The organism is Marinomonas sp. TI.3.20, from assembly GCF_038155025.1.
Lineage (GTDB): Bacteria > Pseudomonadota > Gammaproteobacteria > Pseudomonadales > Marinomonadaceae > Marinomonas > Marinomonas flavescens.
This window is the reverse complement of record NZ_JBAKAS010000020.1, coordinates 1-54,117: the sequence shown is the minus strand read 5'-3', so window position 1 is coordinate 54,117 and position 54,117 is coordinate 1. Positions and strand designations below refer to the sequence as shown.

58 protein-coding genes are annotated in these 54,117 nt (G+C 42.6%); 44 read left to right on the top strand and 14 right to left on the bottom strand.

The features are described from left to right. The first annotated feature begins 20 nt into the window (after window positions 1–20). From V6259_RS16930 to V6259_RS16900, 7 genes are all read left to right on the top strand, one after another. Window positions 21–302: a FlxA-like family protein gene (locus V6259_RS16930; protein ID WP_341585525.1), complete on the top strand. Its 282-nt coding sequence runs from the start codon at window positions 21–23 to the stop codon at window positions 300–302. A 555-nt stretch (window positions 303–857) separates the two neighbouring features. Beyond that, window positions 858–1,139 (top strand): hypothetical protein, encoded by a 282-nt coding sequence (locus tag V6259_RS16925; protein ID WP_133012160.1) that lies wholly within the window; start codon window positions 858–860, stop codon window positions 1,137–1,139. A gap of 66 nt (window positions 1,140–1,205) precedes the next feature. Further along, window positions 1,206–1,487 (top strand): FlxA-like family protein, encoded by a 282-nt coding sequence (locus V6259_RS16920; protein ID WP_341585524.1) that lies wholly within the window; start codon window positions 1,206–1,208, stop codon window positions 1,485–1,487. A gap of 571 nt (window positions 1,488–2,058) precedes the next feature. Then, window positions 2,059–2,340 (top strand): hypothetical protein, encoded by a 282-nt coding sequence (locus tag V6259_RS16915; protein ID WP_133012160.1) that lies wholly within the window; start codon window positions 2,059–2,061, stop codon window positions 2,338–2,340. 66 nt (window positions 2,341–2,406) lie between these two features. Beyond that, window positions 2,407–2,688, top strand: a complete 282-nt coding sequence (locus V6259_RS16910; protein ID WP_341585523.1) for a FlxA-like family protein — start codon at window positions 2,407–2,409, stop codon at window positions 2,686–2,688. Between the two features lie 548 nt (window positions 2,689–3,236). Then, window positions 3,237–3,518, top strand: a complete 282-nt coding sequence (locus V6259_RS16905) for a hypothetical protein (RefSeq protein WP_341585522.1) — start codon at window positions 3,237–3,239, stop codon at window positions 3,516–3,518. Between the two features lie 84 nt (window positions 3,519–3,602). Further along, window positions 3,603–3,881, top strand: coding sequence for a hypothetical protein (locus V6259_RS16900; protein WP_341585521.1), 279 nt, complete (start codon window positions 3,603–3,605; stop codon window positions 3,879–3,881). Between the two features lie 7 nt (window positions 3,882–3,888). On the opposite strand, the gene V6259_RS16895 is transcribed toward V6259_RS16900, so the two are convergent. Further along, window positions 3,889–5,301: a M48 family metallopeptidase gene (locus V6259_RS16895; protein WP_341585520.1), complete on the bottom strand. Its 1,413-nt coding sequence runs from the start codon at window positions 5,299–5,301 to the stop codon at window positions 3,889–3,891. A 3-nt stretch (window positions 5,302–5,304) separates the two neighbouring features. On the opposite strand from V6259_RS16895, the gene V6259_RS16890 reads away from it, so the two are divergent. Together V6259_RS16890 and V6259_RS16885 are read left to right on the top strand one after the other, a co-directional pair. Further along, window positions 5,305–5,580, top strand: coding sequence for a sulfurtransferase TusA family protein (locus tag V6259_RS16890; RefSeq protein ID WP_240537061.1), 276 nt, complete (start codon window positions 5,305–5,307; stop codon window positions 5,578–5,580). A gap of 11 nt (window positions 5,581–5,591) precedes the next feature. Further along, entirely contained in the window at window positions 5,592–6,656 is a 1,065-nt protein-coding gene (locus V6259_RS16885) for an AI-2E family transporter (RefSeq protein ID WP_341585519.1), read from the top strand. A 92-nt stretch (window positions 6,657–6,748) separates the two neighbouring features. Here V6259_RS16885 and V6259_RS16880 read toward each other — a convergent pair whose 3' ends face one another. Next, window positions 6,749–8,374 carry an alpha-glucosidase gene (locus tag V6259_RS16880; RefSeq protein WP_341585518.1) on the bottom strand — a complete coding sequence of 542 codons (1,626 nt, stop codon included), beginning with the start codon at window positions 8,372–8,374 and terminating at the stop codon, window positions 6,749–6,751. 186 nt (window positions 8,375–8,560) lie between these two features. Between V6259_RS16880 and V6259_RS16875 the strand changes: the two genes are divergently transcribed. Beyond that, on the top strand, window positions 8,561–9,715 hold the full coding sequence (locus V6259_RS16875) for an MFS transporter (RefSeq protein ID WP_341585517.1): 1,155 nt from the start codon (window positions 8,561–8,563) through the stop codon (window positions 9,713–9,715). Here V6259_RS16875 and V6259_RS16870 read toward each other — a convergent pair. Next, window positions 9,684–10,586, bottom strand: a complete 903-nt coding sequence (locus tag V6259_RS16870) for a LysR family transcriptional regulator (RefSeq protein WP_341585516.1) — start codon at window positions 10,584–10,586, stop codon at window positions 9,684–9,686. The two genes, V6259_RS16875 and V6259_RS16870, sit on opposite strands and share 32 nt — an antisense overlap. 93 nt (window positions 10,587–10,679) lie before the next feature. On the opposite strand from V6259_RS16870, the gene leuC reads away from it, so the two are divergent. From leuC to hpf, 5 genes are all read left to right on the top strand, one after another. Continuing rightward, window positions 10,680–12,107, top strand: a complete 1,428-nt coding sequence (gene leuC / locus V6259_RS16865) for a 3-isopropylmalate dehydratase large subunit (RefSeq protein WP_133012171.1) — start codon at window positions 10,680–10,682, stop codon at window positions 12,105–12,107. 31 nt (window positions 12,108–12,138) lie between these two features. After that, complete coding sequence (leuD, locus tag V6259_RS16860) at window positions 12,139–12,789, top strand: 3-isopropylmalate dehydratase small subunit (protein ID WP_341585515.1); 651 nt, start codon at window positions 12,139–12,141, stop codon at window positions 12,787–12,789. Window positions 12,790–12,933: 144 nt separating this feature from the next. Then, a complete protein-coding gene (gene leuB / locus V6259_RS16855; protein ID WP_133012173.1) occupies window positions 12,934–14,025 on the top strand; it encodes a 3-isopropylmalate dehydrogenase in 1,092 nt (363 codons plus the stop codon). A 74-nt stretch (window positions 14,026–14,099) separates the two neighbouring features. Further along, window positions 14,100–15,218, top strand: a complete 1,119-nt coding sequence (asd, locus tag V6259_RS16850; RefSeq protein ID WP_341585514.1) for an aspartate-semialdehyde dehydrogenase — start codon at window positions 14,100–14,102, stop codon at window positions 15,216–15,218. A 340-nt stretch (window positions 15,219–15,558) separates the two neighbouring features. Beyond that, complete coding sequence (gene hpf / locus V6259_RS16845) at window positions 15,559–15,951, top strand: ribosome hibernation-promoting factor, HPF/YfiA family (RefSeq protein WP_341585513.1); 393 nt, start codon at window positions 15,559–15,561, stop codon at window positions 15,949–15,951. Window positions 15,952–16,181: 230 nt separating this feature from the next. Here the strand turns inward: hpf and V6259_RS16840 are convergent, their stop codons facing one another. Together V6259_RS16840 and V6259_RS16835 are read right to left on the bottom strand one after the other, a co-directional pair. Continuing rightward, window positions 16,182–18,980 (bottom strand): bifunctional aconitate hydratase 2/2-methylisocitrate dehydratase, encoded by a 2,799-nt coding sequence (locus V6259_RS16840; protein WP_341585512.1) that lies wholly within the window; start codon window positions 18,978–18,980, stop codon window positions 16,182–16,184. A gap of 315 nt (window positions 18,981–19,295) precedes the next feature. Beyond that, a complete protein-coding gene (locus V6259_RS16835) occupies window positions 19,296–21,038 on the bottom strand; it encodes a formylglycine-generating enzyme family protein (protein WP_341585511.1) in 1,743 nt (580 codons plus the stop codon). Between the two features lie 88 nt (window positions 21,039–21,126). Between V6259_RS16835 and V6259_RS16830 the strand changes: the two genes are divergently transcribed. Both V6259_RS16830 and V6259_RS16825 read left to right on the top strand, forming a co-directional pair. Next, complete coding sequence (locus V6259_RS16830; protein ID WP_133012178.1) at window positions 21,127–21,741, top strand: tRNA-(ms[2]io[6]A)-hydroxylase; 615 nt, start codon at window positions 21,127–21,129, stop codon at window positions 21,739–21,741. A 104-nt stretch (window positions 21,742–21,845) separates the two neighbouring features. Then, window positions 21,846–22,157, top strand: a complete 312-nt coding sequence (locus tag V6259_RS16825; protein WP_133012179.1) for a hypothetical protein — start codon at window positions 21,846–21,848, stop codon at window positions 22,155–22,157. A gap of 79 nt (window positions 22,158–22,236) precedes the next feature. Here the strand turns inward: V6259_RS16825 and V6259_RS16820 are convergent, their stop codons facing one another. The 4 genes from V6259_RS16820 to queC all read right to left on the bottom strand — a co-directional run bounded on the left by V6259_RS16820 (window position 22,237) and on the right by queC (window position 25,051). Continuing rightward, window positions 22,237–23,019, bottom strand: coding sequence for a UDP-2,3-diacylglucosamine diphosphatase (locus V6259_RS16820; RefSeq protein ID WP_341585510.1), 783 nt, complete (start codon window positions 23,017–23,019; stop codon window positions 22,237–22,239). Then, complete coding sequence (locus V6259_RS16815) at window positions 23,019–23,522, bottom strand: peptidylprolyl isomerase (protein ID WP_133012181.1); 504 nt, start codon at window positions 23,520–23,522, stop codon at window positions 23,019–23,021. Before V6259_RS16815 ends, V6259_RS16820 begins: the two co-directional genes overlap by 1 nt. A 48-nt stretch (window positions 23,523–23,570) precedes the next feature. Further along, a complete protein-coding gene (gene queE, locus V6259_RS16810) occupies window positions 23,571–24,221 on the bottom strand; it encodes a 7-carboxy-7-deazaguanine synthase (protein WP_341585509.1) in 651 nt (216 codons plus the stop codon). Between the two features lie 140 nt (window positions 24,222–24,361). After that, window positions 24,362–25,051, bottom strand: a complete 690-nt coding sequence (gene queC, locus V6259_RS16805) for a 7-cyano-7-deazaguanine synthase QueC (RefSeq protein WP_341585527.1) — start codon at window positions 25,049–25,051, stop codon at window positions 24,362–24,364. Window positions 25,052–25,252: 201 nt separating this feature from the next. Between queC and V6259_RS16800 the strand changes: the two genes are divergently transcribed. From V6259_RS16800 to cysS, 4 genes are all read left to right on the top strand, one after another. Beyond that, window positions 25,253–25,990 (top strand): AzlC family ABC transporter permease, encoded by a 738-nt coding sequence (locus tag V6259_RS16800; protein ID WP_341585508.1) that lies wholly within the window; start codon window positions 25,253–25,255, stop codon window positions 25,988–25,990. Then, a complete protein-coding gene (locus tag V6259_RS16795; protein WP_341585507.1) occupies window positions 25,987–26,313 on the top strand; it encodes an AzlD domain-containing protein in 327 nt (108 codons plus the stop codon). The genes V6259_RS16800 and V6259_RS16795 overlap by 4 nt, the downstream gene beginning before the upstream one ends. A gap of 106 nt (window positions 26,314–26,419) precedes the next feature. Then, complete coding sequence (locus V6259_RS16790) at window positions 26,420–28,093, top strand: glutamine--tRNA ligase/YqeY domain fusion protein (protein WP_341585506.1); 1,674 nt, start codon at window positions 26,420–26,422, stop codon at window positions 28,091–28,093. Between the two features lie 5 nt (window positions 28,094–28,098). Beyond that, the gene (cysS, locus tag V6259_RS16785; RefSeq protein WP_341585505.1) at window positions 28,099–29,481 is read left to right on the top strand and encodes a cysteine--tRNA ligase; all 1,383 of its coding nucleotides are present in this window, start codon (window positions 28,099–28,101) and stop codon (window positions 29,479–29,481) included. A 52-nt stretch (window positions 29,482–29,533) separates the two neighbouring features. On the opposite strand, the gene V6259_RS16780 is transcribed toward cysS, so the two are convergent. Further along, the gene (locus V6259_RS16780; RefSeq protein ID WP_133012188.1) at window positions 29,534–29,971 is read right to left on the bottom strand and encodes a universal stress protein; all 438 of its coding nucleotides are present in this window, start codon (window positions 29,969–29,971) and stop codon (window positions 29,534–29,536) included. Window positions 29,972–30,030: 59 nt separating this feature from the next. On the opposite strand from V6259_RS16780, the gene V6259_RS16775 reads away from it, so the two are divergent. Further along, window positions 30,031–30,513: a hypothetical protein gene (locus V6259_RS16775; RefSeq protein ID WP_341585504.1), complete on the top strand. Its 483-nt coding sequence runs from the start codon at window positions 30,031–30,033 to the stop codon at window positions 30,511–30,513. On the opposite strand, the gene V6259_RS16770 is transcribed toward V6259_RS16775, so the two are convergent. After that, window positions 30,510–31,292, bottom strand: coding sequence for a DNA topoisomerase I (locus tag V6259_RS16770; RefSeq protein ID WP_133012190.1), 783 nt, complete (start codon window positions 31,290–31,292; stop codon window positions 30,510–30,512). The genes V6259_RS16775 and V6259_RS16770 overlap by 4 nt on opposite strands. A 187-nt stretch (window positions 31,293–31,479) precedes the next feature. Between V6259_RS16770 and topA the strand changes: the two genes are divergently transcribed. The 3 genes from topA to V6259_RS16755 are packed head-to-tail and all read left to right on the top strand — an operon-like array spanning window position 31,480 to window position 34,846. Next, complete coding sequence (gene topA, locus V6259_RS16765; protein WP_341585503.1) at window positions 31,480–34,110, top strand: type I DNA topoisomerase; 2,631 nt, start codon at window positions 31,480–31,482, stop codon at window positions 34,108–34,110. Then, window positions 34,107–34,577, top strand: coding sequence for a DUF6586 family protein (locus V6259_RS16760; RefSeq protein WP_341585502.1), 471 nt, complete (start codon window positions 34,107–34,109; stop codon window positions 34,575–34,577). The genes topA and V6259_RS16760 overlap by 4 nt, the downstream gene beginning before the upstream one ends. A 2-nt stretch (window positions 34,578–34,579) precedes the next feature. Beyond that, entirely contained in the window at window positions 34,580–34,846 is a 267-nt protein-coding gene (locus V6259_RS16755; RefSeq protein WP_133012193.1) for a hypothetical protein, read from the top strand. 52 nt (window positions 34,847–34,898) lie between these two features. Here V6259_RS16755 and lexA read toward each other — a convergent pair whose 3' ends face one another. After that, complete coding sequence (gene lexA, locus V6259_RS16750; RefSeq protein ID WP_341585501.1) at window positions 34,899–35,519, bottom strand: transcriptional repressor LexA; 621 nt, start codon at window positions 35,517–35,519, stop codon at window positions 34,899–34,901. 70 nt (window positions 35,520–35,589) lie between these two features. Between lexA and dinG the strand changes: the two genes are divergently transcribed. From dinG to V6259_RS16705, 9 genes are all read left to right on the top strand, one after another. Continuing rightward, window positions 35,590–37,710 (top strand): ATP-dependent DNA helicase DinG, encoded by a 2,121-nt coding sequence (gene dinG / locus V6259_RS16745; protein WP_341585500.1) that lies wholly within the window; start codon window positions 35,590–35,592, stop codon window positions 37,708–37,710. A gap of 102 nt (window positions 37,711–37,812) precedes the next feature. Continuing rightward, window positions 37,813–39,183 (top strand): DEAD/DEAH box helicase, encoded by a 1,371-nt coding sequence (locus V6259_RS16740; RefSeq protein ID WP_133012196.1) that lies wholly within the window; start codon window positions 37,813–37,815, stop codon window positions 39,181–39,183. Window positions 39,184–39,207: 24 nt separating this feature from the next. Continuing rightward, on the top strand, window positions 39,208–40,629 hold the full coding sequence (locus V6259_RS16735) for a protein adenylyltransferase SelO (RefSeq protein ID WP_341585499.1): 1,422 nt from the start codon (window positions 39,208–39,210) through the stop codon (window positions 40,627–40,629). A gap of 37 nt (window positions 40,630–40,666) precedes the next feature. Beyond that, window positions 40,667–41,698, top strand: a complete 1,032-nt coding sequence (locus V6259_RS16730) for an NAD(P)H-dependent glycerol-3-phosphate dehydrogenase (protein ID WP_341585526.1) — start codon at window positions 40,667–40,669, stop codon at window positions 41,696–41,698. Beyond that, window positions 41,691–41,969 carry a DUF4389 domain-containing protein gene (locus tag V6259_RS16725; protein ID WP_133012198.1) on the top strand — a complete coding sequence of 93 codons (279 nt, stop codon included), beginning with the start codon at window positions 41,691–41,693 and terminating at the stop codon, window positions 41,967–41,969. Before V6259_RS16730 ends, V6259_RS16725 begins: the two co-directional genes overlap by 8 nt. Then, on the top strand, window positions 41,962–42,438 hold the full coding sequence (gene sixA, locus V6259_RS16720) for a phosphohistidine phosphatase SixA (protein WP_341585498.1): 477 nt from the start codon (window positions 41,962–41,964) through the stop codon (window positions 42,436–42,438). The genes V6259_RS16725 and sixA overlap by 8 nt, the downstream gene beginning before the upstream one ends. 36 nt (window positions 42,439–42,474) lie before the next feature. Beyond that, window positions 42,475–43,335 (top strand): alpha/beta fold hydrolase, encoded by an 861-nt coding sequence (locus tag V6259_RS16715; protein ID WP_133012200.1) that lies wholly within the window; start codon window positions 42,475–42,477, stop codon window positions 43,333–43,335. 33 nt (window positions 43,336–43,368) lie between these two features. Then, window positions 43,369–44,166 carry a DUF4892 domain-containing protein gene (locus tag V6259_RS16710; RefSeq protein WP_341585497.1) on the top strand — a complete coding sequence of 266 codons (798 nt, stop codon included), beginning with the start codon at window positions 43,369–43,371 and terminating at the stop codon, window positions 44,164–44,166. Between the two features lie 11 nt (window positions 44,167–44,177). Beyond that, window positions 44,178–45,104 (top strand): patatin-like phospholipase family protein, encoded by a 927-nt coding sequence (locus V6259_RS16705; RefSeq protein ID WP_341585496.1) that lies wholly within the window; start codon window positions 44,178–44,180, stop codon window positions 45,102–45,104. 22 nt (window positions 45,105–45,126) lie between these two features. Here V6259_RS16705 and V6259_RS16700 read toward each other — a convergent pair whose 3' ends face one another. Continuing rightward, window positions 45,127–45,720 carry a Maf family protein gene (locus tag V6259_RS16700; protein ID WP_341585495.1) on the bottom strand — a complete coding sequence of 198 codons (594 nt, stop codon included), beginning with the start codon at window positions 45,718–45,720 and terminating at the stop codon, window positions 45,127–45,129. Between the two features lie 119 nt (window positions 45,721–45,839). Here V6259_RS16700 and V6259_RS16695 point away from each other — a divergent pair, with 119 nt between their 5' ends. From V6259_RS16695 to fabF, 7 genes are all read left to right on the top strand, one after another. Continuing rightward, window positions 45,840–46,385, top strand: a complete 546-nt coding sequence (locus tag V6259_RS16695; RefSeq protein WP_240537062.1) for a YceD family protein — start codon at window positions 45,840–45,842, stop codon at window positions 46,383–46,385. Between the two features lie 19 nt (window positions 46,386–46,404). Beyond that, complete coding sequence (gene rpmF, locus V6259_RS16690; protein ID WP_133012204.1) at window positions 46,405–46,584, top strand: 50S ribosomal protein L32; 180 nt, start codon at window positions 46,405–46,407, stop codon at window positions 46,582–46,584. A gap of 11 nt (window positions 46,585–46,595) precedes the next feature. Beyond that, window positions 46,596–47,549 carry a fatty acid synthesis protein gene (locus tag V6259_RS16685; protein ID WP_133012205.1) on the top strand — a complete coding sequence of 318 codons (954 nt, stop codon included), beginning with the start codon at window positions 46,596–46,598 and terminating at the stop codon, window positions 47,547–47,549. Next, entirely contained in the window at window positions 47,546–48,469 is a 924-nt protein-coding gene (gene fabD, locus V6259_RS16680) for an ACP S-malonyltransferase (protein WP_341585494.1), read from the top strand. The genes V6259_RS16685 and fabD overlap by 4 nt, the downstream gene beginning before the upstream one ends. Window positions 48,470–48,511: 42 nt before the next feature. Next, a complete protein-coding gene (gene fabG, locus V6259_RS16675; RefSeq protein ID WP_133012264.1) occupies window positions 48,512–49,246 on the top strand; it encodes a 3-oxoacyl-ACP reductase FabG in 735 nt (244 codons plus the stop codon). A gap of 136 nt (window positions 49,247–49,382) precedes the next feature. Continuing rightward, window positions 49,383–49,616, top strand: a complete 234-nt coding sequence (gene acpP, locus V6259_RS16670; protein ID WP_133012207.1) for an acyl carrier protein — start codon at window positions 49,383–49,385, stop codon at window positions 49,614–49,616. A gap of 103 nt (window positions 49,617–49,719) precedes the next feature. Beyond that, a complete protein-coding gene (fabF, locus tag V6259_RS16665; RefSeq protein WP_341585492.1) occupies window positions 49,720–50,961 on the top strand; it encodes a beta-ketoacyl-ACP synthase II in 1,242 nt (413 codons plus the stop codon). A 42-nt stretch (window positions 50,962–51,003) separates the two neighbouring features. Here fabF and V6259_RS16660 read toward each other — a convergent pair whose 3' ends face one another. After that, a complete protein-coding gene (locus V6259_RS16660) occupies window positions 51,004–51,411 on the bottom strand; it encodes a PA2817 family protein (RefSeq protein ID WP_133012209.1) in 408 nt (135 codons plus the stop codon). Window positions 51,412–51,470: 59 nt separating this feature from the next. On the opposite strand from V6259_RS16660, the gene V6259_RS16655 reads away from it, so the two are divergent. Genes V6259_RS16655 through queF form a run of 3 tightly spaced genes read left to right on the top strand, consistent with a single transcriptional unit; the run spans window position 51,471 to window position 53,990 of the window. After that, window positions 51,471–52,385: an ABC transporter ATP-binding protein gene (locus tag V6259_RS16655; protein ID WP_133012210.1), complete on the top strand. Its 915-nt coding sequence runs from the start codon at window positions 51,471–51,473 to the stop codon at window positions 52,383–52,385. Window positions 52,386–52,390: 5 nt separating this feature from the next. Continuing rightward, window positions 52,391–53,164: an ABC transporter permease gene (locus tag V6259_RS16650; RefSeq protein ID WP_133012211.1), complete on the top strand. Its 774-nt coding sequence runs from the start codon at window positions 52,391–52,393 to the stop codon at window positions 53,162–53,164. A 10-nt stretch (window positions 53,165–53,174) separates the two neighbouring features. After that, window positions 53,175–53,990, top strand: coding sequence for an NADPH-dependent 7-cyano-7-deazaguanine reductase QueF (gene queF / locus V6259_RS16645; protein WP_341585491.1), 816 nt, complete (start codon window positions 53,175–53,177; stop codon window positions 53,988–53,990). Window positions 53,991–54,117 lie beyond the last annotated feature (127 nt).

The following is a 54,117-nucleotide window of genomic DNA, read 5'->3' as shown; positions in this document are numbered from 1 at the left end:
GATGTTAATGGAGACATATTATGAACATTTTTACTAAAAGTGCACTGATTTTACTAGCGGCTTCTTCAATGGCAACAACTGCTTTTGCGGCACAAGGTGATGGGACTTACGGCAGTATTTCTCGTTCAGAGTCTCAAATCAACACTCTGACATCACAAATTGAACATCTAGGACAAAGCGTTGATACTAGCGCTGACGTCAATGCCGCTCTTAGTCTAACAGCTAAAGCTGCAGTATTAAATGCCAAAGTGAGCGATTTAAGATTGCAACTGAGCGCTTTACAAGCTCAACGTTCTGAGTAATCTCTGAATACGAGTTATCGATAAAAGGCCAAATTTAATTTGGTCTTTTTTTTGCTCCAAATTCTTATATAGCTCCCAGTTCTTTAGATAACCCTCAGCTCTGAAATTACCCCATCTTAGCGCAACCTTGTTTAACTTCTCTTAATCCAGGCAATTGGCAACGATCAATTCAACCCCTTATCTCTTGATTCGACTGGTTGCCCATAATTAAAGAAGGCTCTATGTATTTCGGCTCTGAGAAGCGTCTCCGCCTGTTTGTCGTCGTTATTAAATTTGAGTTAAGCCTTCTGCAAATCGTCCCGATATGCCCACATGAAATCTTACTCTTTGTAGTTATAGTTTCAGGAGAGCATTGTTGTTAATTTATCGGCTAGGTTTAGTTATGTATAAAAGCATCTTAATTCTCCCTTTTTTGCATTTATATTTGAAAAGTTGGATGTAAAGAGATACCGCTCTTTCGTATCTATTTATTTTTATTTTAAGTGTTATTATTTAAAACATAGAAACAAGGCAGACAAAACGTCAGCCATGAACATTATTTTAAGGTGATTAATTATGAATACTTTTACTAAAAGCGCACTGACTTTACTAGCGGCTACATCAATCTCTTCTGTTGCACTTGCTGCACCAGGTGATGCAACTTACGGTGATATTTACCGAGCTCAAACTAATATTAATGTATTAACGTCTCAAATTGAAAGCTTAGGTCATAATGTAAATACAAGTGTTGATGTTAATGCGGCCATTGCTCCTTCTGCTAAAGCAGCGGCATTAAATGCTAAAGTGAGCGATTTAAGATTGCAACTGAGTGCTCTACAAACTCAACGCGCTGAATAAGTCATTAAGACTAATTAATCACACAATTTAATTGACATATAAACAAGATGTTAATGGAGATACATTATGAACATTTTTACTAAAAGTGCACTGATTTTACTAGCGGCTTCTTCAATGGCAACAACTGCTTTTGCGGCACAAGGTGATGGGACTTACGGCAGTATTTCTCGTTCAGAGTCTCAAATCAACACTCTGACATCACAAATTGAACATCTAGGACAAAGCGTTGATACTAGCGCTGACGTCAATGCCGCTCTTAGTCCAACAGCTAAAGCTGCAGCATTAAATGCAAAAGTGAGCGATTTAAGATTGCAACTGAGCGCTTTACAAACTCAACGTTCTGAGTAATCTCTGAATATGAGTTATCGATAAAAGGCCAAATTTAATTTGGTCTTTTTTTTGCTTCAAATTCTTATATAGCTCCCAGTTCTTTAGATAGCCCTCAGCTCTGAAATTACCCCATCTTAGAATAGCTTTGTTTAACTTCTCTTAATCCAGGTAATTGGCAACGATCAATTCAAACCCCTTATCTCTTGATTCGACTGGTTGCCCATAAGTAAAGAAGGCTCTATGTATTTCGGCTCTGAGAAGCGTCACCGCTTGTTTGTCGTCGTTATTTAATTTTAGCTAAGTCTTGCTGTGTCTCTTCTATAGATGGTGCTGATATTGCCCCACATGAAACCTTACTCTTTATAGTTATAGTTTCAGGAGAGTATTGTTGCTAATTTATCGGTTAGGTTTAGTTATGTATACAGGTGGTCTTAATTCTCCCTTTTTTGCATTTATATTTGAAAAGTTGGATGTAAAGAGATACCGCTCTTTCGTATCTATTTATTTTTATTTTAAGTGTTATTATTTAAAACATAGAAACAAGGCAGACAAAACGTCAGCCATAAACATTATTTTAAGGTGATTAATTATGAATACTTTTACTAAGAGCGCACTGACTTTACTAGCCGCTACATCAATCTCTTCTGTTGCACTTGCTGCACCAGGTGATGCAACTTACGGTGATATTTATCGAGCTCAAACTAATATTAATGTATTAACGTCTCAAATTGAAAGTTTAGGTCATAATGTAAATACAAGTGTTGATGTTAATGCGGCCATTGCTCCTTCTGCTAAAGCGGCGGCATTAAATGCTAAAGTGAGCGATTTAAGATTACAACTGAGTGCTCTACAAACTCAACGCGCTGAATAAGTCATTAAGACTAATTAATCACACAATTTAATTGACATATAAACAAGATGTTAATGGAGACATATTATGAAAATTTTTACTAAAAGTGCACTGATTTTACTAGCGGCTTCTTCAATGGCAACAACTGCTTTTGCGGCACAAGGTGATGGGACTTACGGCAGTATTTCTCGTTCAGAGTCTCAAATCAACGCTCTGACATCACAAATTGAACATCTAGGACAAAGCGTTGATACTAGCGCTGACGTCAATGCCGCTCTTAGTCCAACAGCTAAAGCTGCAGCATTAAATGCAAAAGTGAGCGATTTAAGATTGCAACTGAGCGCTTTACAAGCTCAACGCTCTGAGTAATCTCTGAATATGAGTTATCGATAAAAGGCCAAATTTAATTTGGCCTTTTTTTTGCTTCAAATTCTTACACCTCAGCTCTGAAATTACCCCATCTTAGAATAACTTTGTTTAACTTCTCTTAATCCAGGAAATTGGCAACGATCAATTCAAACCCCTTATCTCTTGATTCGACTGGTTGCCCATAAGTAAAGAAGGCTCTATGTATTTCGGCTCTGAGAAGCGTCACCGCTTGTTTGTCGTCGTTATTTGATTTTAGCTAAGTCTTGCTGTGTCTCTTCTATAGATAGTGCTGATATTGCCCCACATGAAACCTTACTCTTTATAGTTATAGTTTCAGGAGAGTATTGTTGCTAATTTATCGGTTAGGTTTAGTTATGTATACAGGTGGTCTTAATTCTCCCTTTTTTGCATTTATATTTGAAAAGTTGGATGTAAAGAGATACCGCTCTTTGGTATCTATTTATTTTTATTTTAAGTGTTATTATTTAAAACATAGAAACAAGGCAGACAAAACGTCAGCCATGAATATTATTTTAAGGTGATTAATTATGAATACTTTTACTAAAAGCGCACTGACTTTACTAGCGGCTACATCAATCTCTTCTGTTGCACTTGCTGCACAAGGTGATGCAACTTACGGTGATATTTACCGAGCTCAAAATAACATCCACAATTTGACATCTCAAATTGAAAGTTTAGGTCATAATGTAAATGCAAATTTTGATGTTAATGCGGCCATTGCTCCTTCTGCTAAAGCGGCGGCATTAAATGCTAAAGTGAGCGATTTAAGATTACAACTGAGCGCTCTACAAACTCAACGCGCTGAGTAAAATATTTATATTTTTTATTAAAGACAGGTCAAAAATAGTTTTGGCCTTTTTTAATGAAAATTAGATAAAACCTTGAGGCATTTTATGCATATTAAAACTGTTGTATTACTGATGTTTGCCTTAGTTCTGAGCGCTAAGTCGTATGCTTCGGATTGTGTGAAATGCAATGAGGGGCTAATTAAAGATCGTGCTCAGCTAGAGCAGTTGGTTACAAAGTTAAAAAGTTTTGGTGTTCATGCTGATACTAGCGTAATGCATGGTTCAGATTCCTCTCGATTGGAAGAGCATGCTGTATTAGAAGCAAAGATTGTTCACTTTCAAAAGCAATTACATGAGTTAGTGAAAGGTCCTCACCACCAATAAGGTTGCTCTAGTTATCTTTTATATCTGCTTCTTTTTCTGCTTCATGAACTCTATCAAAGTATTGCTGAGTTTGGTTTACAAACTCTGAGTCTTGTTTAGAAACATCTCGCTCTGCTCGTTTTAATAATCTTTCAGCTGATTTATCTTTTCCTTGGCTAAATTCCAATTTTGCTTTGTAGTTAAGTGCCAATGGAATGTTTTGAATACCTTGGTAAAAATCCATTTTGGCATGCCAAATGAGTTTGTTTTCATATAAATAGGGTTGCTGATTCTCCTGTGGCTTAGTCTTTGTTAATTCGGAATAAAGTGTCGAAAATATAATGTCCCTAGGTGCTAGATCTAGTATAGAGGTTGTGACAGCTAATGATTTGCTTGTTTGATTGTCTGCTTTCAGTGTTAAAGCAAGTAAGTAATTGGTAAAACGATTTTTTTGCGTTAACTTATTTAAATAGGTTAATGCTTTGTCAGGTGATTGATCTAGGTAGTATAAAAGGGCAAAAGCAAAGTTGCTTACGTCAGATTTTGGGATGGTTTGAGCTAAATACTGATAGGGATCATCAGCAAGCGTTGCTCGATAAGTGATAAGAGTTGCTCTAAAATAATCAAAATCACTGTTTTGTATATCTTCTAGAATACTTTTTTGTGGCTTTAATGAGAGTGAATCTGCCATGCGAGATTGAGGTAGTGGGTGGCTTGAAAGAAATTCCAATTGTGGGCGTCCATTTGAGGCTTTGGCCAAGGCGCTGAACAACTCTGTCATTCCTTGAGGGTTTAATCCTGCATCAACTAAGTATTGACGACCATTTCGATCTGCTTCTCGTTCTTGGCCTCGACTATAAGTGAGGGCGCCATTAACTTGATTTGCGATACCGCCTAGCCAGAGTGCGGCACTTGCATCCGCGCCTGCGCCAGCTAACGCTGCTGCCAATCCAGCGCCAATAAGTAGTAAATTCTTGCTTAGCTCTTCATTAGAGTTCTGTGTTTGTCTTTCATAATGATTCAAGTCTAGATGCGATACTTCATGAGCGAGGAGCCCATATAGCATGTCTTGATTTGTTATCATCTCCATGATGTCTGAATAGATAAATAAATGATTTCCGGGTATGACAAAGGCATTTGCTTGAGCACTATTAAGTAATGTCATCTCGATCATTTTATTCTCAAGCGACGTTTGTGGAAGAATTTTAGATAATGCATCCTTTAAATAATCGTAGGCAGGAGGGAAGTCGATAACGGCGCCACTTCCGTTGAGCATTCTAAACCAGTGCTGCCCTACGACATAACTTGGGTTGGACAAAGATCTTTCGTCTTTGGTCGCTGATAGGTTTGGCAGTTCAGAATGGGCTGGGTTTGAAAATCCTATTGAAAAAACAACCAGTAAGAGAGTGAACTTAGTTGTAACACCTGAAAATAGTCTCATAATATGGAAAATGTACTCATCTTGGAGATGCGGGTGGCGGTTATGAATGTTAGTGAGTATGACGTAATATTAGATGCAAGAGAAGATCGTTGTCCTATGCCTTTACTTAAAGCAAAAATGGCGTTGAGTAAAATGACGTCGGGTAATTGCCTTTGCGTTACTACAGAAGATGTTGGGTCGTTAAAAGATATCCCGCATTATATTAATATTGTTGGGCATACCCTGCTTAAGCAGGAAGAGAATGAGGGTGTTTTTACCTTTGTTGTTCAAAAAAAATAAACGGACACTATATGTTTAAGATCGTTGACTTGCTTATAAAGCGTTATTTTTCAAACGAAGAAGTGGTGGTGTTTTTGCTCTTGCTGGTTGCGACTCTTGTTGCTCTAGCATTTTGGGGGGGGATTTTAGCCCCTGTTATAATTGCCGTTGTGTTAGCGTTTTTGCTACAGGGTCTAGTGGATCGTTTGCAGCGATTAGGTGTTGGCCATAAAACTTCCGTGTTTACTGTGTTTCTAACCTTTTTGGCCTGCTGCTCGGTTTTTATTGGATTCATGGTGCCTATTATTTGGCAGCAATCGGTAAGATTTGTAAATGATCTTCCTCGTATGATTACCGGCATTCAGGGCGGTATTGAGCACTTCGCTCAAGGGCATTCTGAGCTTGTGAGTCAAAGTGCGGTGGATGAAGTTGTCAGTACGTTAGCGGCGGAGTTCACTAATATTGGCCAATGGTTGGTGTCTTACTCCATTGCTAGTATTCCTTCATTGTTTTCATTACTTATTTATCTGGTGTTGGTTCCTTTGGTGATGTTCTTTTTGTTAAAAGATCAGAAACAAATTTTAAGTTACCTAACATCGTGGTTGCCCAAAGAACGTAAAATGATGCGTAATATCGCGAGTGAGATGAACGATCAGATAGCCAATTATATTCGTGGCAAATTTATCGAAATGCTTGTCGTCGGTGTTGTTTCTTATATTGTCTTTGCGGTAATGGGTTTGCGCTATGCGGAATTGCTAGCCTTGTTAGTAGGTTTGTCTGTACTGATTCCGTACATTGGTGCAGCAGCTGTTACGGTTCCTGTTGTGCTCGTCGCTTATTATCAATATGGCACCGGAAACGACTTTATTTATCTGGTTGTGGCGTATTTAGTGGTGCAGGGATTAGACGGTAATGTATTAGTGCCTCTACTTTTCTCAGAGGCAGTCAATTTACACCCAGTTGCTATTATTGTTGCCGTATTGTTTTTTGGAGGGATTTGGGGGTTCTGGGGGATATTTTTTGCGATTCCATTGGCAACATTGGTAAAAGCCATTATTAATGCCTGGCCTCGCCAAGATCAATTACCTATATTGTAGCCATGCACAGCGATGTTTTAGTAAAAAGGCCTTAGTCGATGACTAGGGCCTTTTTGTTTTTATTGTCAGAGTGTGTTGTCTTGAGTCTTTATTTATCTCGTGACTATGGCTAATAATACGCTACAAGCAGGTAAAATAATTTGTTGATCTTTAATGTAACCAGTTGGAAGTGCTTCTGGAAGCGTTAAAGGTGACAGAGCTAAATCTGTCGACAAAATTTTAGTCTGCTCTGCGGTGTTGATCGCAATATAAAGAGATTGTCCTTCGTAAGTTCGTATAAATGAAAGTGTTGTTTCATCATTGTACACAAATTCTATATTGCCGTGAATCAGCTCTGGATGAGTACGACGCAGATGCAAGAAGTCACGATATGCATGCAGTACAGAAGATCGGTCGCCTTCTTGTTCAGATACGGCCAATGGTAAATGGTGCTCATTGACGGGTAACCAAGTTTTTGAGGATTGAGAAAAACCACCAGATTCTGTATTGCTCCAAGGCATCGGTGTCCGACAGCCGTCGCGCCCCTTAAAATCTGGCCAAAAGTTAATACCATAGGGATCTACAAGCTGATCATATTCTAGTTCCGCCTCTGGTAAGCCAAGCTCTTCGCCTTGATACAAGCAAATACTTCCCCGCAAAGAGAGCAGCATGATCATGAAAACCTTACTTTTATTGGCCGAACTGTGCTCGCCACCCCAACGAGTTGCGACGCGTTCAACATCATGATTGCCTATCGACCAACAGGGCCAGCCGTCACCAAGTCCCGCTTCGATCGTTTCCATCGTATGGCGTATGTGTTGCATGGAAGAATCATGGGTTAATAGGTCGAAGGAGTAACACATGTGTAACTTATCGTTGCCTTGGGTGTATTCTGCCATTGTTTTTAATGAAAAATCACAACCAATTTCACCCACAGTGGTTGTATTTGGATACTGGTTTAATAAGGTGCGCAGCCGTTGCAAGAAAGCAATGTTTTCAGGTTGTGATTTATCATAAAGATGTTGTTGGTAGGCATAAGGATTATCTAACCTAACGCCAATGCTACCTTCTACAATGACTTCTTTTGCTGGGTTGTCTTTTAACTCTATATCGTGGAAAAAGTAATTGGCGGTATCCAGCCGGAAACCATCTACGCCGCGTTTCAGCCAGAAATCAACTGTGCCTAATATAGCATCGACAACCGCAGGGTTGTGGAAATTTAAGTCAGGCTGACTGGCTAAGAAGTTATGAAGATAATATTGCCTACGAGTGCTATCCCATTGCCAAGCAGGACCGCCAAAAACAGATAGCCAATTGTTAGGTGCGGTACCATCAGGTTTAGCGTCTGCCCAAATATACCAATCGGCTTTGTCGTTCTCGTGACTTTTTCGAGACTCTTCAAACCAAGGGTGTTTGTCTGAGGTATGGTTTAGAACTTGGTCGATAACAACCTTAAGTCCATGATTGTGTGCCTTATCAATTAGAGCATCAAAATCGCTAATGGTGCCAAAAATAGGATCGACGTCGCAATAATTTGAGACATCATAACCAAAATCTTTCATGGGAGAGGTGAAAAATGGCGACAGCCAAATCGCATCAACGCCCAGAGAGGAAATATAATCAATTTTGTCTATTACTCCGGGTAAATCACCAACCCCATCGTTATTCGCATCATAAAAACTGCGGGGATAGACTTGGTAAATTACCGCACCACGCCACCAATTTTGATTGTTTTCCATATTGACCTCGTTAAAAGTAAAGCTAGCTGGCTAGCTAAATAATATGATGGTACATTCTCACTTTGATACAATATATTATGAACTTGTTGTATCTAAATAAGATAACTTTATTTATCACATCCTTTATTAATTATTAAACTTTGCTCTACTGTTAGCCATAGAGAAAAGTATCGCGTTGGAATTTTTATGTTTGAAGCTAAAGCCCGTCCTATTGCATGGCCTTTGTTTAGTTTTTACTTCTTTTTTTGCTGCCTAGTTGGCGTCATGATGCCCTATATTTCAATCTACTATAAGTCGATTGGATTGAGCGCGTCAGAAATAGGCCGTCTAATGTCTACCTTCACTCTGTCTGGCATATTAGTGCCACACTTTTGGGGTTGGTTAACAGCAAAAGTAGGTTTGCCTAAAAAAGTATTGCAGCTCGCTGTACTAGGCTGTTTTATTAGTGTCATTCCGTTTAACTGGAGTGATCAGTTTGAATCGCTGTGGTTAATAACTTGTACTATGGCACTTTTTTATTCGGCATTGATTCCGATGACAGATGCGTTAGCGGTTCGTAGTATTCGTAACTTAAATGTGCCTTATACGCGACTTCGAGTTGGCGGCTCAATCGGTTACGTAGTCGCGGTTGCGAGTACCGGCTTTTTGATTGGGCACTTTGGTCCCAGTGTCGTTATCCCGGTTATGTGTAGTTATTTGTTATTAGCACTGATAACAACGTTTTTTATTAAAGAACAGATTTATGTTGTTAGTCAGGCGAAAGAAAGTACTTCATTTATTTCTTTGTTGCGCACAAAAGAATCCATGCTGTTTTTTACGCTGGCCTTCTTGTCTTATATGTCCCACGCGCCTTTTAATGTTTTCTTTGCCGTTCATCTTGAAAATGCCGGATACAGTGGTCAGCAGATTGGTTTATTAATTGCGTTTGGCGTTATTATGGAAATTATTTTATTTCTATTTTGCGGTAACTTAGTTAAAAAGTTCCATCTACTTCATATTATGATCTTGTGTTTTGTTTGCGGGGCTATTCGTTGGTTCTTAGTAGGGTGGTTTGCCAGTATTCTTTGGGTATTAGTACTGACTCAACTGTTTCACTGCGTCACTTTCGCGTTGTTTCATATGGTCTCAATTGAATGGGTTCGTGGGTTGTTTCCTGAGCGATATGCAAGCCAAGGCCAAGCAATGTACAGTGCGTTTGCCATCGGTTTAGGCGGTGGGCTTGGGATGGTTGGCTCTGGCTATTTATGGGAATGGCTTGGTGATGCGTGGGTTTTTACCATCGCATCTTGTATTAGTCTTTTGGCCTTGCTTATTTTGTGGGTGAGTCAGTATCGCCGTTGAAGCTTTCTTGTTTCAGCAATTCAATGAAAACAAGCGCCGCTCGGCTTAACGTTCTTTGTTTGTGATGAATAACCCCTAAGCGTCTTTCGACGTTTAGGTCAGGGTGATTAAGTACAACGAGCTTGTCGTCAACAAGCGTTGATGGCAGTAATGACCAGCCCCAGCCTATGCTAACCAGCATGGCTAATGTTTCTAGATTATTCGTATTCATTCTAACGAGCGGTTTTAAGCCTTGCTTGCCAAAGACTTGCTCGGCTATTTGTCGTGTAAAGGTGTTTTCATTCGGCAATACGCAAGGGTGTTTTGCGAGTTCAACAAGGTCTAGATTGCTGACTTTGGCTAATGGGTGATCCCGACTCACGACACAAGTTAGTGGATCTGACCAAATAGGGATAGATTCTATTAGATGGTCATCTTGGTTAGACAGAGTGATGATGCCGATTTCTACATCGCCTTTTAGTACTTGCTGGTAAGCATCTTCTGATTGAGTGAAGTCAATATCCAGCTGTGCTAGTGGATAATTAATTTGGAACTTTTTTAATATATTAGGTAAACGTCTCAGTCCAATATGGTGGCTGGTGGCGATGCCTAGTTCACCGCTTATCCCTTCTGTTTGCAATGTCATGCTGTGTTGGATGTCTTTTATATCATTGGCTATTTGCTTTGCTTTCGGTAATAGGCGGATTCCAGCCTCAGTTAAAATAATTTGACGGCCAATTCGGTCGAATAGACGCACACCGAGTGAGCTTTCCAACGCGGCGATACGCTTGCTGATCGCGGGTTGAGTAACAAATAGACGCAGAGCGGCTTCTGAAAAAGAGTTGGTTTCAGCGACTTTTATAAAGGTGAGTAGTTCTGCTATGTCCATCATTCCAAAAAATTATCCAAAATATGAAAAATATGAATTTGAGTTATTTAAGCCAAAGTTTTAGGATAGCGCAATAGGTTATTTAGGAGAGAAGCTATGTCAGGTAAAACCCTTTACGACAAGTTGTGGAACAGCCACCTTGTTCAGCAACGCGATGATGGTAGTGCATTGATTTATATCGATCTGCAATTACTCCATGAAGTGACGTCTCCACAAGCATTTGAAGGCTTAAGGCTAGCAGGGCGTAAGCCTTGGCGAGTGTCGTCAAGTCTAGCGACGCCAGACCATAATGTACCCACTACGCGAAAAGAACGTATTGATGGCGTGGATGGTATTGAAGACCCAGTATCAAAAATCCAAGTAACCACCTTGGACGATAACTGTAATGAGTTCGGCATTACCGAATTCAACATGAAAGACATTCGCCAAGGAATCGTGCACGTTGTTGGGCCAGAACAAGGTGCAACGCTTCCTGGGATGACGGTTGTTTGTGGGGATTCCCATACCTCAACACACGGTGCTTTTGGTGCATTGGCGCATGGTATTGGCACCTCTGAAGTAGAACATGTATTAGCCACTCAGTGTTTGGTGCAAAAGAAAAGCCGCAATATGTTGGTGCGCGTCGATGGTGAGTTGTCACCATGGGTTTCTGCCAAAGACGTTGTATTGGCGATTATCGGCGCGATTGGTACCGCTGGTGGTACGGGTTACGCGATTGAATTTGGCGGCACGGGTATTCAGTCTTTGTCTATGGAAGGTCGCATGACTGTCTGTAACATGGCTATTGAAGCGGGTGCACGTGTCGGTTTGATTGCCGTAGATGACACCACGATTGACTACGTTAAAGGTCGCCCTTATGCGCCAAAAGGTGAGCATTGGGACATGGCAGTGAAAGCGTGGAGTGACTTGGTGTCGGATAAAGACGCTCAGTTTGATGAAGTCGTTGTATTAAAATCGGAAGACATCAAGCCACAAGTCACTTGGGGAACCTCGCCTGAGATGGTTATTGCCATTGATGAGCCGATTCCACGCGCTGAAGATCAAACCGATCCAGTAAAAAAAGAAGGTTACGCTCGAGCTTGGAAATACATGGGGCTTGAAGGTAAAACGACGTTAGCAGAAGTGACGCTTGATCGTGTCTTTATTGGTTCTTGTACTAACTCGCGAATTGAAGATTTACGTATCGCTGCCGACGTCGTGAAGGGTCGTAAAGTCGCTTCTAGCTTGAAGCAGGCGATCGTTGTTCCTGGTTCTGGTTTGGTAAAAGCGCAAGCAGAAAAAGAAGGGCTGCACACTATTTTTGAAGCCGCAGGCTTAGAATGGCGTGAGCCAGGTTGTTCTATGTGTTTGGCAATGAACGCGGATAAATTGGGCGCCGGCGAGCATTGCGCGTCTACTTCTAACCGTAACTTCGAAGGGCGCCAAGGTTTTGGCGGACGTACACACTTAGTGAGCCCTGCGATGGCTGCGGCCGCCGCGATTGCCGGTCACTTTGTTGATGTAAACGAGTTTGTCAAACACTAGGAGTTCTCTCTAGAAGAGAAGGAGAATATATATGCGTCCTTTTACGAAACACACAGGGTTAGCCGCGCCGTTGGATTTGGCTAACGTTGATACTGACATGATCATTCCAAAGCAGTTCTTGAAATCCATCAAGCGTACTGGCTTTGGTAAAAATTTATTTGATGAACTTCGCTATGAAGACGAAGGTCAGCCTGACCAAGAATGTACTGGTCGTCCTATTCGTGAAGACTTTGTGTTAAACCAAGCTCGTTACCAAGGGGCGAGTGTGCTGCTAGCACGCCAGAACTTTGGCTGTGGTTCGAGCCGTGAGCACGCGCCTTGGGCGTTGGATGATTATGGATTTCGCTCTGTCATTGCACCAAGTTTTGCGGATATTTTTTATAACAACTGTTTTAAAAATGGCTTGTTACCGATTGTTTTAGCACCAGAAGAAATTGACCAGTTGTTTGCAGAAGTAACGGCTAAAGAAGGCGCTGAGGTCATTGTTGACCTTAATGCCCAAACGGTGACATCGCCATCTGGCGAGGTGTTTGAGTTTCTTGTTGATACTTTCCGCAAACATTGTTTGTTGAACGGTTTGGACGACATTGGCTTAACGCTACAACAAGAAGACAGTATTCATCGTTTTGAAGAAAAGCGCATGGCGGCAGCACCTTGGTTGTTCTTATCTCGCGGGCAATAGATTTCGCGGTTAATAGATCTTGCGGGCAATAAGTTTAAGCGCCATTGCTGACTGTAAAACGTTAATGATCACTTATTTATGCTAGTGGTTTGGTAATATAGCCAAATCATTAGTGTTACAAATAAAAGTATATAGGATTAAGTCATGTCTAAAAAAGTGTTGGTATTGCCGGGTGACGGCATTGGTCCTGAAATTGTCGCTCAAGCGGTTCGTGTTCTTGATTTGGTCAATACCCAGTTTAACTTGGGAATTACCCACGAGAGTGCTTTAGTGGGTGGCTCTGCATACGATGAGACTGGCTCGCCATTGCCTGAAGCCACGCTGACGAAAGCGAAAGCAGCAGACGCTATTCTGCTTGGCGCAGTCGGTGGTCCAAAATGGGATGGCCTAGATATGGCGGTTCGTCCAGAAAAAGGCCTGTTGGGTTTGCGTTCTAACTTGGAACTTTTCTCTAACCTTCGTCCTGCGATTCTTTACCCTCAGTTAGCAGACGCTTCCAGCTTGAAACCTGAAATTGTCGCGGGCTTGGATATCTTAATTGTTCGTGAATTAACTGGCGGTATTTATTTCGGTCAGCCACGAGGCATTCGTACCTTAGAAAATGGTGAGCGCCAAGGTTTTAATACTTACGTTTACAGTGAATCCGAGATTCGTCGTATTGGTCGTTCTGCTTTTGAAGCCGCTCGTCAGCGTGGCAAGCGCGTTTGTTCTATTGATAAATCCAATGTGCTTGAAGTAACGGTTCTTTGGAAAGAAGTCATGGAAGAAGTGGCCAAAGAGTATCCTGATGTCGAATTGACTCACATGCTAGTAGATAATGCTGCGATGCAGCTTGTTCGTGCCCCAAAACAGTTTGATGTAATGGTTACTGGCAACATGTTTGGTGATATTCTATCTGACGCAGCGGCAATGCTAACGGGCTCTATTGGCATGCTACCTTCTGCCTCTTTGAATGCAGAAGGTCGTGGTATGTATGAGCCTTGTCATGGTTCTGCACCAGATATCGCAGGCCAAGGCATTGCTAACCCTCTAGCAACGATTTTATCTGTTGCCATGATGTTACGTTATTCTTTAGACGCTAAAGAAGCCGCTAATGCGATTGAAGCCGCGGTTAGTCGAGTTCTTGATCAAGGATTAAGAACCGCTGATATCGCTTCTCAAGATTCACAAACAGTCACTACGCAAGCCATGGGTGACGCGGTATTGGCTGCATTAGAAGCAGTACTTAAAGCCTAGTCATAATGACTAGGTGTTAACTCGGGATATTGCTCTTGGTATGAGTGACCCCACAAAAAAAGGTAGAGATAACCATGTCAAAACACACTGTAGGTTTAGTCGGCTGGCGCGGAATGGTTGGTTCCGTGTTGATGCAACGTATGCGAGAAGAAAAAGATTTTGATCACATTGATCCAATTTTTTTCACCACCTCTCAAACGGGGCAAAAAGGGCCAGAAATTGGTAAAGATAGTCCATTACTTCAAGATGCGAATGATATTGAAGCATTGAAGAAAATGGACATTATTATTACCTGCCAAGGCGGGGATTATACCAAGGCTATTTACCCTCAGTTGCGTAATGCAGGTTGGAAGGGTTACTGGATCGATGCGGCGTCTTCGCTGCGCATGGACAAAGACGCAATCATTGTCTTGGATCCAGTCAACCAAAACGTCATCAAGCAAGGCTTAAAAGATGGCGTAAAAACTTTTGTGGGCGGTAACTGTACGGTTAGTTTGATGCTGTTGGCATTGGGTGGGTTGTTCGAAAAAGGCCACATTGAGTGGATGACGTCAATGACTTACCAAGCGGCTTCTGGCGGCGGTGCACGTCATATGCGTGAATTGATCAATCAAATGGGTATGTTGCACAGCTCTGTTGCGACAGAGCTTGCTGATCCAGCGAGTGCTATTTTGGAGATCGACCGCAAAGTGGCAGAGCAAATGCGCTCTAATACCATGCCGGTGGATCAGTTTGGTGTGCCTCTAGCGGGTTCTTTGATTCCATACATTGATTCGCAACTTGATAACGGTCAAAGCCGTGAAGAGTGGAAAGCGCAAGCTGAAACAAACAAGATCCTTGGCAATAAAGGTTCTATTATTCCAGTGGATGGTTTGTGTGTCCGTATCGGCTCTATGCGTTGTCATAGCCAAGCGTTTACGATTAAGTTGAATCAGGATATCCCAGTAGCGGATATCGAAGGCATGCTTGCTCAGCACAATGATTGGGTGAGTGTGGTGCCGAATGATAAGCAAGCGACGGTTGAGCGTTTAACACCAACTGCCGCTACTGGTACTCTGAATATTCCTGTAGGACGCATTCGTAAGCTCAATATGGGGCCTGAGTACATCAGTGCCTTCTCTGTTGGTGATCAGCTTTTGTGGGGTGCCGCTGAGCCGCTACGCCGCATGTTGCGCATTCTTCTAGATGCTTAATAGGCTCTAAATAGAAAATTGTTAGAAAACGCTGCTGAAAGGTGGCGTTTTTTTTTACTTTTTAGCTACACTATAAGAATGCTTTAAACGGCGATTGAGTCGTAAGTGGTTGCTAAAAAAGTGATAAAAGTTTTTTTGTGTCCATTTAATTGTTTGTTTTTTAAGCTAAAAAGCGTGTTTTTTTAAGTTTTACACGTTTTTAATCAAACTTATTAAAGTATTTACAATTTTAGGATTGAAATTAGGTTCATTAGTCCATAGGTTATTAGTATGTACAAAACAGGAGAGGGTAGAAAATAAGTTCATAAAATAATTTTCAAAAAACGAAAGGAAATTCTCTATGTATACATTGAATATTAGCGGTCATCACGTTCAATCTGGTGAAGAAGTACAAGAGCTAGTGAAAGAAAGAATGGATCATTTAGCGAGGGTTAATGATCAAATTACCAGTATAAAGGTGATTTTAAATACAGAGAAACATGGGATTCATGAATTAATAGTAGAAGCCAGTGTTCATATTCCTGGTCATGACCTATTTGCTACCGTTAAAACGGACAAACAATTAAAACCAGCAGTAGACTTACTGGTGGCTAAATTAGAGAAACAGCTTGTTAAATATAAAGCGAAACACGAAGGTCGTCAGCAAAAAATAAATGCTAAAGACGTAGAGAGTCATGTAGAGCGAGAAGAACAAGCAGAATTTGACGAGCTTGTAGAGCGTGAAGTTATCTAATTACTTGGGCAAGGAAAAGAGTTAAAGAGAGTAGCCTCGCAGTCGCGGGGCTTTTTTATGTCTGTATTTTATTGACTAAGAAGTTATGGGATGCGGGAAAGGTAAGGCAATAAAAAAGCTTACAAATAATATAATTTGTAAGCTTTTATAGCAGCCTTAAGGCTGTTTTATAGCTTGACTGGCGTCAGGCATCAAACAACACTAAAAGTCTCGCTGTTTGATGCTGAGTGCTAGACGTTGCTCACTGGTATAAATTCAACCGGTGCTGTTGTCATCGGATCAAGTGGTGGCGCGAAGTCTGTCAGCTTGATGCCATCGACTGCTTCTTTGTACTCTTCGATAGTAGGGAAGCGACCTAGCATAGTAGAAAGAACAACGACTGGTGTTGAGCCTAGTAGTGATTCACCTTTCTTCTCTGCCGTATCCGCTACCACACGACCTTGGAACAAGCGTGTAGATGTTGCGATAACCGTGTCACCAGGTTCTGCTTTTTCTTGGTTACCCATACATAAGTTACAGCCAGGGCGTTCCAAGTACATGATGTTTTCGTATTTGGTGCGTGCTGATTGTTTAGGTTTTGTATCGTCAAATTCAAAACCGGAATATTTTTGTAGGATATCCCAATCACCTTCAGCTTTAAGCTCATCTACAATATTGTATGTTGGTGGCGCAACAACTAATGGCGCTTTAAACTCGATATTTTTACCTTGTTTTTCTAGGTTACGTAACATTTGAGCGATAATTTGCATGTCGCCTTTATGTACCATACAAGAGCCAACAAAGCCTAAATCAACTGGTTTAGATTTGTAGAAAGAAACAGGGCGGATCACATCATGAGTATAACGTTTAGAGACATCATCGTTATTAACATCTGGATCGGCAATCATTGGTTCGTCAAGTTGGTCTAGATCGACAACCACTTCAGCGAAGTATTTGGCATTGCTGTCTGGTGCTAGAGCAGGAATTTCACCGGATTTTATTTCTGCAATGCGTTTGTCAGCCAATTTAATTAAACCATGAAGTGTTTGAACATGGTTTTCCATGCCTTTATCGATCATGATTTGGATGCGGCTCTTAGCAATTTCTAAAGACTCAATCAGAGTTTCATCTTGAGAAATACAAATAGACGCTTTGGCCTTCATTTCGGCTGTCCAGTCTGTGAACGTGAACGCTTGGTCAGCTAGCAAAGTACCTATGTGTACTTCGATTACGCGGCCTTGGAATACGTTGTCGCCAAACTGTTTAAGCATTTGTGCTTGTGTAGAGTGAACAACATCACGGAAGTCCATGTGGTGCTTAAGTGTGCCTTTAAAGGTTACTTTAACAGACTCAGGGATAGGCATTGTTGCTTCGCCTGTCGCAAGTGCAAGACCTACTGTTCCAGAGTCAGCGCCGAAGGCAACACCTTTAGACATACGAGTGTGTGAGTCACCACCGATAATGATGGCCCAGTCAGAAACAGTGATGTCATTCAATACTTTATGAATAACGTCTGTCATTGGTGGGTAAACACCTTTAGGGTCACGAGCGGTGATCAAGCCAAAGTTATTCATAAACTGCATAAGTTTAGGGATGTTAGCTTGTGCTTTAGAATCCCAAACAGACGCTGTGTGACAGCCTGATTGGTATGCGCCATCAACGATAGGAGAGATAACCGTTGCCGCCATAGATTCAAGTTCTTGAGATGTCATCAAGCCAGTCGTATCTTGAGAACCTACGATGTTAACTTGTACGCGAACGTCAGAACCGGCATGCAATGCTGCTTTAGATTTAACGCCAACTGCGTTTTTGTTAAAGATTTTTTCTACGGCAGTCAGGCCTTGGCCCTCATGCGAAATTTCTTTAGACAATGCGTAAACAGCTTTTGGTTCAACGCCGAGTGTTTCAGCGGCAAAGTTTTGTAGTTTTTTACCAAATACGATGGCATAAGAACTACCGGCTTTCATGAACTCAACTTTCTGAGCGTTAAATGCATCAGAAACATCAACTAGCTCTTTGTCGCCGTTGTACAGTTTTTTCTCTTTGGTATTGATCGTTAAGATCGTACCTGTTTTCACTGAGTAGGCTTGCTCTAATACGAAGTCGCCGTTTTCATCTTTAACAGGTTTTCCATTAGCATCGATTTTCTTAACCCAGTTTTTAAGGTCAAGACCGATACCGCCAGTAACACCAACGGTTGTTAGGAAGATAGGCGAGATGCCATTTGTTCCAGCAACAACAGGGGCAAAGTTTACAAAGGGTACATAAGGGCTAGCTTGTTGGCCGGCCCAAAGAGCAACGTTGTTAACCCCAGACATACGTGATGAACCAACACCCATAGTGCCTTTTTCAGCAATCAGCATAACTTTTTTGCCAGGGTGCTGTTTTTGTAGGGCTTGAATTTCTTTTTGCGCTTCAGGGCTGATCATACATTTGCCATGAAGTTCGCGGTCAGCACGAGAGTGTGCTTGGTTGCCAGGAGAAAGAAGGTCAGTAGAGATGTCGCCTTCGCCTGCAATGTAAGTGACAACGTCAATTTTTTCGTCAATATCAGGAAGCTTAGTGAAAAACTCAGCTTGTGAGTAGCTCTCTAGTATTTCTTTGGAGATCTTATTACCCGCTTCATAAGCAGTTTTAAGACGTTCCATATCCGCTTCGTATAAGAATACTTGCGTTTTTAGGACGGCTGCGGCTTGTTCAGCAATGGATAGATCATCAGATAAAGCGATGTCTAACAGTACTTCAACAGAAGGACCGCCTTTCATGTGAGACAAAAGCTCAAAAGCAAATGTTGGCGTAATTTCAGCAACAACAGATTCGCCTAGAATAATTTCTTTTAGAAATTTAGCTTTTACAACCGCTGCGCTTGTTGTGCCAGGTAGCGTGTTATAAATAAAGAAATTAAGAGAGTCTTTGCGGTGTTCGTGATCAGCGTCTTTAATTTGAGCAATTATCTCTGCCAATAATTCACCGCCATCAATTGGCTTTGGGTGTAAGTCTTGACCTTTTCGATCTTCAATTTCTTGTAAGTAATCTAAATACAGGCTCATTTAATACCTCTGAACATTAAGTCACAAAATAATGTGATGTGCTAAAAATTAGAGCTGTTATAGATCTAATTTCATAAAAAAAACATACATGTTTGATGCGGCCATAATATAGGAAAAACAGAACTAAGGGTTGTTATGCGCCATAACAATTTTGAATAGGTGCCATTTAGCGGAATTATTCTGATTTGAGCAAAAGTGAGGCGATTTATGTAATCTGCCTTTTTGTTGGTTATCTAGTATTGTGCGAATTCAACGCTCAAATCCAATATTTATGCGAAGAAAGGGGGGAGGTTTAGTCCCCCCAAGAGAAGATTTCTAATGGCTTGTATTGGAAGGAATTATTCGAACAACTCGAAACCCCCAGTTACTGGCTTTTAGATTGGGCTCTGCACGGTAGCGTGTAGAACTTCGGCCAACTCTAGGAATGTCAAACCATGATCCGCCTCGAATAACTCGGCTTTTGCACTGATCAGAAAGCCATATTTGGTTTTTTGTTGGGGCGCCTTTGTATGAATCATGATAACAATCTTCCACCCATTCAGCGACATTGCCATGCATATCGTATAAGCCTAGTGGGTTACTTGCTTGGCTGCCAACAGGGGCCGTCGACACGCCATCCCATTGGCTGCCGCAGCTATCGCATACGCTGTACCCTGGTTTTACAGAGTTCCCATACCAAAATGCTGTATTTGAGTTGGCGCGTGCCGAATATTCCCACTCAATTTCTGTCGGCAACCGATATACTTGATTGGTTTGGTCAGATAGCCAAGAGGTATAGGCTTTGGCGTCATACCAACTAACGTTTATTACCGGTCTGTTGCCTCGTCCCCAGCCATTATCTGCTGGAATTTTGCGTCCAGTTGCCTTGGCAAATCGATCATATTGGTCGAAGGTGACCTCGTACTTGCTTATGTAAAAACCATGAGGAATATCGACTTCATGAACAGGTATTTCATTGTCGTCGCCCAAATGATGCTGATCGCCCATTTTAAATTTAGAAGGTGCAATTTTTTCTATTTTAGGTGCCTTACCGCCTGACTTTAGAGGTTCTTCAAGAACTTGTGGAAGAGCTTCAAAGATTTTCTTCTCGATTTGTTTTTGCTGCTCTTGAGTTGGAATCTGTGTCAGTTGTTGTGGCGGTGGGGTGTCTTCTGGCCAGAGTGAAATGGCGGCTAAAGTGATGCCGGCAATTAAAATACTTAATCCAGCATATAGCTTGCGGTGAGAACGAAAGTCCAATAATCCTTTGGTTTTCTTTGTTTCCAGCTGTTCTGGCCTATAGAGGTTGGCACGCAGTGCTCTTATAACCTCAACTAACGATTTTGGTCTATGGCGCTCTTGGCTTCTACTCCATTTTTTTAATTTCTTCCAAGTACTGTTGCTCAGATAGGGGTGAGAGCTAGGCAATCCACTTTTCATGTCTTTATCGAGAATGGATTCGCCAAGTAAGGCGGCCATTAAAATACGCATAAAAGCGAAACGATCCGAAGCCGGTGTGCGCTTTTGAACTCTACGTTGGTATTCTGGTGGAAAAAGACGGGGGTCTAATTCTTGCTCGGTGATTCTTTGCATCCAGTGATGGGCGCCTAAGCCTGTCATGACACCAATCCCATTTACCACCTGGATGGCATTAAGATCTAGATGGCCGTGAAAAAGTTCTTTTGCGTGTATTTGATCTAAAGCTTTAGCGATCGTATCTAATAAGCCAATGACGACATTAAGTGGGGCGCCGTCTGGATATTTACCTAAGAAGCTATAAAGGTTTTCTCCTCCGCACACAGCAGAGCATGAAAATACCCATAATTTAGAATAAAAAGGTGGGTAATTGGGGGTGATCGCTTGGTGTTTAATGCCGACGTATTTTCGTGAGTTTTGTAAAAAGTCTTCTACCTTTCCTTTGCTTGGCTCGTAAAAGCGGATAACAAAAGATCTTCCTCCATGATCTGCCACCCAAGCCGTGTTATTCATACTGGCTCGGTAATTTAGTATATAAGGGTCTAGCTCGACGCCAACATGTTGGCCAATTTTCAATTTATTTATGTCGTAGAATTCATTCATTACGAATTTGATATCCAAATCAAGACGTTGCTGCCTAAGTGACTAATAGAGAGTATAATCACGTTTTTTTAGATGAAAAGGTAGAGTAATGTTATCAGCGTATCCAGAGCTTGTTGATTTTCTTCCCTGTCGCTCCCCTGAAGCATGGGTGAATTGGGCGATTGAGAACCAAACCTTGCTTTTAAATGACCATGCTCATTGCGAGAAAAAAGCGGCATCAACAGCGATGAGTTTGATGTATCGTTATGTGGATCGTGATAATTTGCTTCATAAAATGTCTCGTTTGGCGCGTGAAGAGCTGCTTCACTTTGAGCAAGTTCATAAAATTATGCGCAAGCGTGGCATCGAGTATGATCATTTATCAGCGTCTCGTTATGCCGATGGCTTGCGTAAATACATTCGTACTCATGAGCCTGCTCGCCTTGTCGACACCATGATTGTGGGTGCTTTTGTTGAAGCGCGTTCTTGTGAGCGTTTTGCTGCTCTTGCTCCGCATTTGGATGAGGAGTTGTCTAAGTTTTATATTTCTCTATTAAAATCTGAAGCGCGTCATTTTGAAGATTATTTAGCGCTGGCTGAAGAATACGCCGGCGAGCCGATTGATGAGCGTATCGAGTTTTTTAGAGAGCATGAGCATAAACTGATTACTGAGCCTGATAAAGAGCTTCGTATGCACAGTGGACCGCCATCTTTGTCTATTTAAGTTTTTTTGCATGAAATAATGTAAATACCTTGTATTCCAATGAGGTAACTTTCTTATTAGCTGCTAGTATGATTATTATCAACTCAATAATGGAGGGGGTCATAATGGGTACGAAAACAAGTGATCAGTTACCAGATGTTACTTATTGGCTAGTGTTACAGCTTGCCAATAACGAACAGGTCATCGATCTTAATAGTGCTTATAAAGGATCGACTGAATTGGATGTGCTCTACCAAATATTAACCAGTAAGGCGACACTGTATTGGTGGAAAAATTACAATATTGAGTTGAGTCTTGTAACGGTAAATAATGCATTTTTTCGTGCGATTGCCATTCTGCATGATCGCAATATAGAATTTGATCGGACTCGAAAAGGTGCTGCAACAGAGTGGGTAAAAGAATTATTGCATCTTTAATGTTTGTATCAGGAAACAGAGTTTAAAAAGCCGTTACGCAGATTCGTCGTAATGGCTTTTTTTTGCGAACAATGGGTGCTTAGTCGAGTGCTAGTGTGTGGACTTCTTTTAGTCCATTGAGGCCTTTTTCAATAAAACGAGAGACTTCGCTTTTTGCTTGGTAAAGTCGTTTATCATCTAAGGTCGCTAACCAAATGTATTTATCCCAATCGCCCAGCACGCAGCGCGTGTAATTCTCATTGAAATGAAATGCCGGTCTGTGTGTGTGACCATGAATGACGACATCAGCATGGTTGTGTTCCAGAGAGTTTTGGACGCTACTTTCCGTAACATCCATTATTTCTTCAGACTTTTCCGCTGACATGCTTTTGCTGTCGTTACGCAGTTGCGCTGCCAAGGCCATTCTTTTTTCAAGCGGCATTGATAATATTTGCTGTTGCCATTCTGGTGTTCTAACCATGGTACGAAACTTTTGATACTCAAGATCTTCCTGACAATATTCGTCGCCATGAGTGAGTAAAATTGGGTGTGTTTTGGTGTTTATAAGAGTTTGCTCTTGCAGAAGCGTTGCCCCAACTCGAGCGCACCAAGTATCACCTATTAAAAAGTCTCGATTGCCGTGAATGAAAAATAAACCAATACCAGAATCAGACAAGTGTCGAAGGCTTGCTTCGATTTGAATGTTCCATTCCGGTTGATAGTCGTCACCAATCCAGGCTTCATAGAAATCGCCAATGATATAAAGCTTAGCATCGCCAGTAGGGTGTTTTTCGCTAAGTTCGCCCATCATTTGAACAAACGCCCGGATCAAGTCCGGGCGTTTGTCACTAAGATGCAAGTCTGAGATTAAATAACGAATCATTAGTCTTCGTTTTTAACTAATTCAGCGCTTTCAATAATAACATCGTCAGCAGGAACGTCTTGATGACCTGCTTTTGTTGTTGTTTTCACTTCTTTGATTTTGTTAACAATGTCCATACCGGCTGTTACTTTACCGAATACCGCGTAGCCCCAGCCATCAGACGTTTTGCTGCGATGGTTTAGGAAAGCGTTGTCTGCAATGTTGATAAAGAACTGTGCGGAGGCAGAGTGAGGGTCCATAGTACGAGCCATCGCCAATGTGCCGATTTCGTTTTTCAGGCCGTTGTCTGCTTCGTTTTCGATTTGCGCGCGTGTTTCTTTTTGGGTCATACCAGGCTCAAAACCGCCGCCTTGTACCATGAAACCGTTAATGACGCGGTGAAAGATAACGCCATCATAAAAACCAGAAGTGACATAGTCTTCAAAGTTTTTTGCTGTTTTAGGGGCTTTTTCGTAGTCAAGTTCAACGTGAATGTCGCCGTGGTTTGTGTGTAAAATGATCATTTTATATACCCTTAATGTTAGTAATATCAAAAAATGGCGTTATGGCGCCTAGTCAATGTTGAGCATTTTATGTGTTTGTAAGCTAAGACGCCACTGTGGATGTGATAAACAAAAATTTAGAGTGGCTTCTTGAGTATTAATAAGGGGTATTTGCCCTGAAGATAGATAGCTTTGATCCATAGGTTGTAAGTAAAAATGATCAAAATTTAATGTTTCAAATAATTCAGGTGGAAGGTGGTCTTGTGGGAAAACCAATTTCAATTCGTTACCTTGAGTGACTGTGAGTGGTTTGGTTGTTTTTGGACTGACGCAAATCCAATCGATACCGTGGGGCAAAGCTAAGGTTCCATTGGTTTCTATGGCGATGGTGTAACCATGAGATTTCATTTCTGCTATTAATTCATCATCGAGTTGTAGAGCGGGTTCGCCGCCAGTGAAAACCACATATTTGTGTCCGTGTCCCGCAGGCCAGAGCGCATCGATATGACCTCTTAACGTCTGTGCTGTCTTGAATTTACCGCCATGTTGTCCATCTGTGCCTATAAAGTCCGTGTCACAAAATTGGCAATCGGATTTTGCACGGGTTTCTTCTTGGCCCGACCATAAATTACAGCCAGTAAAGCGGCAGAATAATGCAGGGCGGCCAGCGTGAGCGCCTTCTCCTTGTAAAGAGTAGAAAGCTTCTTTGATTGAATACATGTGTTGTGCCTTTTACATCTCGAAAAACAGTTCGAGGTAAGGTGGTCGCTTTAGTTGTTCATTGGGAATCTGTGGAACAGAAGCCAATCAAGACTAAATTGAATGAGTGCTTATCTTGGGTATGTCTATGCTGTACATGTCTATGCTTCGTATGACAATGGATCGATTTTTCCTTGCTCAGCAAAGGCTTCTAGTCTTTCGTTACAAGCGCCGCATTTTCCGCATGATTTTTCGCGACCGTTGTAGCAAGTCCAGGTATTGGCGTAATCCAAATTCATGGCTAAGCCAGCTTGTAATATTTCACCTTTAGACGCGTGTAAGAAAGGTGTGACTATCTCGACTGATTGATAATTGGCAATTTTAGCGACGGCGTTCATCGCTTCGACAAATTCAGGGCGGCAATCTGGATAAATATGGTGGTCGCCAGAATGTGCACCGTAATATACCTTGCCTGACTCTAAAGACACTGCGTAAGCAATCGCCATGGAAAGCAGTACCATGTTGCGATTGGGTACCACGGTGGATTTCATACTCTCATTTTCGTAATGGCCTTCTGGTATATCGATATCACTGGTAAGTGACGAGCCTGCCATTAGGCTGTTTATCGCGGTAATATCGACAACTTTATGTGGAATGTTCAAGTTGTTGCAGACTTCTGCGGCAACAAGGAGCTCTTTGCTGTGTTTCTGCCCATAATTAAAAGACAGTGCGTACACGTCTAGTCCTTGTTGAATGGCGGTGTTCAGTACGGTGAATGAATCCATTCCCCCTGAATACACCACAACGGCTTTTTCTGACATATTGGTTTCCTCAAGATAGCGCGTGAGCAGAATAAAGCGGCGGATTATAGCAGATGCGAAAGAAACTTAACTAGGATGATAGAGATTGATTTTGAGGATAAAAGTCGATAGTTTGAGCGCCTAATAAAAGGTTAGTCCTGTTGTGTTGATTGGCTGTACTGATGGTGAGCGATGCTCAAATTCAGCTGTGTTAGCTGGTGAGATGGATAATAAAGATAAAAAGGGAAATTCATGAATACGTTAAAGGAAATGCGACGCGGTGCTGTTGTATCTGTCCCGATGATAATAGGCGGTATTCCGTTTGGTATATTGTTTGGTTCGTTAGCTTCAAGTTATGGCTTGAGCCCTTGGTTTGCCATTGCTATGTCTTCTATCGTGTTTGCTGGGTCGGCGCAGTTTGTGGCAATCGGGCTGATTTCTATTCATGCCCCTTTGTGGGTCATAGTGTCGACTACCTTTATTGTTAATTTAAGACACCTGCTCTATGCCGCAGATATGGTGAAATACGTCAAACACTTGCCAATGAAGTTACGCATTATTATGGGGTTTGGTTTAGTAGATGAGACCTACGCAGCCATTCGTCCGCTTTACGGCATGGGTATTGTTGATGAGAAAACAGGGCATAAGGCATATTTAGGGTCGTTTTTGGCTTTTTATGTGATGTGGAATGTCACCACTGTGCTAGGTGTGGTTTCAGGTGAGTTGATTCCTGGGATGAGTGAGTGGGGGCTTGAATTTGCCATGGTCGCGACGTTTATCAGTATCATTACGCCGTATTTAAAAACGATGCCATTTTGGTTTGCTATGATAAGCGCGGGTGTGGCGTCTGTTGTTTTAGTGGATTTGCCTAATAATCTCGGCTTGTTAGTGTCGGCCGTGATTGCAGTGTCTGTCGGTTATTTCAGCGATGCAGCGCTCAATAAAAACAAGCCTCCCATGGCGGAATCATCAGTAGGAGGTGAGTCATGACAGTGATGGAGTCGGTGTTGGTAATTGCTGGTATGTTCATCGTTACTTTCGGTGTGCGTTTTGTGTTGTTTGCTCGAGCGCATAAAGTTGTTATGCCAGCGTTTTTAGATCGTGCATTAAAATTCGTGCCAGTGGCGGTGCTGACATCGATTATTGCGCCTATGATTTTTGTTTCTAATCATCAGCTAAATACCTCATTTAACAATCCATGGTTACTGGGTGCCTTGGCCGCATTTTTAGTCGGTTTATGGAAGCAACAGCAATTGCTCACGATTGTGGTCGGTGTTGTGGTGTTTTTTGTGGCGAAATATGTTTTTTCGTAAAGGATTTTTGCGCTCTCTAATATCACTATGAAAGCGAAATCGGATATACTTGTTTATCAAAGTAACAATACTGTTATAAGAAATTTTATCGGGACTTACATCAACCATGTCAGAAACGTCGAAACCAGGTAATTTCATTACCCAAATCATTGATAAAGATAACGAATCAGGTAAACACAATGGCGTTGTTATGACGCGCTTCCCACCTGAACCGAATGGCTACCTACACATCGGTCATGCAAAATCTATTTGCCTAAATTTCGGTATAGCTCAGCGTTACAATGGTCAGTGTAATCTTCGTTTTGACGACACCAATCCTGAAAAGGAAAGTGTTGAGTACATTGAATCCATTAAACGTGACGTCGAATGGCTAGGGTTTGAATGGAAAGATGAGCCGAAATTTGCTTCTGATTATTTTCAGGCGCTTTATGATTTTGCGGTTCAGCTGATTGGAATGGGCAAGGCGTATGTGTGTGAGCTAAATGGCGAGCAAATGCGCGAATACCGTGGCACATTGAAAGAGCCAGGTAAAAACAGCCCTTATCGAGATCGTTCTGTTGAAGAAAACCTTGCCTTGTTTGCAGACATGAAAGATGGCAAGTACAAAGATGGTGAAGTGGTTCTGCGCGCTAAAATTGATATGGCGAGCCCGAACATGAATCTACGTGACCCTATTATTTATCGAGTGCGTCACGTGCATCACCACCAAACGGGTGATCAGTGGTGTGTTTACCCAATGTACGACTTCACTCACTGTTTGTCTGATGCATTAGAAAACATCACGCACTCTATTTGTACGCTAGAGTTCCAAGATCATCGTCCATTGTACGATTGGGTACTGGATACGTTAGGTACGGCACACCCACAGCAAATTGAATTTGCACGCTTGAACCTTAACTACACGGTGACCAGTAAGCGTAAATTGAAACAACTTGTTGACGAAAAACATGTACATGGTTGGGATGATCCGCGTATGCCAACGATTTCCGGCTTGCGTCGTCGTGGTTATACCGCCTTGTCGATCCGTAATTTCTGTGAGCGCATTGGTGTGACTCGATCTGACGGTATTGTCGATATGGGCATGCTAGAGCACGCAATTCGCGAAGACTTAGATGCGAATGCAGGTCGTGCTATGGCGGTGCTAAACCCGATTAAAGTAACGCTGACTAATTACCCAGAAGACAAAGAAGAAATCTTCACGGTGAACAATCACCCGAAAAATGAAGACGCAGGTCAGCGTAAAGTGCCGTTCAGTAAAATGCTTTACATTGACGCGGCCGACTTTGCTGAAGAGCCGCCTCGTAAGTGGAAGCGTCTGACATTAGACGGTGCGGTTCGTTTGCGCGGTGGTTATGTGATCACTTGTGACGAAGCGATTAAGAACGATGCGGGTGAAGTCGTTGAGTTGTTGTGTCGTTATGACGAAAACACCTTGGGTGTGAATCCTGAGGGTTACAAGCCAAAAGGCGTTATCCATTGGGTAAGTGCGCAACATGCCGTTGATGCTACCGTGAATTTGTACGATCGCTTGTTCAATCATGAAGCACCAGACGCAAATCACGAAGACAAAACCTTCTTAGATTTTATCAATACTGAGTCTTTGACTGTGTTAACGAATGCGAAAGTTGAACCTTCTTTGTTGGATTCTGAAAAAGGCCAAGGCTTTCAGTTCGAGCGTGAAGGGTATTTCTGTCGTGATCTAAAAGAAGATGGCGTGGTCTTTAACCGCACTGTAACGTTGCGGGATTCTTGGGCAAAAATTGAAGCGAAAGGGAAATAATAGAGATGTTGAAGATTTACAACACCCTGAGTGGGAAGAAAGAAATTTTCAAGCCAATAGAAGAAGGCAAAGTTGGTATGTACGTTTGTGGTAACACAGTGTACGACTACTGCCATATTGGTCATGCTCGAGCCATGATTTCCTTTGATATTATTTCACGTTTCATTCGCCACCTAGGGTACGAATTGAACTATGTGCGCAACATTACGGATGTGGATGACAAGATCATCAAGCGTGCTGAAGAAAATAACGAGTCAACTCAGGCGTTGACTGAGCGAATGATTGCGGCGCAACGTGAAGACGAATTGCGCCTTGGCAATAAAATGCCAGATCGTGAGCCTAGAGCCACAGAATTCATGCAAGAAATCATCGACATGATTCAAGTGCTTATTGAAAAAGGTTTTGCGTATCATGGTGCTTCTGGTGATGTGTATTACCGTACATCTGCCTTTAAAGATTATGGCAAGCTAAATAATCGCAAGCTTGAAGACATGCTAGCGGGCGCGCGCATTGATGTTGAAGTGGCCAAAGAGCACCCAGCGGATTTCGTTTTGTGGAAGCAAGCGAAAGCAGGAGAAGTGTCGTGGTCATCTCCTTGGGGTGAGGGGCGTCCTGGTTGGCACATTGAGTGTTCTGCTATGTCGACAAACTGCCTAGGCAGTCATTTTGATATTCATGGTGGTGGTCCAGATCTTAAATTTCCGCATCATGAAAACGAAATTGCTCAGTCCGAAGCGGCAACCGGTAAGGAATACGTAAATTACTGGATGCATTGCGGTGCGGTTCGAGTCAACAATGAAAAAATGTCTAAATCGTTAGGCAACTTTTTCACCGTACGCGATGTGTTGGCTAAGTACAATCCTGAAGTGGTTCGCTACTTGATGGTGTCTAGTCAATATCGCAGTGCGATTGATTATTCTGATCAAAGTCTAAATGAAGCGAAAGTCGCGTTAGAGCGTCTGTACACTGCGTTGCGTGGTCAAAGTACGGCTGCTGAGTATCTTCCTGCGGAATTTACTGAGCGCTTTGAGGCGGCCATGAAAGACGACTTCAATACCGCTGTTGCTGTGTCTGTGTTGTTTGAATTGGTTCGTGAGTTAAATAAAGCCAAAACAGACAATGCAGAACAGGCTGAATTGTTGGCAGCAGAGCTGGTGGCGTTGGCAGATTTACTGGGTTTGTTAAAGCAAGATCCAGAGTACTTTTTGCAAAACAGTACCGTCTCTGAAGGCCTAGATGACGCCGCTATTCAAGTCTTGATTGATGAGCGTACTCAGGCTCGTAAAGATAAAAACTTTGCGCGCAGCGATGAAGTTCGTGATGAGTTGGCGGCTCAGGGGATTGAGTTGTTGGATAGCCGAGAAGGAACGTCTTGGACTAGGCGTTAAACATATAAAAATAAAAGGCGATACCTGCACATATCAGGTATCGCCTTTTTTTTTATTGTTCTTTTTGAACGCGAACGGCAAGTACGTCGCAAGGCGCGCCGTGTAAAACACCGTTGGCAGTAGAGCCAAGTAGTAACGCTAAGCCGTGACGGCCGTGACTTCCGACAACAATAAGATCGACCTGTCTTTCTTCAGCAATGCGATGGATTTCGCTTTCAATACCACCTTGAACAACGCATGCTTCTTTAACGGGGACATCAAGTTGCTCTTCAAGAATGGACATGCGCTCTTTTGCAGCGTCATGTAACTGTTGTTGAATATCAGTGATATCAATAGGGACGTCACCACCGTAAGCATAGTTTAGTGACTCTATGACGTGTACGATAACGAGTTCAGCGCCTAGGGGTAAACATAAAGACGCGGCTTTATTGGCCACTTTGATGCTCTCATCGGTGAGATCAACAGCGAGTAAAATTTTCTTGTACAACATAAAAACCTCCAAGCTCAACGCTATAATTTATTTTAGTTCCAAAAACAAAGAGACACTTAATGGTCGTGCTAATAATTGTGTTAATTACACTTTCCCTAATGGGATCCGCCTTATGGATCATGCCCCCAAAACAAGAGCGACGACGGATGGCATTAAGGATGTTTGCTAGAAAGCACAATCTCATTGTCCAGCTTACATCAATCGGGCTGCCTGACAAGTGGGATAAATCAAAGGAAGTGCATAAAGTTTGCAGTTATGCTCACTATAGGGCTAAATCGCTTCCGATCACCGCAGAGAAAGTATTATTACTCACCTACGATGTCTGGAAATATCATCAAGCAGCACCCGGCTGGTGGTCTAGTAAGGCGCTAGCGTTGTGCGATAAAGATAAAGCGCAATTGGCGTTGTTGTTACCATTAGTCAGGGCGATAGAAATCACGCGTGAATCTGTGGTGGTTTATTGGGATGAAGCCGGGGCCGAAGAGTCGGTTGAGTTAATGTCCGAATTGTTACCTTCTTTGGCTAGTATCTCATTGGTTTAATTTGCATTTTTGTTAATTGTCGGATCAGTGATGTCGTCTCCGGGTTGTAGATTTTGAATGAGTTGACTCAGTGCTTCTTCTGGATTGTCTGTGGTTTGAATGGCTTCAATCTTAGGGGCTAAAATTTGTTTCATTTTGTCCGTTACAAATGTTTGTAATGCTTTCTTTTCTGGTCTTTCGATGGAATCAGATTTGATATGAGATAGAATCACCCCATATAGAGATTGAGCAACGCGACTATCGCCGCTAATAAAGTTTTTGTTTGCTTGTACTATTTGGCGATTAAGTTGGACCCATAGGTTCAACCAGCGCAAATAATCGTAACAAGCTTTGTAGTGTGAATGACTTAAGCGGCCCTGTCTTCTGAGGAAAAGAAGCATCTTAGCGACTTTTGTTAGGCGCTCTTTATAGTTTGCTTTTTGTTGAAAGCTTAGCGGCTCTGGAGTTGGATTAAACTCAATAGGGTCGGTGTTGCGATCATCTTCTGCTTTAGTGATGCGTGCTTCGATACGTTCGGCATCATCGGCATATTGGAGCAGCTCGCGTAACGTATCGATATAATAATCATAAAGAACATCACTAGCGATCGAATCTGTGTCAATATCTTTTAAACTGCGCAGATGATATTCAACTCGATCAGCGCGATTTGATAGCTGAAGTTGCTTAAAACGTCGTTCAGTTTGTTCTTTTTCTTTCTGATGTGCACGTGAACCAATGATTACGGAAAGCACCACGATAATCATTAAAAACACAATTGTAAGAATTTGGAGGAGCGCCATGATTGTCCTTAAGCAATGAATTCAGTATGTTAAATAAGAAATACTAGATTCAGCAAGCGATAATGTGAGAAACAATACAGTGATCGCTTGTCATATAAAAGGTGTTTGCTTAATATCAGCGCCCCGAAAGACTAAATTTCGCAAACGTAGATTTGCAGACGTACTTAAATAAGGCTTACACAGTTCAATGGGAAAATCACTGGTAATCGTGGAATCGCCCGCTAAGGCGAAAACCATCAATAAATACCTAGGCAACGATTATGTTGTGAAATCGAGTGTGGGACACATTCGAGACCTGCCGACAGGTTCAACAGCAAAATCAACTCCGCAGGAGCGAGCAAAACAAGCCGCTTTGACGAGAAAGATGAGCCCAGAAGAGAAGGTTGAGCATAAACGCCGCAAATCTCGACAGCAGCTTATTTCTCGAATGGGCGTTGACCCGGAAAATGGTTGGGAAGCGCACTACGAAGTGCTTCCGGGCAAGGAAAAAGTGGTTGAAGAGCTAAGACGTCTTGCCAAAAATGCCGATACCATCTATCTCGCGACCGATTTGGATAGAGAGGGTGAAGCTATTGCGTGGCATCTTCGTGAGGCCATCGGTGGTGATGACAGCCGCTATAAGCGTGTCGTGTTCAACGAAATTACAAAAAAAGCCATACAAGCCGCTTTTGAAACGCCATCCGAACTTGATATGGATCGTGTTAATGCACAGCAAGCACGTCGATTTTTAGACCGTGTTGTTGGTTTTATGGTGTCGCCATTGTTGTGGGCAAAAGTGGCTCGTGGCTTGTCCGCAGGTCGCGTTCAATCAGTTGCAGTACGCTTGATTGTTGAACGTGAAAAAGAAATACGCGCTTTTATTCCTGATGAGTTTTGGGAGTTGGATGCGAATTTAACAACGCCAGCGAAAGATACGATCAAATTTGCAGCAGCAAAATATCAAGGCAAAGAATACCGTCCTGTGAGTCAGGAGCAGTCTGATGAGCATCTCGCTCGCTTGAAAGATGCCGATTACTTAGTAAGTAATCGCGAAGATAAACCGACAAGCAGTAAGCCATCAGCACCATTTATAACTTCTACCTTGCAACAAGCCGCGAGTACTCGACTTGGTTATGGCGTTAAAAAGACCATGATGTTGGCTCAGCGCCTTTATGAGGGTGGTTACATTACTTATATGCGTACAGACTCAACTAACTTGAGTTTAGAGGCTGTAGAGGCGCTACGCGGATATATTGCTGAGAAATTTGGCGACAAATACTTACCTGAAGAACCTATTCGCTACAGCAGTAAAGAAGGGGCTCAAGAAGCCCATGAAGCGATTCGTCCTTCTGATGTTAGTGTGCGCCAAGAAGATTTGTTAAGCATGGAAAAAGACGCGCATCGTCTTTATGAATTGATCCGTGCTCAGTTTATGGCGTGTCAAATGACGCCTGCGCAATACACATCTACGACTGTCACTGTAACAAGTGGTGAGTATGAGTTTAAAGCCAAAGGACGTATTTTACGCTTTGATGGTTACACTCGTGCTATGCAAGGTGTGGTTAAGAAAGGCGAAGACAATATTCTTCCAGATGTTGCTAAAGGTGAGACTCTCACTCTAGAAGCATTATTGCCAGAGCAGCACTTTACTAAACCAACGGCGCGTTTTGGTGAAGCCAGTTTAGTAAAAGAGCTTGAGAAACGTGGTATTGGTCGTCCTTCTACGTATGCATCAATCATTTCTACTATCCAAGATCGTGGTTACGTTCGAGTAGAGAATCGTCGCTTTTACGCTGAAAAAATGGGCGATATTGTGACTGAAAGATTGGTGGATAGCTTTCACTCCCTCATGAACTATAGCTTTACTGCACAAATGGAAGAGCAGTTGGATGCAGTGGCAGAAGGTCGTGAGAACTGGATTGAAGCACTCAATGCTTTTTATAATGGTTTTAGTGCTGTCTTAGCCAAAGCAGAAGATCCTGAAGATGGGATGATGCTGAATGAGCCAACACCAACCGATATTGCTTGTCCTACTTGCGGAAGGTCAATGCAAATTCGAACTGCTAGTACAGGCGTATTTATGTCTTGTTCTGGCTATGCGTTACCACCAAAAGAGCGTTGTAAAGCGACGATTAACCTTACTCGTGGTGATGAAGCAGTTGCTGTAGATGACGATGAAGCAGAATCAAAAGCGCTGATCAATAAGCGACGTTGTGATATTTGTGGTTCTGCCATGGACAGTTATTTGATGGATGAACACCGTAAGTTACACGTGTGTGGTAACAATCCAACATGTTCTGGTTATGCGGTGGAAGAGGGTACATTTAAGATCAAAGGGTACGATGGTCCTGTACTTGAGTGTGATAAATGTGGCTCAGAAATGCAGCTTAAGACAGGCCGTTTCGGCAAATATTTTGGTTGTACCAGCGACGATTGTAAAAATACTCGCAAGCTTTTGAAGAGCGGGGAAGCGGCGCCACCTAAGATGGACCCAGTTCCGATGCCTGACCTAGCTTGTTTAAAAGTAGAAGATCATTACGTTTTACGTGATGGTGCAACGGGTTTGTTTTTAGCGGCTAGTCAGTTTCCGCGTAAGCGAGAAACTCGAGCACCGCTGGTGAAAGAATTGCTTCCTTACATGGAGCAGATCGATCCTAAATATCACTTTTTCTCTAATGCTCCAGTTATGGATAACGAAGGTCGTCCGACCATTATTCGTTACAGTCGTAAGACGAAAGAGCAGTATGTGATGACTGAAGAAGAAGGTAAGCCAACGGGTTGGAAAGCCTATTATGTTGGTAAGCAATGGGTCGTTGAAGAAGGTAAGAAAAAGAAATGAGTGCTGCAACTCCAGCGAGTTTAACCAATCAAAAGTTGGATTCAGCACGCCGTTTTCTTCGACAAAGTCAAGAAGATGCAGGTTCTTGGCTTGGCGCAAGTTTGGAAGGGGCCGCAATCTTTCATTTGCGCAGTGCGTTGAATGGATTGCTACAGGAGGTTGGTTTGGCTTACCAACTAACCTCTGGTTTGCAACTTGACGGTTTGTTGAAAGAAGCTAAAGATAAAGATGTTGTCGTGCCGGTATTAGTCGAACTGCATGACTTATCTTTGCAATCTGGTTCTTGGCTAAATCAATTAGAGCAAGCTTATTTGGTTCAATTTGAATGCCGCTCTTCCATGTTTGTTAAAGCCAATGAAGCAAACTTGATTGGTCGTGGCGGCGATGACGGTGCATCGGTTAATGTGTTTTTATCTAAGCTAACGGAGTTGGTGTTGCGTTTTAGAGAAGAATCCTCAGAGTATTAAATATGAAAGAATCCTATCTAGAAATTATTGAGCTGGACAATGGCGATATTGTATTGCGTCCAGCTGGCGAAGAGGGCGAGAATGCAGAGCCCTTGGCAACATTAACAATTTCTGATGATACTAAGTCTTATCTTAAAGAACGTTATTTTGAACTGGCAAAATGCATGTTTCATGCAGGGATTGATTTTGTTTATTCGGAAGAAGAAACGTTTGGTGATGACATGGAGTATCCAGAAGATATGGATGTAAGGCCTAAAATATTGCATTAAAAAAGGCGAAGCATTTGCTTCGCCTTTTGGCTTTTCGGCTGAAGGTTCTGATTTAAATAGTTTGGCGTATGACGCCTACTGAAAGTCCTTCAATAGCAAACTCTTCGCTTTCTAAATCTACAATGATATCGTCAAAGTCTTCATTTTCCGGTACTAAGCGAATTAAGCTGCCTTTTTGGAAAAATCGTTTAACAGTGACTTCTTCGCCTATTCGAGCAACAACAATTTGGCCGTCACGAACAGTTGTCGTCTTATGAACAGCAAGTAGGTCTCCTTCCATGATGCCTATGTTCTTCATGCTAGTGCCAGAGACGGAAAGAAGGTAATCCGCCTTAGGTGAAAACATCGCGGCTGGAACATTAACATGAGACGCGACATTTTCTTGGGCCAAAATTGGAAACCCAGCAGCGACCTTGCCAATAACGGGTAATCCGGCATCCGCTTTTTCTGCTAAAGCAGGGTCTTCAAGCAGGCGAATGCCACGGGATGCGCCGGAAAGCATTTCTATGGCCCCTTTTTTAGCGAGGGCTTTTAGATGTTCTTCAGCGGCATTGGGAGATTTGAACCCTAGGCGATGGGCTATTTCTGCACGAGTTGGAGGAAAACCTGTTTCGCTAATAAATTCACGAATGGTTTCTAGTACGTCAGATTGTCTGTTGGTTAATTTAATCATAGCGTCATCTGGTTGTTTATACAGTAACTGTTATTATATACAGCATTATTCAAGATACTCAATAAATTAAATGCTTTCAGATGAACTAAAAACACAAATTCACCTTGCTTACCGAGCCTCGCTGGAAGCAAAGTCCCATAAACCTAGAGTTGGTCAGCGTCAGATGATCGGCACAATCGCCCGTACTTTGGGAAATATAAAGCAAGGGAGCGAAGGTGAGCGGTTAGACGAAAAGCATGTGGCCGTTGTTGAGGCGGGGACGGGGACGGGTAAAACACTGTCTTATTGTCTGGCTGCGATTCCAATTGCAAAAGCGCGTGGCTTAAAGTTGATTATTTCAACGGCAACCGTAGCCTTGCAAGAACAAATTCTCCATAAAGAATTGCCTGATCTGTTAGAGCATACCGAATTAAGTTTCAAATATACCTTAGCAAAAGGGCGTGGGCGTTATCTTTGTTTGAATAACTTGGAAGGTTTTCTGAGTTCTGAAGAGCAAGGTATAGAGGATATGTTTGCTGGGTTGTTTGAACAACATCTTCAATCTGATGATATTAACACCGCGCTTTATCAAGAGATGGATGTTGCTTTATCTAAGGGTGAGTGGGACGGCGACAAGGATAATTGGTCTGGCATTATTAGGGATCAAGATTGGCGCCGCTTGACTACGGATCATCAGCAGTGCACTAACCGCAACTGTGCTAATTACTCTGCGTGCCCGTTTTTTAAAGCGCGCGGTGAAATTGAAGACGCGGATGTGATTGTTGCCAACCACGATTTAGTGCTTGCTGATTTATCGCTTGGTGGTGGGGCAATTTTAACGCCGCCGAAAGAAACTATTTATGTTTTCGACGAGGGGCATCATTTGCCTGATAAGGCAATCGGCCATTTCCGTCACGAGGTTCGTTTGCAACAAAGTATTACCTGGTTGCGACAGCTCGAAAAAAATCTAGTGAACTTAAAGCAAGAGTTGACCGATGACGTTAGCTTAACAGGGCAGTTGTTGCTTAAAATTCCTCAACAGATTCAAAGTATTGTCAATTTCATCCAGTACGCACAGCAAGGTTTAGCGCCTTATATTCAAGGCTTGGGCTTGGATCAAGAGAATAATCAGCATCGTTTTGAGTTTGGTGTTATTCCTGATGAGTTACGGCAGCTAGCCTATAGTTTGCAGACCTCCTATCAGAAGCTTTTCAATAATATTGAAAGTATTCAGGACGAATGCAAGAAAACCAAGCAAAACGAAGGGATGGGTGTGACGCCGGAAACTGCTGAAACCTGGCAGCCAATTTTGGGCGTTATATTGGGGCGTTTAGAGCAAAGTGTTGAGTTGTGGCGTTTATACTCGGCGGTCGATGACCAGAATTACCCACCGAACGCGCGCTGGTTAGTGGTTACAGGGCAAGGTATGGAGCAGGATATTGAATTAGGTGGTTCACCTATTTTAGCGGCCCATACATTGCGTCAGCAATTGTGGGATAAGTGTTTTGGGGCTATTGTTACCTCGGCGACATTGACTGCCCTAAACCAATTCCACCGATTTAATATGCGCTCAGGAGTGCCGCACGAAAGTGAGTATTTGCGAGTTTTAAGCCCATTTGATTTTCAGAAAAATGGTCTGCTGGTCATACCTGATATGGAAAATGAACCCAATCGGGTTGAACAGCACACACAAGAGATTGTTCAATATCTTGATAAACAAGTAGATTCTAAGAAAGGCAGTTTAGTGCTATTCTCTTCGCGTCGGCAAATGGAGGAGGTGGCTAAATCTCTTTCTGCCGGATTGCAGGATATTCTATTGATGCAAGGGGAGCAGTCAAAACGCGTTATTTTAGATTCGCACAAGGCGCGTATTGATGATGGTAAGGGCAGTTTACTGCTTGGGCTCGCTAGCTTTGCCGAAGGGGTGGATTTACCTGGTGATTATTTAACGTGTGTTTATATCGCAAAAATTCCGTTTGCCGTGCCTGATGATCCAGTAGAGGCAACGTTAGCAGAATGGATTCAAAAGCGTGGTGGGAATCCATTCATGGAGATCACCATTCCAGATGCATCATTACGCTTAGTGCAGGCGACGGGTAGGTTGCTACGTAGCGAATCAGATTCCGGCGAAATTCATATTTTGGATAAACGCTTGCGCACAAAACGATATGGGCAGCAGCTAATTAATAGCCTACCTCCTTACAGACAATAATAACTTACGAAAAGCAAGGGGTGATAAAGACTTATCATTTAGGTACACTCCACGCAAAGACACATAAACGTAAAAACACATAAGAAGCATATAGATTCCAATATGGAAAACCAAAAGACAGAACCTACATCAGAACAAACAGTAAAACCAAAGCGTCCTCGTCGCTCTAACAAGCGTTTTAAAGCAGAAAGTAAGCCAGCCAATGGGGTTTCTGATAAATCTGCTGAAGGTATTATCAATAAGCCGGTGGAAGGTGCTAAACAAAATAGCGGTACCTCAGTATGGTCTATTGATGATTTCAAAGTGGATGAAGTGGCGGATAAAACACGCTTTCATGATTTGAATTTACCGGATCGTGTGCTTAAGTCTATTTCAGAAATGGGATTTGAGTATTGCAGTGAGATTCAAGCGGAAACGCTACCGATTACTCTGAAAGGATCTGACTTGATTGGTCAGGCGCAAACAGGAACGGGTAAAACAGCGGCCTTTTTGATCGCTATGATTAGTGATTTTCTAGATTATCCTTTGACGGAAAAGCGTGCAAATAATCTTGCTCGAGGCTTAATTATCGCGCCGACTCGTGAGCTTGCATTGCAAATCGCGGAAGAGGCTGTGAAATTAACGGCTAACTGTCATTTGAATGTTGTCGCACTCGTCGGTGGAATGAGCTACGAGAAGCAGAAGCAGCAGCTTGAAACTGAAAATGTAGATATTTTAGTCGCTACGCCAGGTCGTCTATTAGACTTTGCGCGACATAAGAAAGTATTGCTTAGTCATGTCGAGTGTTTGGTTTTGGATGAAGCCGATCGCATGCTGTCTATGGGATTTATTCCAGATGTTAAAAGCATTATTCGTATGACGCCACATAAAGAAAAGCGTCAAACTATGTTGTTTAGTGCAACCTTCCCAAAAGATATTCAAGCGTTGGCGACTCAGTGGACCTACTTCCCGAAAGAAGTGTCTGTTGTTCCCAAAGAAGCGACTAACCAGAATATCGATCAGGTGATTTATACGGTTGAAGCAGAGCAGAAATGGCCAGTGCTTAGAAAGTTGATTGAAGACAATGGTAATCAGCGAACCATTATCTTTGCCAATCGTCGTGATGAAACGCGTGATTTGTATGAAAAACTTCGAAAAGCCAATATTAATTGCGCCATCTTGTCGGGCGAAGTGGCTCAAGATAAGCGTGTTAAAACGTTAAAAGGCTTTAAAGACGGTGTTATTCAAGTCTTGGTGGCGACCGATGTTGCGGGGCGTGGTATTCATGTCGACAACATTGAGCTTGTGGTTAACTATGCTTTGCCTGAAGATCCTGAAGATTATGTACACCGTATTGGTCGTACTGGTCGTGGTGGTGAAATGGGTAAATCTGTCAGCTTTGCCAGTGAAGACGATGCGTTCCTAATTCCTGAAATCGAAAAGGTTGTTGGGGAAAGTATTCGCTGTGAATACATGGTTAACACGTCACTATAACAATCGCTATCTAAGTGAGTGGCTATGAAGTTAGAACATCACTTTGCCGGATTAGGAGAGGCGTTTTATGCAAAAACGTCGATCCAACCCCTCCTCAAGCAGCGTTTGGTTGAGTTTAACCAAGCGCTCGCTCATGCTTTATCCATTGATATTAAATCACCTCAAACTAAGCGTATTTTAAGTGGCGAAGAGCCAGTAGAAGATTCCTTAAGTATGGTTTATGCGGGACATCAATTTGGCGGCTTTTCGCCGCAACTTGGTGATGGTCGCGGTGTTTTATTAGGTGAAATTCTCGATGATCAAGGGTGGCTTCACGACCTTCATATGAAGGGCGCAGGGCCGACGCCTTTTTCACGTCGTGGTGATGGTCGAGCGGTTTTGCGTTCATGTATCAGGGAATATTTGGCCAGTGAGTTTATGCACGCCATGTCCATTCCTTCGTCACGAGCGCTAGCGCTTTATACTAGTTCTCAGGCGGTCTATCGTGAGCAACCAGAGCCGGGTGCCATGTTGTTGCGGACTGCACAAGGGCACATTCGTTTTGGTCACTTCGAGTATTTCTTCTATCAAGGCAAAGAAATCGAATTAAATCAGCTTATCGACTATTGCTTGAAGCATTACTACTCAGACTGTCTGGCGTCTGATACGCCTCTGGAGAGTATGTTGATTCAGGTGGTAGAGCGTACCGCTAGAATGATCGCTAAGTGGCAGGCGGTTGGTTTTCAGCATGGCGTGATGAATACGGATAATTTTTCTTTCACAGGCGAAACCATTGATTATGGGCCATATGGCTTTATGGAAGATTATCAGCCTGATTGGGTGTGTAATCATTCGGATCATGAAGGGCGCTATGCTTTTTCGCGTCAGCCAGGCATAGGCTTGTGGAATTTGAATTGTCTCATGCGATGTTTTTCAAAGCACCTTGAGCGTGATCAGTTGGTTGCGATCCTGCAGCATTATGAAATCGCATTGCAAACCCATTATGAAGCTTTGATGACCGCTAAGCTTGGTTTGCCTGAGGGTCATAATGTGACGAATTTACTGTCTTCTTTGTTTGCGATTCTGGCCCCTGAGAAAATGGATTACAGTCTGTTCTTCCGCTTATTGAGTCATTTGTTGCCTGACGAGTTCGACCTTATCTTGGATGAGGTAGTCGACAGAGAGCGAATGCGTGCCTGGTTGCTTGATTATCAACAAGCTAGGCTGGCGTTAGAGCAAGATTGGTCGCAAGTTAGTATGGCGATGCGACAAGTGAATCCTAAGTTTGTATTAAGGAATTACCTTGCCCATGAAGCGATTGAAGCGGCTGATCAGGGTGACTTTTTACCTTTCCGACGTTTGTTGTCAGTATTAAGTGCGCCTTTTGATGAGCATCAAGCCTGTGATCAGTTGGCGCAGCGCTCCCCGGAGTGGGGGCGTTTGTTAGAAGTAAGCTGTTCCTCCTAATAATTATTAGGTGTTATATTTTTGAAGAGAAGGGATGATGAAAAAACAATCAGTATGTGTATTGGGTGGTGGTAGTTTCGGCACCGCATTGGCTAATATCATGGCGAACAACGGTCATCAAGTAAGTCAATGGATGCGTAACGAACAGCAGGTTGAAGAGATTAATTTGACCGGGCTGAATAGTCGTTACTTGCCGAATGCGCCCTTGCATCAAGAATTGTTAGCCACTAGTAATTTAGAACAGGCGATCAAGGAAAGTGACACTATCTTTGTTTCTATTCCGTCGAAGTCTTTTGAACAAGTTGTTGAGCGTATTGAGCCGCTATTAACGGCAGATAAAATACTCATTAGTACGACCAAGGGATTTAATCCAAATCGTTTTGAACTTATGAGTGATATTTTGCGTCGTAACACAGTGACGCAAAAGATTGGCGTGCTAAGTGGTCCTAATTTAGCAAAAGAAATCGCTGCTGGACACATGACGGGTTCGGTTATTGCGAGTGCTGATGAGTTGGTGCGGGCGCGTGTTATTGAATTGTTAAAATCCCCTACATTTCGCGTTTATGAAAACACTGACAGCACCGGAGTCGAGCTGGCTGGCGCGCTAAAGAATATTTACGCTATCGTCTGTGGTTTGGCAAAAGCTTTGCAGGTGGGTGAAAATACCATGGCAATGATTATGACGCGAAGTTTGGCAGAAATGAGTCGCTTTGCGGTGCATTTTGGTGCCAACCCGATGACGTTTCTTGGTTTGGCAGGAATGGGTGATTTGATAGCTACCTGTACGTCACCGTTAAGTCGTAATTATCGGGTGGGCTATTTCATTGGTTCAGGAAAAAATTTACAAGCCGCCATCGAAGAGATTGGTGAAGTGGCTGAAGGGGTGAATACATTGCGCATGGTGATAGAAGAGGCTAAAAAACATGGCCTTTACATGCCATTGGCAGAAGGCTTATCTAAGCTTCTTTTTGATAATGAAAAATTGGAAACGCTAATCGAATCTATGATGACTGGCGAACAAAAATGGGACGTCGAATTTGCGACGTATGAGGAGAATAAGCATGGCTAAACCAGGTTACGCAAACCAAGGGTTCTGGTTTCGATTAATTTTTATGTTGTTTTACTGGTGTGTGCTCAACGTGGCTATCACCGTTTTTGGTATCTTAGTCATTGTCGTTAGCTTAGTGAGACTGCTCTCTCGTTCAGAGCCCGCGACGGTATCGACTTGGTTGCGCAGCGTAGGAGTGTTTGTCCGTCAGATTATTGACTTCCTTTCTTACCGTGAAGAAGAAAAACCTTTTCCGTTCCAGCCTTGGCCGAAAGGTACAAAGGATGAGTAAGAAGAGACTGTATGTTTTACGCCATGGTAATGCATTTGCTCATGGTTATGAACGAGACGATCTTCGTGAATTGACTCCAGAAGGAGTGGATGAAGTGAAGCAAACGGCCCGCGCTTTTAAAGAGCGTGGAGAGCGCTTAGATGCGGTGTTTGTGAGTCCTTATGTGCGTGCACAGCAAACGGCAGACTACTTCTTAGAAACCTTGGGTCAGGTTGGGTTGGTGGCGCAGTCATGTCCGCTTATTACGCCAAGTGGTAAAGAGTTGGATGTGGCTTTGTGGTTGAACGATCAAACAGCCGATTCTATATTGTTGATCACTCACCAGCCCTTTGCGCACCAATTGGTTGAGTTGTTGTGCGATGAGCCATTGTCGTCCCGTTTCGCTATGACAACAGCGGCATTGGCGGCGGTTGAAGGTGAGTTGTTTGCTACGGCGTGCTGTCAGTATCGCTGGGCAATTGCTCGCTAGTAAGTTGTGAAAAACGTTATAAAAAAGGACGTAAGTATGGGGCGGGATGTTGTTTTTAATTTGGCGCATACCAATATAGCCGGCATTCAACGGTTATCGCAGAATCCCTCGGCATTAAGGGTTTTGTCTTTGCATGGCTGGCTCGATAATGCCGCTAGCTTTCATTCTCTTTCCCCGCATTTTTCAGACTTTCATCACAGTGCATTAGACTTTGCAGGGCATGGTTTTTCTGATCATCGCCCACAAGGTAGTTTTTATCACCTCTGGGATTATGTATTAGACACGGTCAGTGTATTGAATCTCTCCAGCCAAAGTAGTTGGTTGGTGGGGCATAGTATGGGTGGCGCTGTGGCCATGATGGTGGCTGCGATTGTACCAGAAAAGGTACGGGGCTTAATTATTCTGGATAATATGGGGCCACAGACAAATAAGCCAGAAGACCGGGTAGCCACTCTGCAAAAATCTATCCGTAAAATGGCTAAGTATCGCTTGGATCGCTTTTCTCAATACCAGTCAAAAGAAGATATGGTGCAGGCGCGAATGAATGGTTTTACTTCTTTGTCTCATGAGGCGGCCTCCTTGTTGGTGGAGCGTGGGGTACGCCAACAAGAAAGTGTTTGGTCATGGCGACATGATGGCAAACTGACATTTCCTTCGCCATTTCGTATGGATGAGGCCAGTGTCGAGGCTTTTATTTCAGAAATCAAATGTCCGACATTAGCGTTAGTGGCTGAGCAAGGTATTTATAAGGATTCTGTTTCTTTGGTTGAAAAACGAGCCAGTCAATTTCCGTGGATTACGCTTAAATGGCTGGCTGGCAACCATCATTTTCATTTAGAACCGGAAACAGCGACGTCTGTTGCTGAAGAGATACAGGCATTTATTGATCTTAATTAATGATGGCGTTCTAATAAAAAAGGTAGGTATAACATGATCAGAATTAAGCAGGTGATGGTGGCTTGTTTTGCATTAGTCGTCACGTATGCCTTTGCCGATATTTCACATGTCGAGGCTTATCGCGGTGCTCAATTAGTTAAGAGTGACACCCAAGAAAATCAGTCGTTAGAAATTCCTCTTGGCAAAATTCAGCGCTCAGGCCGAGGTTGGGAGCCTGAGTCTGTATTGCGCGTCAAAGGGTCGGTGTTTCGTTCGCTTTATAAAATCGAGCGCAACGTGCCCCTAGAATCTGTCTTTGCTTACTACAAGGAGGCACTGCTTGCGCGCGGCCAGAAAGTGGTCTTCGAGTGTGAGAGTCGTAGTTGTGGAAGCAGCAATGCGTGGGCTAACAATTTTTTTAAGAATTATTTGTTGTACGGTGCAGACGATAGTCAGCTATTGATGGTAGTGCAGGATGATCATGATGATTATCAGATGATCTACATTAATCGTCGTGGTGCTGGCGATATCATGGTACGACTGGACAGTATTGCTTTGATGGCCTCGCAAGGCTCTGAGTTTGAGGTTGTTGCACAAATGGCGGTGGATGATTTTCCTAGAATTCGTCGTTTTCTGCGTGATTTACCGAGTGGTCAGCAGGTAGTCGGCTTTGTAAGTAGCAAAAAATCAGGGTCCGTGTCTTCGATTGAGCAAGGTGATCGTTATATTGAAGCGCTAACTTCTGGCATCGGCATTCAATTAAGCCGACAGGTGCGTTTTATTAATGTAGCGGATATGGGGCGTGATGTACTGGGTCATAATCGTGTTTCGTTTGTGTATGTATCCCCTTAATTGGATTGGTTATGAAGAAGACGGTGTCCCTTGTTCTGGGTAGTGGTGCGGCGCGCGGAAATGCACATATAGGTGTTATACAGGCAATACAGGAGCGAGGTTACGAAATTATTAGTGTATCCGGCTGTTCTATTGGTTCTGTCATTGGTGGTGTGTTTGCTGCAGGTAAGTTGGAAGATTATAGTGAGTGGGCGCGTGGGCTTGATAAAGTGCGTGTGCTGCGAATGCTAGACATGTCTTTTCGACATGGTGCCTATATTAAGGGGGATCGATTTTTTCAAGTTATCTCGGATATGATTGGCACTCCAAATATTGAAACACTTCCAATTCCCTTTACGGCGGTGGCTGTTGATTTGTTAAATCAGAAAGAGTTTTGGTTTAACAAAGGTAGCTTGATCGATGCGATGAGGGCTTCTTCGGCCATACCTTCCATTGTTGCACCGGTTCAGCTGAATAATCGGGTGTATGTCGATGGTGGTGTGCTTAACCCATTGCCGATTATTCCAAGTGTTTCGGCAGGTGCTGATTATATTATTGCTGTTGATTTGAATGGCCCAGCACAAGAGCTAACGACAGAAACATTGGTCGAAAAAAGTAATGAGCCAGAATGGTGGTCAAGCGTAAAAGGTCTGTTTGGTAAACAGCGAGCAGACGACGAGCTTGAAGTGCGCAGTGTTAATAAGAATAGTCCTGAGACCTGGGGAAGGTTGCAAACCATTAATATGATGTTTGAAACCATGCAAGAATCGCTGACGCAATATAAGCTGGCAGGTTACCCGCCAGACTTATTGATTTCAATTCCTAAAGATTTTGCCGCTTTTTATGAGTTCTGGCATGCTGCTGAGCTAATTGACTTTGGCTACGATGTCGCTACTAAAGCGCTTGCAGAGCTAGAGTCTCCTAAAGAAACTTTCTATTCATTCCCAAAAGGCTACTAATTATTGGCTAATTATTTTTATTTTAATGGTTAGCCAGTGGATTAATGTCATGCTCTCTGAGCATGCTGCAGAGCTGAATTAATGGTAGGCCAATGAGGCTGTTAGGGTCATTGCCTTCCATTTTTGTAAATAAAGCCACGCCTAATCCTTCGCATTTAAAGCTTCCTGCACAATCAAGTGGAAGTTCAATGTCTATGTAATTCTCAATTTCCATTAAGCTAAGTGTTCTAAAGAAAACATGATACTCACTCAAGTGATATTGGTATTTCTCAGTTTTAGAATCTAGCACGCATAAGCCTGTCAGAAAGGAGACTTTTTGGCCGCTAAAGTTAAGCAGTTGCTGGACGGCATTTTTTTTTGTTTTAGGCTTGCCTATTGTGTTGTTCCCTACGACGGCGACTTGATCAGAAGCGATAATAAGATTGTTTTTATCGGGGTAAGTTGCCTGTACTTTTTTTGCTTTTTCAACAGAGAGTCTTTTGACGAGTTCTATGGGAGTTTCATTGTCAAAAGGGGTTTCATCTATCTCAGGTGAGCAACACTCAAATGACAAATTGAGGCGTTCAAGCAGTGCTCGTCGATAGGGTGATGAGGAGCCTAGTATTAAGTTTTTCATTATAGATAAATCATTGATTAATGGGGTTGGGTGGGTATTTTACGTATTTTTTGCTTCGAAAGTGAAAAACAGTAAAAAAAAGGCTCTTAAATGCAGTTAGACTTTGACAAAACGGGCAAGTGTCCATATTATTTGCCGCCATGTTGAATGACCTATTACCTAAATATTTTGACCCTCGTAAATACGCTCACCATGAGTCAGCGATTGAAGGGTACTTGCACCTTAACCAGCTTAAGGAGCTTAGTGCTGTCTTGGCGTCAGATGAGGGTGATGCGTATATTCATCTAGACTTTAGAGTTGATGAGGATAGGCGCTACATTGCTACTGGCATACTGAAAGCGACTGTGCAGGCTGTTTGTCAGCGTTGTATGGAAGCAGTACCTCAGGAGCTATCGATAGATTTATCACTGGCCTTTGTTTATGACGAAGATCATGCGAAAAATATACCGAGTGATTACGACCCTGTTGTCATGACCGATGGTGACGTAATCCTAGCAGATATGGTTGAGCAAGAAATTATACTTGCTTTACCGATTGTCGCTTATCACGAAGAAAGTGGTTGCAACCCAACAGCTGTAAAGTATGCCTCGTCTACCGATGACGCACCGGATGACGAACAAAAACCGAATCCATTTAGTATATTGGCTAATTTAAAGGCCAAGTAATAGTTAGGAGCTCCAAGAAATGGCAGTACAAAAAAGTAAAGTGACTCGTTCACGTCGCGGCCAACGCCGTTCACATGATGCATTGACTAGCGCAACTCTATCTGTAGAACAGACTACTGGTGAACTTCACCGTCGTCATCATATTTCTGCAGATGGTTTTTACCGTGGTCGTCAAGTTATCACCCCTAAAGGTGAGTAACTAATTTACCCATGATCAGGGTAGCATTAGACGCGATGGGCGGGGACTTAGGTCCCCGCATTGCATTTGAAGGAGCGCTCCAAGTTCTTTCCCAGCATAATGATGTAGAGATAGTGCTCTATCATTCCCCAGATTTTAGCTCATTTGTTGAGCCTTCCATTCTTTGTGATCATTTATCCTTAGTTGCTTGTTGTGATGTCGTAAAGGCAGATGAAGATATTGTTCTTTCTCTTTTTCGACGCCGTGAAAGCTCGCTTTATAAATCTTTATATAGTTTAAGTGTAAAAGAAGTGGATGTGGTTGTTACACTTGGGAATACAGGGGCGATGGTTGCTCTAGCTAGGCATATCTTAGGTGTTATCCGACCTAAATTATATCCGGCACTGATTCGTGAGTTGCATTCTAATCCGCTGCGCTGTTTGGTTGATTTAGGGGCAAATGTGCATTGTTCACCTTCTATGCTTGAGGGGTTTTCAGAGTTAGGCGCTGCTTATGTTGAAGCGTTAAGCAATGAAAAGCCAAAAGTCGGTTTGCTTAATGTGGGTGTTGAAAGTTCAAAGGGCAGTTCTGTTGTTCGTAAGACTGATGTTATTTTGTCAGCAAAGAAATGGCCTCCCTACTTCGGTTATGCCGAAGGGTCGGAATTATTTCACGGTGAAAAGAATGTCATTGTGTGTGATGGGATGGTTGGTAACGCGGTATTAAAGGCGTCCGAAGGGTTGCTGTCGTTTTTGATGGGGCAATTTAAGGCGCAGGGCGGAGATCAGTCGCTATTTGAGACTTTTTACCAAACCAAACGACGTCATGGGGCTTGCCTTGTGGGTGTTGGTGGAAATTTGGTAAAAGGTCACGGTGGATCGGATCTACAAGCTATGATCGGCGCGATTGAGTATGGAATTGATATTGCGAGAGCGAATTTGTGTGAAACAATTTGCAAACGTCTTAATAATGAGGAAATGAAATGAATAATGCATTGGCTTTTGTTTTTCCTGGGCAAGGCTCTCAACAGTTAGGCATGTTGGCTGATTTGGCTGAGAAACATGACATTATTCAGCAAACTTTTGCTGAAGCATCTGGCGTTCTGGGTTATGACTTGTGGGCGCTAGTCCAAGGTGATGTGGAAAAGCTAGGGCAAACAGATAAAACTCAGCCAGCACTGCTAACAGCAAGTGTTGCATTGTGGCGCCTTTGGGAGCAACAAGGTGGTGCAAAACCTGCTTATGTTGCTGGCCACAGTTTGGGTGAATATTCTGCTTTAGTTTGTTCAGGTGTCATGGCGTTTACGGATGCTGTTGAGCTGGTTAAACTGCGCGGTGAATACATGATGCAGGCCGTTCCTGCGGGTGAAGGCGCAATGGCGGCCATCATTGGCTTGGCTGATGATAAAGTGATAGCGGCTTGTGAAGCTGCTCCTGGTATTGTTAGTGCGGTTAACTTTAACTCTCCTGGTCAAGTTGTTATAGCGGGTCATGTTGCTGCGGTTGAAGCGGCTATGAGCAATGCGAAAGAAGCAGGAGCTAAAAGGGCATTACCTTTACCTGTTAGTGTGCCTTCTCATTGTGAATTAATGATTCCTGCTGGAGAAAAATTGGCCGTGAAGCTTGCTTCTATCGAATTTAAAGCGCCTAACTGTACTTTGGTGCAGAATGTCAGTGCAAAAGCGGTATCTGATGCGCAAACGATAAAAGCCAACTTGGTTTCACAATTGAGTGAACCTGTGCTTTGGACTCAATCTATTGAGTTGCTATCAGGTTTGGGTGTTACAACGACATTTGAATGCGGTCCGGGTAAGGTTTTGAGTGGTTTGAATAAAAGAATTGTAAAAGGTTTGACGGCTTCTTCGTTAGGGGATGTCGCTGGATTTGAGGCAGCGTTGTCTGCTTAAATGATATTTGTGTAAGTTTAGATAGAATAATTGGAGACAATGATGAGTCTGGAAGGCAAAATAGCGCTGGTTACTGGTGCAACTCGCGGAATCGGCAAAGCAATTGCTTCTGCTCTTGTTGCGCAAGGTGCGACAGTGATTGGTACGGCGACGAGTGAATCCGGTGCGCAAAGTATTAGTGAGTATCTTGGTGAAAACGGTAAAGGTTGGGTTCTTGATGTATCGTCGAGTGAATCTGTTGATGCCGTAATCAAAGAAATTAATGCCGAGTATGGCGCGCCAACTATTTTGATTAACAATGCCGGCATTACTCGTGATAATCTAATGATGCGAATGAAGGAAGATGAGTGGGATCAAGTGATCAATACGAACCTTACCTCAGTTTTTCGTGTTACAAAGGCTTGTTTACGTGGTATGACCAAGGCAAAATTCGGTCGTATTATTAGTATTAGCTCTGTCGTTGGTTCTATGGGGAATGGTGGTCAAACAAACTATTCTGCAGCCAAGGCTGGGTTGGAAGGGTTTAGTCGCTCATTGGCGACTGAAATTGGATCTCGAGGCATCACAGTAAATTGTGTTGCTCCAGGATTCATTGAAACGGATATGACTAAAGTGCTTCCTGAAGAGCATAAGGCGAAGTTGGTAGAAAAAGTACCGGCTTCACGCCTTGGTCAACCAGAAGAAATTGCGGCAGCTGTCGCGTTTTTAGCGTCCAATGGCGCAGGTTACATCTCCGGAGAAACATTACATGTCAATGGAGGCATGTATATGTCGTAATTTGAGTTGAATTTTATATTTAATTCAACGAAAATACATCTCCGGTTCATGTTGAGAATCACGCCTTTTATTTTAGGTAGTTGGACATTAAAATACGCTCAAAATGAGCTATTAACGAGTAGAGTAGGAACTTCTAATGAGTAGCATTGAAGAACGCGTCAAAAAAATCGTTTGCGAACAACTTGGTGTTAAAGAAGAAGAGGTTGTTATGTCAGCTTCTTTTGTTGATGATTTGGGTGCAGATTCCCTGGACACTGTTGAATTGGTTATGGCTCTTGAAGAGGAATTTGATACTGAAATTCCTGATGAAGAAGCTGAAAAAATCACTACAGTACAAGCAGCGAACGACTACATCAACGCTAACTTGTAATACTTGGTGAATTGAGTTTCCCGAAAAGCCGCTTGTATTCTATACAGCGGCTTTTCTTATTATTAAGTCCCTGTGAAATGGGGCTGTCTACTGGAGGAATCCTATGTCTCGTCGTCGGGTTGTAGTCACAGGTATGGGAATGGTGACACCCCTTGGCAACAATGTGAAAGATACGTGGGATAACGTATTGGAAGGCAAAAGTGGGGTTTCTGATATTACCTCGTTTGATGCTAGCCAATTTTCCACTCGTTTTGCGGCACAGGTAGAAGGTTTTGATGCTACTCAATATATGAGTGCTAAAGAAGCTCGCAAGATGGATCTTTTCATTCAATACGGGATTGCTGCCGCGGTACAAGCGCTGGACGATGCAAACCTGAATGAGCAAACTGTCGATTTAAATCGGGTAGGTTGTGCTATAGGTTCTGGCATTGGTGGATTACCGATGATTGAGAAGAATCTTCACCTCCTAAACGAGTCTGGTCCAAAACGAATTTCACCATTTTTTGTACCAGGTGCGATAATTAATATGATTTCTGGTCATGTTGCGATTCGATTTGGCTTTAAAGGGCCAAATATATCGATTGTAACAGCATGTACAACAGGAACTCATAATATTGGCATGGCAGGGCGTATGATTGCCTATGGTGATGCGGACGTCATGATTGCAGGTGGTGCTGAAATGGCCATCACACCTTTGGGTATTGGTGGCTTTGGTGCAGCAAGAGCGTTATCGACACGTAATGACGATCCTAAAACAGCAAGTCGTCCATGGGATAAAGACAGAGATGGCTTTGTTATGGGGGATGGTGCTGGCATTCTTGTGCTTGAAGAGTATGAACATGCGGTTGCGCGTGGGGCAAACATTTACGCTGAGCTAGTAGGTTTCGGCATGAGTGATGATGCTCATCACATGACTGCGCCACCTGTATCCGGTGACGGCGCTATTGCCGCCATGCGAGCGGCATTAAAAGATGCAAATCTTGGACCGCACGAAATTGATTACATTAATGCCCACGGTACTTCTACCTCAGTGGGTGACCTAGCAGAAAGTTATGCGGTTAAATCGCTTATGGGGGCAGATGCGTCCGATGTGGCGATGAGCTCAACTAAATCTATGATAGGTCATTTGTTGGGAGCATCAGGCGCAGTAGAGTCTATTTTCTCTATATTGGCGATTCGTGATCAAGTCGCGCCACCCACAATTAACTTAGAAGAACCAAGCGAAGGTTGTGATTTAAACTATGTTCCTTCTACGCCGCAAAAGCGTAAAATTGACGTGGTATTAAACAATTCTTTTGGGTTTGGTGGTACCAACGGGACGTTAGTCTTTAAGAAAATGTCTTGAGTGATATTAGGGCAGAATCATCTGCCCTGATTAGTTCACTTATCAATGTATTTGTTTGATATCGCCTCTTAGTGATCTGATTTCTTGTGCGATATCGTACTCTTTTTCTTCAGAGTCTAAAGCGTAGAGGCGTTCTTCTAGTTGCTGGTATAATGCTATTTCTTCATCGCCTAAAAAATGAAGACATTCGCCGCCTATAAACCATAACAATTCTCGCTTTATAAGCGGAACCAAATTAGCGTAGCAACGGATGAATTGAGCTAGAAGCTCTTGTCCGTCAAATATGTAGTGGGTGTCGTTGGCTTGTATATTCAGGGAAAGTTGATCCCATTTCTCTAAGAAGTCAATATCTTCTTCAGCCAGGTCTGGTTGGTCAAATGGAGAGTGCTCTGAAATACGCTGACGTAATTCTGTAAAAGCATTAAAGATGTATTGATTACGTGATTCCACAAAAAAACCTATTCAAAAGTAACGATTAAGTTGGCAATAGCCGAACGAGACTCATAATTATGACATATGCAATCGAAATAAGTGACCTAAAAAAACGCTATGACGGTGGATTTGAAGCGCTTAAAGGTGTCTCCTTAAAAATAGAAAAAGGTGATTTCTTTGCTTTGCTTGGTCCCAATGGGGCTGGGAAATCAACGACTATCGGTATTCTGTGCTCTTTAGTGAATAAAACGTCTGGTAAGGTGTCTATTTTTGGTACGGATATCGACGATGATTTTGCAAAAGCAAAAAAATATCTTGGTGTTGTGCCACAAGAATTTAATTTCAATGTTTTTGAGTCTGTTTTTAACGTTGTTGTTACTCAGGCGGGTTTTTATGGCATCAGCAAAGAGGTTGCTGAAGTACGGGCTGAAAAATATTTAAAACAGCTAGGGCTTTGGGATAAAAAAGATGACCAATCTCGCATGCTGTCAGGCGGTATGAAACGTCGTTTAATGATTGCTCGTGCGCTGATTCATGAGCCAGAAGTTTTGGTATTAGATGAGCCTACGGCTGGAGTAGACATTGAGCTGCGTCGTTCTATGTGGGACTTTATTAAAACCTTGAATGAGCAGGGTACCACTATCATTTTAACCACCCACTATTTAGAAGAAGCAGAACAGCTTTGTCGTAATATTGCGATTATCAATGGTGGTGAAATTGTTGAAAATACAAGTGTAAAAGCACTTTTGAAAACCTTGGTTCAAGAAACCTTTATTTTAGATCTAGATAAAAGTGTAACAGCAGATTGGGGTGTACCTGGGTATACAGTGACGCCAATTAATGACTTTACTACTATTGAAGTTGTGGTGACTAAAGGTCAGTCATTGAATGTTGTTTTTAATTTGTTGGATGCTCAATCAATCAATGTGCTGAGCATGCGCAATAAATCTAATCGACTTGAAGAGCTCTTCGTCAAACTTATTAAGGGTTAATGTTAATGAATAACGCTGAAATCTTTATCGCTTTTTATACCATTCTTCGTCGTGAAATCCGACGTTTTATGCGCATTTGGCCGCAAACTTTATTGCCGCCTGCAATAACAATGTCATTGTATTTTGCTATTTTTGGGCATTTTATTGGCAGCCGTATTGGTGAAATGGGTGGTTTTAGTTATATGCAGTACATTGTGCCAGGTTTGATTATGATGTCAGTTATTACTAACTCCTATTCAAATGTGTCTTCTTCGTTTTTCTCTGCGAAATTTCAACATAGTATTCAGGAATTACTGGTGTCGCCAACGCCAAATTGGGTTATTTTGGTTGGTTATGTACTGGGTGGTGTCGCTCGTGGCTTGTGTGTCGGCTTAATTGTCACTCTGTTGTCATTATTTTTTACCCACCTTACTATACAAAATGTATTTTTAACCGTTGCCGTTATTTTCTTAACGGCGATTTTGTTTTCTTTAGGCGGTTTTGTTAACGCCATTTATGCGAGAAGTTTTGACGATGTATCTATCGTACCGACGTTTATATTAACGCCACTGACCTATTTGGGTGGCGTGTTTTATTCTATCGATTTACTTCCTGATTTTTGGCAAAACTTGTCAATGTTAAACCCCGTTTTATATATGGTAAATGCGTTTCGCTTCGGTATTCTTGGTGTGTCGGATATCAATGTATACTGGGCGTTAGTGATTGTGTGTTTGTTTATTGCAGTATTGTTCTCGTTTGGCCTACATTTGCTAAACAAGGGCAGTGGAATTCGTAATTGAGGAAATGAATATGGGTTTTTTGCCCTTAGGTCAGCAAACTGAGTATGTTTCTGAGTATGATGCAGGGTTGCTTTACCCCATTGCTAGAGTTGATAAATGGACCGAAATGGGGATAGAAGCTGAGCGTCTTCCTTTTTTTGGAGAAGATATTTGGAATGCGTATGAAGTGTCTTGGTTAAACTCAAAAGGAAAGCCTATTGTCGCATTGGCAGAATTTCGTTTGCCTTATAATTCGCCAAATATTATTGAGTCTAAATCGTTTAAACTCTATCTAAACTCATTGAATCAAATGCGTTATGATTCTTTAGAAGAGATTCAGGCGCTGCTTGAGAAGGATTTATCAAACGCAGCAGGTTCAGCAGTGACCGTTATTCTGCGCGATGTTGATTCAATGTCTGCGCTTGTGGTCTTAACGCCTGACTACTGTATAGATGAATTAGATATAGACGTAGCTGAATATCACCCCAACACGGATTTGTTGGCGATTGATGAGTTGTCGGGTGTGGTTGAAGAAAGATTGGTTAGCCACCTTCTTAAATCAAATTGCCCAGTAACCAATCAACCAGATTGGGGGTCGGTATTTATTGATTATAAAGGCCCTAAAATTAATCACGAGCAGCTACTTAAATACGTCATTTCATTTCGTGAGCATACGGATTTTCATGAGCAGTGTGTTGAGCGTATTTATATTGATATTATGCGGATGTGCCAGCCAGAAAGTCTAATTGTTTATGCGCGCTATGTCAGACGTGGAGGGTTAGATATTAATCCTTATCGCTCTTCTATGCCGCTAATGCTGGGCAACGATCGCTTGACTCGTCAGTAAAGTGAGCGTCCGGGCATCACCACCTAGGCAAGCTCAAATTATTATCTATTACTTTTTTTCATTTCTGAGTGGCGTAAAACGACAAGTGGATCTAAGGTTATAGATAGACAGAGAGCAAGGGATTGTT

Bases quoted from the DNA above. Each gene is read 5' to 3' on its own strand.
- V6259_RS16835 (WP_341585511.1), bottom strand. From the start codon at position 21,038: ATGAATGAATTCTACGACATAAATAAATTGAAAATTGGCCAACATGTT.
- V6259_RS16880 (WP_341585518.1), bottom strand. From the start codon at position 8,374: ATGGAAAACAATCAAAATTGGTGGCGTGGTGCGGTAATTTACCAAGTC.
- V6259_RS16825 (WP_133012179.1), top strand. From the start codon at position 21,846: ATGGGTACGAAAACAAGTGATCAGTTACCAGATGTTACTTATTGGCTA.
- V6259_RS16900 (WP_341585521.1), top strand. From the start codon at position 3,603: ATGCATATTAAAACTGTTGTATTACTGATGTTTGCCTTAGTTCTGAGC.
- queF (WP_341585491.1), top strand. From the start codon at position 53,175: ATGGGTTTTTTGCCCTTAGGTCAGCAAACTGAGTATGTTTCTGAGTAT.
- V6259_RS16870 (WP_341585516.1), bottom strand. From the start codon at position 10,586: ATGATGGACATAGCAGAACTACTCACCTTTATAAAAGTCGCTGAAACC.
- V6259_RS16920 (WP_341585524.1), top strand. From the start codon at position 1,206: ATGAACATTTTTACTAAAAGTGCACTGATTTTACTAGCGGCTTCTTCA.
- leuB (WP_133012173.1), top strand. From the start codon at position 12,934: ATGTCTAAAAAAGTGTTGGTATTGCCGGGTGACGGCATTGGTCCTGAA.
- topA (WP_341585503.1), top strand. From the start codon at position 31,480: ATGGGAAAATCACTGGTAATCGTGGAATCGCCCGCTAAGGCGAAAACC.
- V6259_RS16930 (WP_341585525.1), top strand. From the start codon at position 21: ATGAACATTTTTACTAAAAGTGCACTGATTTTACTAGCGGCTTCTTCA.
- V6259_RS16915 (WP_133012160.1), top strand. From the start codon at position 2,059: ATGAATACTTTTACTAAGAGCGCACTGACTTTACTAGCCGCTACATCA.
- V6259_RS16790 (WP_341585506.1), top strand. From the start codon at position 26,420: ATGTCAGAAACGTCGAAACCAGGTAATTTCATTACCCAAATCATTGAT.
- acpP (WP_133012207.1), top strand. From the start codon at position 49,383: ATGAGTAGCATTGAAGAACGCGTCAAAAAAATCGTTTGCGAACAACTT.
- fabD (WP_341585494.1), top strand. From the start codon at position 47,546: ATGAATAATGCATTGGCTTTTGTTTTTCCTGGGCAAGGCTCTCAACAG.
- V6259_RS16735 (WP_341585499.1), top strand. From the start codon at position 39,208: ATGAAGTTAGAACATCACTTTGCCGGATTAGGAGAGGCGTTTTATGCA.
- V6259_RS16795 (WP_341585507.1), top strand. From the start codon at position 25,987: ATGACAGTGATGGAGTCGGTGTTGGTAATTGCTGGTATGTTCATCGTT.
- cysS (WP_341585505.1), top strand. From the start codon at position 28,099: ATGTTGAAGATTTACAACACCCTGAGTGGGAAGAAAGAAATTTTCAAG.
- leuC (WP_133012171.1), top strand. From the start codon at position 10,680: ATGTCAGGTAAAACCCTTTACGACAAGTTGTGGAACAGCCACCTTGTT.
- lexA (WP_341585501.1), bottom strand. From the start codon at position 35,519: ATGATTAAATTAACCAACAGACAATCTGACGTACTAGAAACCATTCGT.
- dinG (WP_341585500.1), top strand. From the start codon at position 35,590: ATGCTTTCAGATGAACTAAAAACACAAATTCACCTTGCTTACCGAGCC.
- V6259_RS16710 (WP_341585497.1), top strand. From the start codon at position 43,369: ATGATCAGAATTAAGCAGGTGATGGTGGCTTGTTTTGCATTAGTCGTC.
- V6259_RS16885 (WP_341585519.1), top strand. From the start codon at position 5,592: ATGTTTAAGATCGTTGACTTGCTTATAAAGCGTTATTTTTCAAACGAA.
- V6259_RS16650 (WP_133012211.1), top strand. From the start codon at position 52,391: ATGAATAACGCTGAAATCTTTATCGCTTTTTATACCATTCTTCGTCGT.
- V6259_RS16740 (WP_133012196.1), top strand. From the start codon at position 37,813: ATGGAAAACCAAAAGACAGAACCTACATCAGAACAAACAGTAAAACCA.
- V6259_RS16840 (WP_341585512.1), bottom strand. From the start codon at position 18,980: ATGAGCCTGTATTTAGATTACTTACAAGAAATTGAAGATCGAAAAGGT.
- V6259_RS16725 (WP_133012198.1), top strand. From the start codon at position 41,691: ATGGCTAAACCAGGTTACGCAAACCAAGGGTTCTGGTTTCGATTAATT.
- V6259_RS16820 (WP_341585510.1), bottom strand. From the start codon at position 23,019: ATGATTCGTTATTTAATCTCAGACTTGCATCTTAGTGACAAACGCCCG.
- V6259_RS16760 (WP_341585502.1), top strand. From the start codon at position 34,107: ATGAGTGCTGCAACTCCAGCGAGTTTAACCAATCAAAAGTTGGATTCA.
- V6259_RS16655 (WP_133012210.1), top strand. From the start codon at position 51,471: ATGACATATGCAATCGAAATAAGTGACCTAAAAAAACGCTATGACGGT.
- V6259_RS16815 (WP_133012181.1), bottom strand. From the start codon at position 23,522: ATGATCATTTTACACACAAACCACGGCGACATTCACGTTGAACTTGAC.
- V6259_RS16830 (WP_133012178.1), top strand. From the start codon at position 21,127: ATGTTATCAGCGTATCCAGAGCTTGTTGATTTTCTTCCCTGTCGCTCC.
- V6259_RS16700 (WP_341585495.1), bottom strand. From the start codon at position 45,720: ATGAAAAACTTAATACTAGGCTCCTCATCACCCTATCGACGAGCACTG.
- V6259_RS16705 (WP_341585496.1), top strand. From the start codon at position 44,178: ATGAAGAAGACGGTGTCCCTTGTTCTGGGTAGTGGTGCGGCGCGCGGA.
- V6259_RS16730 (WP_341585526.1), top strand. From the start codon at position 40,667: ATGAAAAAACAATCAGTATGTGTATTGGGTGGTGGTAGTTTCGGCACC.
- V6259_RS16775 (WP_341585504.1), top strand. From the start codon at position 30,031: ATGGTCGTGCTAATAATTGTGTTAATTACACTTTCCCTAATGGGATCC.
- queE (WP_341585509.1), bottom strand. From the start codon at position 24,221: ATGTATTCAATCAAAGAAGCTTTCTACTCTTTACAAGGAGAAGGCGCT.
- V6259_RS16905 (WP_341585522.1), top strand. From the start codon at position 3,237: ATGAATACTTTTACTAAAAGCGCACTGACTTTACTAGCGGCTACATCA.
- V6259_RS16770 (WP_133012190.1), bottom strand. From the start codon at position 31,292: ATGGCGCTCCTCCAAATTCTTACAATTGTGTTTTTAATGATTATCGTG.
- fabG (WP_133012264.1), top strand. From the start codon at position 48,512: ATGAGTCTGGAAGGCAAAATAGCGCTGGTTACTGGTGCAACTCGCGGA.
- V6259_RS16800 (WP_341585508.1), top strand. From the start codon at position 25,253: ATGAATACGTTAAAGGAAATGCGACGCGGTGCTGTTGTATCTGTCCCG.
- asd (WP_341585514.1), top strand. From the start codon at position 14,100: ATGTCAAAACACACTGTAGGTTTAGTCGGCTGGCGCGGAATGGTTGGT.
- V6259_RS16925 (WP_133012160.1), top strand. From the start codon at position 858: ATGAATACTTTTACTAAAAGCGCACTGACTTTACTAGCGGCTACATCA.
- V6259_RS16910 (WP_341585523.1), top strand. From the start codon at position 2,407: ATGAAAATTTTTACTAAAAGTGCACTGATTTTACTAGCGGCTTCTTCA.
- leuD (WP_341585515.1), top strand. From the start codon at position 12,139: ATGCGTCCTTTTACGAAACACACAGGGTTAGCCGCGCCGTTGGATTTG.
- V6259_RS16715 (WP_133012200.1), top strand. From the start codon at position 42,475: ATGGGGCGGGATGTTGTTTTTAATTTGGCGCATACCAATATAGCCGGC.
- hpf (WP_341585513.1), top strand. From the start codon at position 15,559: ATGTATACATTGAATATTAGCGGTCATCACGTTCAATCTGGTGAAGAA.
- V6259_RS16895 (WP_341585520.1), bottom strand. From the start codon at position 5,301: ATGAGACTATTTTCAGGTGTTACAACTAAGTTCACTCTCTTACTGGTT.
- fabF (WP_341585492.1), top strand. From the start codon at position 49,720: ATGTCTCGTCGTCGGGTTGTAGTCACAGGTATGGGAATGGTGACACCC.
- V6259_RS16755 (WP_133012193.1), top strand. From the start codon at position 34,580: ATGAAAGAATCCTATCTAGAAATTATTGAGCTGGACAATGGCGATATT.
- V6259_RS16685 (WP_133012205.1), top strand. From the start codon at position 46,596: ATGATCAGGGTAGCATTAGACGCGATGGGCGGGGACTTAGGTCCCCGC.
- V6259_RS16890 (WP_240537061.1), top strand. From the start codon at position 5,305: ATGGAAAATGTACTCATCTTGGAGATGCGGGTGGCGGTTATGAATGTT.
- sixA (WP_341585498.1), top strand. From the start codon at position 41,962: ATGAGTAAGAAGAGACTGTATGTTTTACGCCATGGTAATGCATTTGCT.
- V6259_RS16875 (WP_341585517.1), top strand. From the start codon at position 8,561: ATGTTTGAAGCTAAAGCCCGTCCTATTGCATGGCCTTTGTTTAGTTTT.
- V6259_RS16780 (WP_133012188.1), bottom strand. From the start codon at position 29,971: ATGTTGTACAAGAAAATTTTACTCGCTGTTGATCTCACCGATGAGAGC.
- rpmF (WP_133012204.1), top strand. From the start codon at position 46,405: ATGGCAGTACAAAAAAGTAAAGTGACTCGTTCACGTCGCGGCCAACGC.